At 69.6% G+C, this 47,529-nt stretch carries 45 protein-coding genes (1 of these 45 cut by a window edge); 20 read left to right on the top strand and 25 right to left on the bottom strand.

Annotation, left to right across the window (positions count from 1 at the left end; genetic code table 11):
- Window positions 1-59 precede the first annotated feature (59 nt).
- A complete protein-coding gene (locus MKW14_RS06520; protein WP_240859638.1) occupies window positions 60-1,100 on the bottom strand; it encodes a helix-turn-helix domain-containing protein in 1,041 nt (346 codons plus the stop codon).
- A gap of 22 nt (window positions 1,101-1,122) precedes the next feature.
- Entirely contained in the window at window positions 1,123-2,097 is a 975-nt protein-coding gene (locus tag MKW14_RS06515; RefSeq protein ID WP_240859637.1) for an alpha/beta hydrolase, read from the bottom strand.
- A 272-nt stretch (window positions 2,098-2,369) separates the two neighbouring features.
- Here MKW14_RS06515 and MKW14_RS06510 point away from each other — a divergent pair, with 272 nt between their 5' ends.
- Window positions 2,370-4,760, top strand: a complete 2,391-nt coding sequence (locus MKW14_RS06510) for an ATP-binding SpoIIE family protein phosphatase (RefSeq protein WP_240859636.1) — start codon at window positions 2,370-2,372, stop codon at window positions 4,758-4,760.
- A gap of 33 nt (window positions 4,761-4,793) precedes the next feature.
- Here the strand turns inward: MKW14_RS06510 and MKW14_RS06505 are convergent, their stop codons facing one another.
- From MKW14_RS06505 to MKW14_RS06495, 3 genes are all read right to left on the bottom strand, one after another.
- Window positions 4,794-5,489 (bottom strand): type 1 glutamine amidotransferase domain-containing protein, encoded by a 696-nt coding sequence (locus tag MKW14_RS06505; protein ID WP_240859635.1) that lies wholly within the window; start codon window positions 5,487-5,489, stop codon window positions 4,794-4,796.
- Between the two features lie 93 nt (window positions 5,490-5,582).
- Entirely contained in the window at window positions 5,583-6,101 is a 519-nt protein-coding gene (locus tag MKW14_RS06500) for an SRPBCC family protein (RefSeq protein ID WP_240859634.1), read from the bottom strand.
- 51 nt (window positions 6,102-6,152) lie between these two features.
- Window positions 6,153-7,586 (bottom strand): aldehyde dehydrogenase family protein, encoded by a 1,434-nt coding sequence (locus tag MKW14_RS06495; protein WP_240859633.1) that lies wholly within the window; start codon window positions 7,584-7,586, stop codon window positions 6,153-6,155.
- Window positions 7,587-7,671: 85 nt separating this feature from the next.
- Between MKW14_RS06495 and MKW14_RS06490 the strand changes: the two genes are divergently transcribed.
- Both MKW14_RS06490 and MKW14_RS06485 read left to right on the top strand, forming a co-directional pair.
- A complete protein-coding gene (locus MKW14_RS06490; protein WP_240859631.1) occupies window positions 7,672-8,325 on the top strand; it encodes a TetR/AcrR family transcriptional regulator in 654 nt (217 codons plus the stop codon).
- Window positions 8,326-8,709: 384 nt separating this feature from the next.
- Window positions 8,710-9,954 (top strand): NADH:flavin oxidoreductase/NADH oxidase family protein, encoded by a 1,245-nt coding sequence (locus tag MKW14_RS06485; protein ID WP_240859629.1) that lies wholly within the window; start codon window positions 8,710-8,712, stop codon window positions 9,952-9,954.
- A gap of 525 nt (window positions 9,955-10,479) precedes the next feature.
- Here the strand turns inward: MKW14_RS06485 and MKW14_RS06480 are convergent.
- From MKW14_RS06480 to MKW14_RS06430, 11 genes are all read right to left on the bottom strand, one after another.
- Window positions 10,480-11,124, bottom strand: a complete 645-nt coding sequence (locus tag MKW14_RS06480) for a histidine phosphatase family protein (protein WP_240859626.1) — start codon at window positions 11,122-11,124, stop codon at window positions 10,480-10,482.
- Between the two features lie 17 nt (window positions 11,125-11,141).
- Complete coding sequence (locus MKW14_RS06475) at window positions 11,142-12,212, bottom strand: phosphotransferase family protein (protein ID WP_240859624.1); 1,071 nt, start codon at window positions 12,210-12,212, stop codon at window positions 11,142-11,144.
- The gene (locus tag MKW14_RS06470) at window positions 12,209-12,970 is read right to left on the bottom strand and encodes an SDR family oxidoreductase (protein WP_240859623.1); all 762 of its coding nucleotides are present in this window, start codon (window positions 12,968-12,970) and stop codon (window positions 12,209-12,211) included. Before MKW14_RS06470 ends, MKW14_RS06475 begins: the two co-directional genes overlap by 4 nt.
- Window positions 12,967-13,107 carry a hypothetical protein gene (locus MKW14_RS06465; protein WP_240859621.1) on the bottom strand — a complete coding sequence of 47 codons (141 nt, stop codon included), beginning with the start codon at window positions 13,105-13,107 and terminating at the stop codon, window positions 12,967-12,969. Before MKW14_RS06465 ends, MKW14_RS06470 begins: the two co-directional genes overlap by 4 nt.
- Window positions 13,104-14,327: an acyl-CoA dehydrogenase family protein gene (locus MKW14_RS06460; RefSeq protein ID WP_240859619.1), complete on the bottom strand. Its 1,224-nt coding sequence runs from the start codon at window positions 14,325-14,327 to the stop codon at window positions 13,104-13,106. The genes MKW14_RS06465 and MKW14_RS06460 overlap by 4 nt, the downstream gene beginning before the upstream one ends.
- A gap of 73 nt (window positions 14,328-14,400) precedes the next feature.
- Window positions 14,401-15,003, bottom strand: coding sequence for a TetR/AcrR family transcriptional regulator (locus tag MKW14_RS06455; RefSeq protein WP_240859615.1), 603 nt, complete (start codon window positions 15,001-15,003; stop codon window positions 14,401-14,403).
- On the bottom strand, window positions 14,964-15,953 hold the full coding sequence (locus MKW14_RS41505; protein ID WP_374116542.1) for an aldehyde dehydrogenase family protein: 990 nt from the start codon (window positions 15,951-15,953) through the stop codon (window positions 14,964-14,966). Before MKW14_RS41505 ends, MKW14_RS06455 begins: the two co-directional genes overlap by 40 nt.
- Window positions 15,954-15,964: 11 nt before the next feature.
- Window positions 15,965-16,864 (bottom strand): NAD(P)-dependent oxidoreductase, encoded by a 900-nt coding sequence (locus MKW14_RS06445; protein WP_240859613.1) that lies wholly within the window; start codon window positions 16,862-16,864, stop codon window positions 15,965-15,967.
- An 828-nt stretch (window positions 16,865-17,692) separates the two neighbouring features.
- Complete coding sequence (locus tag MKW14_RS06440; RefSeq protein WP_240859612.1) at window positions 17,693-18,547, bottom strand: SDR family oxidoreductase; 855 nt, start codon at window positions 18,545-18,547, stop codon at window positions 17,693-17,695.
- Between the two features lie 261 nt (window positions 18,548-18,808).
- Window positions 18,809-20,407 carry an MFS transporter gene (locus MKW14_RS06435; protein ID WP_240859611.1) on the bottom strand — a complete coding sequence of 533 codons (1,599 nt, stop codon included), beginning with the start codon at window positions 20,405-20,407 and terminating at the stop codon, window positions 18,809-18,811.
- A 117-nt stretch (window positions 20,408-20,524) separates the two neighbouring features.
- The gene (locus MKW14_RS06430; RefSeq protein ID WP_374116540.1) at window positions 20,525-21,355 is read right to left on the bottom strand and encodes an FAD-dependent oxidoreductase; all 831 of its coding nucleotides are present in this window, start codon (window positions 21,353-21,355) and stop codon (window positions 20,525-20,527) included.
- Between the two features lie 263 nt (window positions 21,356-21,618).
- Here MKW14_RS06430 and MKW14_RS06425 point away from each other — a divergent pair, with 263 nt between their 5' ends.
- On the top strand, window positions 21,619-22,209 hold the full coding sequence (locus MKW14_RS06425) for a helix-turn-helix domain-containing protein (RefSeq protein WP_240859609.1): 591 nt from the start codon (window positions 21,619-21,621) through the stop codon (window positions 22,207-22,209).
- 37 nt (window positions 22,210-22,246) lie between these two features.
- Entirely contained in the window at window positions 22,247-22,474 is a 228-nt protein-coding gene (locus MKW14_RS06420; RefSeq protein WP_240859608.1) for an IS110 family transposase, read from the top strand.
- Between the two features lie 77 nt (window positions 22,475-22,551).
- On the opposite strand, the gene MKW14_RS06415 is transcribed toward MKW14_RS06420, so the two are convergent.
- The 3 genes from MKW14_RS06415 to MKW14_RS06405 form a co-directional block, all read right to left on the bottom strand.
- A complete protein-coding gene (locus MKW14_RS06415; protein ID WP_240859607.1) occupies window positions 22,552-22,791 on the bottom strand; it encodes a hypothetical protein in 240 nt (79 codons plus the stop codon).
- A gap of 284 nt (window positions 22,792-23,075) precedes the next feature.
- On the bottom strand, window positions 23,076-25,253 hold the full coding sequence (locus tag MKW14_RS06410; protein ID WP_240859606.1) for an MMPL family transporter: 2,178 nt from the start codon (window positions 25,251-25,253) through the stop codon (window positions 23,076-23,078).
- Between the two features lie 127 nt (window positions 25,254-25,380).
- The gene (locus MKW14_RS06405; protein ID WP_240859668.1) at window positions 25,381-26,004 is read right to left on the bottom strand and encodes a TetR/AcrR family transcriptional regulator; all 624 of its coding nucleotides are present in this window, start codon (window positions 26,002-26,004) and stop codon (window positions 25,381-25,383) included.
- A 154-nt stretch (window positions 26,005-26,158) separates the two neighbouring features.
- Here MKW14_RS06405 and MKW14_RS06400 point away from each other — a divergent pair, with 154 nt between their 5' ends.
- From MKW14_RS06400 to MKW14_RS06385, 3 genes are all read left to right on the top strand, one after another.
- Window positions 26,159-26,767 carry a TetR-like C-terminal domain-containing protein gene (locus MKW14_RS06400; protein WP_240859605.1) on the top strand — a complete coding sequence of 203 codons (609 nt, stop codon included), beginning with the start codon at window positions 26,159-26,161 and terminating at the stop codon, window positions 26,765-26,767.
- A gap of 943 nt (window positions 26,768-27,710) precedes the next feature.
- Window positions 27,711-28,880 (top strand): Nickel transporter NicT, encoded by a 1,170-nt coding sequence (gene nicT, locus MKW14_RS06390; RefSeq protein WP_240859604.1) that lies wholly within the window; start codon window positions 27,711-27,713, stop codon window positions 28,878-28,880.
- Window positions 28,881-29,076: 196 nt separating this feature from the next.
- Window positions 29,077-29,724 (top strand): superoxide dismutase, encoded by a 648-nt coding sequence (locus tag MKW14_RS06385; RefSeq protein ID WP_240859602.1) that lies wholly within the window; start codon window positions 29,077-29,079, stop codon window positions 29,722-29,724.
- 131 nt (window positions 29,725-29,855) lie between these two features.
- Here MKW14_RS06385 and MKW14_RS06380 read toward each other — a convergent pair whose 3' ends face one another.
- Entirely contained in the window at window positions 29,856-30,314 is a 459-nt protein-coding gene (locus MKW14_RS06380) for a MarR family winged helix-turn-helix transcriptional regulator (protein ID WP_240859599.1), read from the bottom strand.
- A gap of 112 nt (window positions 30,315-30,426) precedes the next feature.
- Here MKW14_RS06380 and MKW14_RS06375 point away from each other — a divergent pair, with 112 nt between their 5' ends.
- Both MKW14_RS06375 and MKW14_RS06370 read left to right on the top strand, forming a co-directional pair.
- A complete protein-coding gene (locus MKW14_RS06375; RefSeq protein WP_240859598.1) occupies window positions 30,427-31,518 on the top strand; it encodes a substrate-binding domain-containing protein in 1,092 nt (363 codons plus the stop codon).
- A 367-nt stretch (window positions 31,519-31,885) separates the two neighbouring features.
- On the top strand, window positions 31,886-33,619 hold the full coding sequence (locus MKW14_RS06370; protein ID WP_240859596.1) for a purine-cytosine permease family protein: 1,734 nt from the start codon (window positions 31,886-31,888) through the stop codon (window positions 33,617-33,619).
- Window positions 33,620-33,843: 224 nt separating this feature from the next.
- Here MKW14_RS06370 and MKW14_RS06365 read toward each other — a convergent pair whose 3' ends face one another.
- Entirely contained in the window at window positions 33,844-34,059 is a 216-nt protein-coding gene (locus tag MKW14_RS06365) for a hypothetical protein (RefSeq protein ID WP_240859593.1), read from the bottom strand.
- A gap of 528 nt (window positions 34,060-34,587) precedes the next feature.
- Window positions 34,588-34,803 (bottom strand): heavy-metal-associated domain-containing protein, encoded by a 216-nt coding sequence (locus MKW14_RS06360; protein WP_240859592.1) that lies wholly within the window; start codon window positions 34,801-34,803, stop codon window positions 34,588-34,590.
- Window positions 34,804-35,270: 467 nt separating this feature from the next.
- Between MKW14_RS06360 and MKW14_RS06350 the strand changes: the two genes are divergently transcribed.
- From MKW14_RS06350 to MKW14_RS41500, 10 genes are all read left to right on the top strand, one after another.
- Complete coding sequence (locus MKW14_RS06350; RefSeq protein WP_240859590.1) at window positions 35,271-35,966, top strand: hypothetical protein; 696 nt, start codon at window positions 35,271-35,273, stop codon at window positions 35,964-35,966.
- 231 nt (window positions 35,967-36,197) lie between these two features.
- Window positions 36,198-36,803 carry a sigma-70 family RNA polymerase sigma factor gene (locus tag MKW14_RS06345; protein ID WP_240859587.1) on the top strand — a complete coding sequence of 202 codons (606 nt, stop codon included), beginning with the start codon at window positions 36,198-36,200 and terminating at the stop codon, window positions 36,801-36,803.
- A gap of 177 nt (window positions 36,804-36,980) precedes the next feature.
- Entirely contained in the window at window positions 36,981-38,021 is a 1,041-nt protein-coding gene (locus tag MKW14_RS06340; protein ID WP_240859585.1) for an ABC transporter substrate-binding protein, read from the top strand.
- Between the two features lie 56 nt (window positions 38,022-38,077).
- Window positions 38,078-39,043: a FecCD family ABC transporter permease gene (locus MKW14_RS06335; protein WP_240859584.1), complete on the top strand. Its 966-nt coding sequence runs from the start codon at window positions 38,078-38,080 to the stop codon at window positions 39,041-39,043.
- 4 nt (window positions 39,044-39,047) lie between these two features.
- Window positions 39,048-39,887 carry an ABC transporter ATP-binding protein gene (locus MKW14_RS06330; protein ID WP_240859582.1) on the top strand — a complete coding sequence of 280 codons (840 nt, stop codon included), beginning with the start codon at window positions 39,048-39,050 and terminating at the stop codon, window positions 39,885-39,887.
- Complete coding sequence (locus MKW14_RS06325) at window positions 39,887-40,468, top strand: DJ-1/PfpI family protein (RefSeq protein ID WP_240859580.1); 582 nt, start codon at window positions 39,887-39,889, stop codon at window positions 40,466-40,468. The genes MKW14_RS06330 and MKW14_RS06325 overlap by 1 nt, the downstream gene beginning before the upstream one ends.
- A gap of 204 nt (window positions 40,469-40,672) precedes the next feature.
- Complete coding sequence (locus MKW14_RS06320; RefSeq protein ID WP_240859579.1) at window positions 40,673-41,449, top strand: hypothetical protein; 777 nt, start codon at window positions 40,673-40,675, stop codon at window positions 41,447-41,449.
- 151 nt (window positions 41,450-41,600) lie between these two features.
- Entirely contained in the window at window positions 41,601-42,251 is a 651-nt protein-coding gene (locus MKW14_RS06315) for a superoxide dismutase family protein (RefSeq protein ID WP_240859577.1), read from the top strand.
- Window positions 42,230-42,826 (top strand): copper resistance CopC family protein, encoded by a 597-nt coding sequence (locus MKW14_RS06310; RefSeq protein WP_240859575.1) that lies wholly within the window; start codon window positions 42,230-42,232, stop codon window positions 42,824-42,826. Before MKW14_RS06315 ends, MKW14_RS06310 begins: the two co-directional genes overlap by 22 nt.
- A gap of 307 nt (window positions 42,827-43,133) precedes the next feature.
- Window positions 43,134-43,421 (top strand): DUF5134 domain-containing protein, encoded by a 288-nt coding sequence (locus MKW14_RS41500; RefSeq protein WP_374116541.1) that lies wholly within the window; start codon window positions 43,134-43,136, stop codon window positions 43,419-43,421.
- Between the two features lie 196 nt (window positions 43,422-43,617).
- Here MKW14_RS41500 and MKW14_RS06305 read toward each other — a convergent pair whose 3' ends face one another.
- The 3 genes in view from MKW14_RS06305 to MKW14_RS06295 are tightly spaced (at most 24 nt apart) and all read right to left on the bottom strand, a layout consistent with a single transcriptional unit that may run on beyond the window.
- The gene (locus MKW14_RS06305) at window positions 43,618-44,826 is read right to left on the bottom strand and encodes an ABC transporter substrate-binding protein (RefSeq protein WP_240859573.1); all 1,209 of its coding nucleotides are present in this window, start codon (window positions 44,824-44,826) and stop codon (window positions 43,618-43,620) included.
- A gap of 24 nt (window positions 44,827-44,850) precedes the next feature.
- On the bottom strand, window positions 44,851-47,373 hold the full coding sequence (locus MKW14_RS06300; protein WP_240859571.1) for an ATP-binding cassette domain-containing protein: 2,523 nt from the start codon (window positions 47,371-47,373) through the stop codon (window positions 44,851-44,853).
- Window positions 47,374-47,385: 12 nt separating this feature from the next.
- Window positions 47,386-47,529, bottom strand: partial view of a branched-chain amino acid ABC transporter permease gene (locus MKW14_RS06295; RefSeq protein WP_240859569.1) — the 3' end only. The gene runs 726 nt beyond the window's last position; 144 of the gene's 870 nt are visible here — the last part of the coding sequence; its start codon lies off the right edge, out of view; its stop codon occupies window positions 47,386-47,388.

The raw sequence follows: 47,529 nt of genomic DNA, 5'->3' as shown, positions 1-47,529 counted from the left end.
CGGTCATGGAAATCCCTTGTCACGTGGGTGCGTCAGTGGCGCTCAGGCGGGGCCGGCGGTCACGGCTGGACGGAGTGGTTCTCGCCACGAGCCAATCGCCTCGTGAGGAGGGCCAGTTGTAGCCGAAGGTGGCCTGTGAGGGTGTGGACCGGCCAGCCGAGGAGACCCTCAGCGTGGGCGAGTCGGGTCTGCAGTGTGGAGTGGTGGATGTTGAGCTTGGCGGCGGCGGCGCGTCGGCTCTGGGTGGTGGCGACGGCGCCCAGCGTGGCGAGCATCCATGGGGCGTCGTTGAGCGCGGCGTCGAGTGCGCGGGCGTCGCGCGGGGGCCCGGTGCCCGATCTGACGAGGTCCGCGAGGAGCAGGATGTCGCCGAGATCGTCGGCGTACATCACGCGCTCGCCCGGGTCGCCGGCCGTTCCCTCGGCGGTGAACCGCAGCGCGGTGCGTGCGGCTGCCCAGGACTGCGGGAGGTCGAGCACAGGGACGGCCGGCCCGATTCCGACCCTTCCGGCGGGCAGATCGGCCTCCTTCGGCCGCTCGCCGTGGTGAACGGGCAGGAGTCGCGGCTCTCCGCCCGGCACGGCCAGCGTGCGCACGCGTACGGTCGGGTCTCCACTGGTGAGACCGAGAGCGCGTGCCGCGTGCATGCGGGCCTCAACGGGCGCCGCGGGGTCGAGCACCGTCTCCAGCAGCGCCGGATCGTCGGAGGGGGAGAGCGGTGCACGACCACGGGTGCGATCCAGGATCTGGCGGAGTATGCCGGACGCCCGCTCCAGGATCACCGCTTCGACCACGCTCGGCGGGCCGGTGCGCTCCAGCCACAGGGCCGCCGAGGTGTCCGGCGCGAGTTCCTGGGACAGCCAGGAGGGGTCCGGGGAGCCGTCGGTGTCGCGACGTTTCCCGTCGGGCTCCACGCGGATGCGCACGCGCCGGGCCGTGTCGATCAGCCGGGCCGGGCACCCGGCCAGTACGGCGGCGCCACGCACCAGTGCCTCCAGGCCGGCCCTCGCTTCGGCCAGTCGGTCGAAGTAGGCGATGGCCCGGACAGCGGCCCCGGCATCCGGGTCCAGGGCGGTCAGGCGTCCGGCGAGTTCGTCCATGTGCTGTGGGGGATCGGAGGCGTCACTCACCCAGCAGCCGGCGCAGCCACGTCACGCGTGCGGCCGCCGTGGCCTGGGAGATGGCGGCCTGGGGGGCCATGGCGTCGAAGTTGTGGAAGCCGCCGGGCCATACGTGCAGTTCGGCGACTCCGCCAGCCTGCCACATACGGGAGGCGTAGGCGACGGCCTCGTCGCGGAAGGTTTCCGTGGAGCCGACGTCGATGAAGGCCGGGGGCAGCCCGGAAAGGTCCTCCGCCCGGGCAGGCGCCGCGTACGCGGGGACGTCCTCACCACCGCGCCGCTCACCGAGCAGGGCCGTCCAGCCGGCTTCGTTGGAGGTGCGGTCCCATATACCGAGCCCGTCCATCTGGAGGGCGGAGAAGGTGTCGTTGCGGTCGTCCAGCATGGGGCACATCAGCACCTGACCGATAGGGCTGGGACCCTTTCGGTCGCGGCTCAGCAGGGCCAGGGCAGCCGTCAGGCCGCCGCCCGCACTCGTGCCGGCGATGATGATCCGCTCCGGGTCCGCGCCGATCTCCTTGGCGTTCTCCGCCACCCACGACAGGCCGGCGTACACGTCCTCCACCGGAGCGGGGTACGGGTGCTCGGGTGCCAGTCGGTATTCCACCGACACCACGACAGCGTCCAGCTCCTGCGCCCAGTCGAGGGCTGTCTCCACGCCGGTCCTGTTGTCCCCAAGCATCATGCCGCCGCCGTGGGTGTAGTAGAACACCGGGCGTGGGCCCTCCGAGCCCGTGGGGCGGCAGATCAGCAGTGAGATGTCCGGCTCGCCCTGAGGGCCGGGGACCAGCCGTTCCTCCACTTGAAAGCGGCCGTCACGACTCAGGTGCGCGTCGGTCACGAGTGCCATGCCCTGAGCCGCGGCTTCGCGCATCTGGGCCACGTCGCCCAGTGTGAACGAAGCGGGCAGGTTCCGGTTGATGATCTCCAGAGCCGCTGCCAGCTCCGGGTCGAAGGGTGGCGGGGTGAACGCCATGACGTGCTCCTCGGTCGCTGCGGATCGCCTGGCCCAGGCGTGACTCTGATCCTCCCTGCGCAATCCGGGTACATGGGCTGCCGTATGGCGGTATTTTTCAGCCATGTGGCGGATGTGCCGAACGGTCGGCGTGGAAGGCTCGGAGGCGTCCGAATGGCATCAGCTGCTTCACGGCGCTGCAGTTCCCGCCGGCTGACTCGGAAACGGCGAGTGCCGACAAGTCCAAGAGGTAGCACCATGTAATCCGTGCTCCGTTGTGCAGCGAGGTGCCCATGGCCGTGTCGAACACGGGCCCCTACGGGGATGCCGCGGCGGACGAGGTCGCCGTCATCCTGCTCGACGACGCCGGGGCCATTCAGCGGTGGCCCGGCGCCGCCACTCGACTGCTCGGACACGAGGCCGAGGAGGTTTGCGGTCGCCCTGTGACGCAGCTGCTGGTCGACGCGCGACGGGGAGTGGAAGAGGGGGTGTTTCGGCACAGGTCCGGTGGGCCGATCGAACTCACGGCGCACATGACGCACGTGGACGGCCCTTGTGATGTCCTCCTTCTGTCCGCGCCTGGACGAGGCGTGACCGAGCGTGAGCGGTGTTCGACATTCCTGCGCGCGCTGCCAGGGCAGGAACAACTCGGCGTGATCGTGTTCGGACCGCGATTGGATGTCGTGGGTACGAACGACCCTGTGCGACGGGGCGGACAGCCGCTCCTGAGCGAGGGGCGACGCCTTCGCGAGGTGATCTCCGGACAGCAGGCCGAGAGTCTGCTTCGGCAGGTTCTCGAAACCGGGGCTCCACTGCTCGGGAGGGAGCTGCCGGTTGAAGCCGCGGACCCGTCCGGCCAGGACCTGGTTCTGTCCGTGTCCGCCTTCCGGCTGGAGGATGCCCATGGACATCCGACCGGGGTGGTGGCGCTCATCACCGGCAACGTGTCGCAGCGGCGGGCCATGCGCCGTGCCACGGTGAGTCACGAGGCGTCGGCGCGCATCGGGGACTCACTGGACGTGACGCGTACCGCCCAGGACATCGCGGACGTGCTGGTGCCGTCGTTGGCGGACATGGCCTCGGTCGACGTCGCCGAGGTCGTACTGGAGGGCGATGAGCCTGCGAAGGGCGTCCTCCCCGGTGAACGTTGGCGGATGCGCCGGGTGGCGGTGGCCTCGGCTGACGGTCCCTGGCCTGGCGAGCTCATACCGGTGGGCGGCGTGATCCCGCCCCTGCCGGACGTACCCCAGGTGCGCAGGGCCGCCTTGCACGGAGACACCCTGCTGAACACGTCACGGCGGGAGATGGCGGAGGTGCTCGGCGATCCTGACATGATTCGTGCCCTGCTGCCCGAGACCGGTCGTGAGGCGGTTGTGTCCCCGCTGTTCGCGCGTGGGCGGCTGCTGGGCTTCGTCTCGGCCTGGCGCACTGAGGGATCCGAGCCGTTTCAGGCGGAGGACGCCGATCTCGTCTTCGACATCGCCTCCCGTGCCGCGCTCAGCGTGGACAACGCCCGCCGGTACACACGTGAGCACAGAGCCGCCGTGGCTCTGCAGCAGCGGCTTCTTCCCCCTGCCACAACCCGGTCCACGGCGGCGGAGTCGGCGGGTTGCTATGTGCCTGCCAGCGGTGGGGCGCACATCGGCGGCGACTGGTTCGATGTCATCCCCCTGCCGTCGTTGAGGGTCGCGTTTGTCATCGGCGACGTGGCAGGTCACGGTCTGCCCGCGGCAGCGACCATGGGGCGGCTGCGAACTGCGATTCGCACGCTGGCGGATCTGGAACTGGACCCCGGAGAACTCCTGATCCACCTCGACGATCTCGTTCAGCAGATCGCCGAGGAAGCTGACGCGGATGACCGTGACGGCGTCGGTGCCACGTGCCTCTATGCGGTCTACGATCCGCTCACCGCCACCTGCTCACTCGCCGCGGCGGGCCACGTTCCCCCCGCTGTGCTGGGGCCGGACGGCAGCGGCTCGCTGATCAGGGTCCAACCGGGCCCGCCGCTCGGGGTGGGCGGCATGCCCTTCGAGGTCACCACGGTCCCTCTGGAGCCCGACAGCACTCTCGCCTTCTACACCGACGGCCTTGTGGAACGTCCCTCGGGCGATCTCGACCAGGGCATAGAGGAACTTCTGGCAACCCTTTCGTCTCTGTGGGACGGTGAGCAACGACTGGAGGACATCGCCCGCGCTGCGGTGGCGGCGGCACACACTGAGCCACCACGCGATGACGCGGCGCTCCTGCTGGCACGCATACAGGGGATCCCGACAGGCGACTCCGCGCACTGGCAGTTCCCGGACGACCTGGCGCGGGTGGCCGAGGCTCGGAAGGCCGTCACCCGCCAACTGGGGCACTGGGGACTCGAGGACCTCACTTTCACCACCGAACTGATCGTCAGCGAACTCGTCACCAACGCCATGCGGTACGCGGGTGGGACGGTGGGGCTGCGGGTCTTCCATGACCAGGCCACCCTGGTGTGCGAGGTCACCGACTCCAGCAACACGCAGCCGCGGTTGCGCCGGGCGCGGCTCGCTGACGAAGGGGGTCGGGGGCTCTTCCTCGTCGCCCAGCTCGCCAAGCGCTGGGGCAGTAGATACCACCAGACCGGGAAGACCATCTGGGCCGAGCAGCCGATCGGCGCCGAAGCAGCGGCTGCAGCCGCCGCGTTCAGCTCCTGGTGACCGGAGTGCGACGAGCGGCTGCGTCCGCGTCACTCACACGTCTGCGACCAGGCGCTCCGCCAGCTTCTCTGACGACTGGGGGTTCTGACCGGTGTAGACGTTCCTGTCGACCACGACGAACGGGCGCAGCGGGAGACGGCCCTTCACGTAGTCGATTCCCGACGCCCTGAGGCGGTCTTCCAACAGCCAGGGCGCCTTCTTCGCGAACCGGTTGAGCAGTTCCTCTCGGTTCGACAACCCGGTCATGCGGTATCCCGCGAAGGACGAGGTTCCCCCGGTGTCGGTGGCAGCCAGCACCGCCGCGGGTGCGTGGCACAAAAGAGCGAGTGGCTTGTTCGCCTTCACCCGGGCGGTGAGCAGGGCTCCGGAGACCGGGTCATAGGCGAGATCCTCCATGGGGCCATGACCACCGGGGTAGAAGACAAGCTCGAAGTCGTCGGCGTCCACCTGGTCGAGTGGCTGCGGGTCGTTGAGCCGGCCGCTGATGCTCTCCAGGTACTGCTTGACGTCGCGTCGCTTCCACGGTGTACCGCCGGCGAGGCCCAGGCTCAGCCTGTCCAGAGTAGGGGGCTTCCCACCGGGGGTGGCGATGGTGATATCCCAGCCGGCTCGCGAGAAGACCTGGTGCGGGAGCGCGAGCTCTTCGGCCCAGTATCCGGACGGGTGGATCGTGCCGTCGCTCAATGTCCAGCGATCCGCTGCCGAAACAACGAAGAGAACCTTGGTCATGTGCGCTGTACCTCCTTGTTTGCCATCAACAGGTCGATGTGGCGTGGACGGGTTGCTCCACCACGCCGGTTCTTGAAGGATCTGCCGCCCGGATCACGGGCGAAGACCAGTCGGTGCAGGGGCCGTTTTCCGGTCTGGCACTTCGGCCTCGCGCTTGATCGCCGCCAGTGTCTGCGACATCCCGTGCTCGAGTTCCGCGGCGTGAGACGTCTCGCCCCCGAGCGCGAAGCGGGCGAAGACCCGACCGACCAGGGTCAGGCGGCCAGTGACGGGCCGACGGTGGACGAGTCGGGTGCCGCCGGGCGTTGTCTCGAGCTCGAAGATCCACCGGACGCCGCTCGTTGTCGTGTCCCACGAAAGACACCTGCCTGGGGTCACTTCCGTAATGACATTGCGGGTCGGCCAAAGCACCGCCCTACGGCGATTCACACCCACGTACCACTGGCCGGGCCGCAGGCCCCCGGGCTTCAGGGGCAGCATCGCCGCGAGCTCCGGGCTCCGGCGGGGCCACGTGCGGACCGCCTCGAGCACCCGCCACACGGCCTCAGGCGGTGCGGCGATCAGAGTCTCGGCGCGCAGCTCTCGCTCGGCAGCCGCTCTGTGTGAGGTCATATCGCGGCTCCTGGCTGTTGCTCGGTCTCTTGCCGGGGGTGAGTCCGGAACTCAACCACGGCGCATCAATTGTCGGACGAAGCGCACCCCGCGGCCATGGAGAGGTGGCTGGACCAGCCGCAGGGCGTCCGGCCACAGCGGCATGCTGAGCACCGGCTTCTCGTGGGAGAAACTGCGCCACGAGTAGCTGCCGTGATAGGCGCCCATGCCGCTCGGGCCCACCCCGCCGAAGGGCAGGCCGGTCGCGGCGACGTGGACGAGGGCCGCGTTGTGGACCACGGCGCCGGAGGAGGTGCTCTGCTCGAACAGACGCCGGATGCGAGGCGAGGACGAGAAGACGTACAGCGCCAGCGGTTTGTCCCAGTCGTTGATCACCTGGACCGCCTCCTCGGCCGAGGCGACGGGGACGATCGGGAGGATGGGACCGAAGATTTCCTCCCGCAGCACGGGCGGGGCCGCGTCGGGGCCGACCACAGGGCGTCCGTCGGTGCCCGGGACCGTCACCACCGTGGGGGCGAGATAGCGCTCGCCGCGGTCGTACGTGCCGCCGATCTGGACGTCGGCACCGTCCAGGTACCCGACGAGGCGGTCGAACTGGCGGTCGTTCACGATGCGGCCGTAGTCCTGGCTCGTGCTCGGGTCGGTGCCCCACATCTCCTCGACCGCGGACCTGAGTGCGTCGACCAGCGCCGGCACGCGGTCGGGGGTGGTCATCACGTAATCCGGCGCGACGCAGGTCTGTCCTGCGTTGGTGAATTTGGCCCATGCCAGTCGCCGGGCCACGGCCTTGAGATGGGCGTCGTCGTCGAACCAGACGGGTGACTTGCCTCCCAGCTCCAGTGTCACCGGCGTCAGGTGTTCGGCTGCGGCACGCATGACGACGCGGCCGACCGTGCCGCTGCCGGTGAACACGATGTGATCGAACCGCTGCGCCAGCAGCTCGGTCGTCTCGGGGACGCCGCCCTCAACGACGCGCACGGCGCCGTCGGAGAAGTAGTGCGGCACCAATCGGGTGACCAGTGCGGAGGTCTCAGGCGCGAGCTCGCTGGGTTTGAGCACAGCCGCGTTTCCCGCGGCCAGCACACCGGTCAGCGGGCTCAGCAGCAGCTGTACCGGGTAATTCCACGGCGCGATCACCAGCACGACGCCGAGCGGTTCGGGAACCAGGCGCGCGCGTCCGGGCAGCAGCGTCGGCGGCACCGGCCCCCGCTTGGGGCGTGCCCAGCGGCGCAGGTGCCGCAGGGCGTGGTTGATCTCTGCCATGACGACGCTGATCTCGGTCAGCTGGGCCTCGGCGGAGCTCTTGCGGAGGTCGCTCCAGAGAGCCTGCTCGAAGGCGGACTCGTTCTCGGTGAGCATCGCGCGCAGCGCGTGCAGGCGGCGGACGCGGGCGGACAGAGGGGCGGTCGCCCCGGATTCGTAGAGGGTTCGCACGGCCGCGACCGTGTCGGGGACCGGGGTGCGGGTGAGGGTGGAAGGAGCCATGGCTCTACAGTACCCTAAAAGCGAAACGGTAAGCTTTCGTTTAGGATGAGAGCTGTCACATCGAAGAGCACGAGAGAATCCGGACATGACAGGTATGGAAGACGACACGACCACGCCGCGAAGGGGACGGCGCAACGACCCGCGCGTGGACGCCGCGCTGATCAGCGCAGCCATCGAGGTTCTCAACGAGACGGGTTACGCCGCCTTCACCACGACGGCGGTCGCCCGCCGTGCCGGTGCCTCGACGGCGTCCCTCTACCGTCGCTGGCCTTCCAAGCAGGCCCTCGCCGGAGCGGTCGCGCGCCACATCGCACTGAACGAACTGAGTGGCATCGACACCGGAACTCTGGAGGGAGACGTGCGCGAGCTCCTCATGCGCAAGCAGCGCATCCTCGATGCCAGCGCCGGACCGGCCCTGCTCTCACTGATGGGCCAGGCCGCCCACGACCCGGTCCTGCGCCAGATCCTCCATGAGGACCTCTACCTGGCCGCCCGTGAACGCCTCGAATGCCTGATCGCCCTGGCCGTCGACCGCGGAGAGCTGAGCGCGGGCATGAGCGAGACCCGGATCAGCGTCCTCACCCTGGTCCTCATCGGGACCACCCTCGCCCGCTCGGTCTTCCTCCCAGCCCCCCAGGCCGCCCCGGGGCCGGCACCGGACGCCGCCCCCTCCGATGACGTCGCCGAAGCGGAGGTGAGCCTTCTCCTGGACGCCCTGCGCGGCGGCGAGTACCCATGAGGCCACAGCCCTTTGCGGCTTCCTCCTCAACCAGTCGCCGACCGGAGATTTGGAGCAGCGGGGGGAGCACTGCGCGGCGCCGGCCCGCTGAGAACCGCATTCATGGTCGGTTGGACGAGCTGCTTGCCCTCCTTGCCTTCGCCGACGACCGGACGGCCCGGCGCTCCCTGTTGAAAAGCCCCTCCTCAGGAGGTGTCGCTTCCGGCGCCGCGATGTCCACCTGAGCGTCCGGGCGATGCTCTGTCAGCCTGTCGTACTCCTCGCGAAGACAGTACTTCGCGCCCAGTCGCTGTCGGCCTGCCGGCACCGTCGAGGCCCTTATCGCCTTCCGGCCAAACCTGACGGCCTGTCATCGTCACCCTGCCACCTTTGAAGGACCACATCATGAACAGCCCCCTCTTCACCCCGTTGCCGCTCGCCAGTGGCGCCGTTCTTCCCAACCGCCTCGCGAAAGCCGCCATGGAAGAAGGCATGGCAGCTCCCGGACAGATTCCTTCCGAACAGCTCATCGCCCTGTACCGGCGTTGGTCCCAGGGCGGAGCCGGCCTCTTGATCACCGGTAATGTCATGGTCGACGCGCGCGCCCTGACTGGCCCGGGCGGAGTCGTGCTGGACTCCGCCAGCCCGCTCGAGCCCTTCCAGCGCTGGGCCGAGGCGGCCAAGACCGGCGGCAACCAGGTTTGGATGCAGATCAACCACCCTGGCAGGCAGGTGAACGCCGCCATGCCGGGCACCGCCTGGTCACCCTCCGGAATCGGCATCGACATCGGACGGCACAGCAAGCGTTTCGCGCGCCCTGTGGCCATGTCCCAAGCACAGATAAAGGCCACCATCGCTCGCTTCGCCCGGACAGCACAACTGGCCGAACGGACCGGGTTCGACGGGGTCGAGCTCCATGCCGCCCACGGCTACCTGCTTTCCCAGTTCCTGTCGCCCTTGGTCAACGTCCGCGACGACGAGTGGGGTGGCTCCTTGGAAAACCGCGCCCGGCTCCTGCTCAGTGTCGTCGAAGCCGTCCGCGCCGCGGTCAGCCCCGGCTTCACCGTTGCCGTCAAACTCAACTCCGCCGACTTCCAGCGCGGTGGCTTCGACGCCGGCGACGCCCACGCCGTCGTCCAGATGCTCAGCACCCGCAACGTGGACCTGGTCGAACTGTCCGGCGGGTCCGTCGAGAAGCCGGCCATGACCGGCTCCGAGGCAGCCCCGTCCACGCGCGCCCGCGAAGCCTACTTCCTGGAACTCTCCCGCGAACTGATCCAGGCCGCGCCGATGCCAGTCATGCTCACCGGCGGAGTCACCCACCGTCGGGCAGCGGAGTCGGCGAGTGCGGCGGGAGTGAGCGTCATCGGTATGGGCACCGCCCTCGCGTTCGATCCGGACCTTCCCAGCCGCTGGACGCGAGATGATACGGCCCATGTGGAGCTGTCGCCCGTGACCTGGAAGGACAGGACTCTCGCAGCCGCCGCGACGATGGCCCGGGTCACTCGGCAGTTCCGGCGCCTGGCCGTCGGCCGGGCCCCCAAGCCCACATCCTCGCCCCTGCTTTCCCTGCTCGCTGTTCAGCGCAACGAAAGCCGCGCACTGCGTAGTTACCGTCCGTGGTTGCTGGCCCGCACTTTCACGGACTGACACCGGTGGGGGGTGTTCCCTCGGGAACGCCCCCCACAGCTTCTCGTTGTGCTTGGCGACCCCGTACATGGATCAGTCGTGTGTCCGATCAGCGGTGCCCCTGCCCCTGGTCCGCTCACTGGGGTGGAGGCCTCGTCACTCCCGTGTGCCGCCGAGACCTGTTGGGCCAAGACGGGCCCCGGTGAGCCCGGCGGCCGGGGTCGGACCGTTTCGTGAGGTCCGCTCGAGACGCTCACCGAGGCAGCCGATGCCTCACCCGGTGATGGCCACCGCGCGCTTCGGCGAAAGGCAGGCCGTCATCGTGCCTGTGACGCTGTCGTTCGGGAACCTGCGTGTCTTGAGTGAAGTGATCGATGCCGCACCAGCCTGGAGGTCGGCACGCCTCGATCGGTGTGCGCTCCTGTGCACATCGGCGATCGGCCGTCGGCAGTCGCGTCCATGCGAGCCCCGGGCCCGATCGGCGAGAAGCTGATCGTCAACCGGGACGCGGTGTGTGCTCTCCGGCCCGAGGCAGGACGGACTCCGTCAGCGGTAGGTGAGCAGGCCGCGTCGGTCGCCGGAGAAGTGGGCGTGGTCGTTGAAAGTCAGGAGACTGGTGCCTGAGCTGCCCGTCACCAGGGTGGTGACGGAGGCGTTGACGGTCACACGGTTGAACGCGACGACCCCCTCGGGCGGCAGGGACAGCAGTTTGCCGCAGACCGCGGCGAGCAGGCCTCCCGAGGTGACAACGACCGCGTCGCGGCCCTTGCCGAGTGCAGTTTGCAGATCGGCCAGGGCGGCCGAGGCGCGTTCGGCGAACGAGGGCCACCCCCCGTCGCCGGTCGCGGTGGGATCCGCCATCCAGGCGAGCAACGCTCGATCGAGCAAGTCCTGTACGGAGCGGGCATCTTGGGGCGGTTGCGCGTAGCGGGCCAGCAGGGCGACATGGTCGTACTCGTTCCAACGGCGATCTTGGTGCAGTGGCTGCTTGTATCCGGCGGCGTCTGCGAGCAGCCGGGCCGTCTCGCGTTGGCGGGCGAGGGTTCCGGAGAGCAGGTACGGATCACGCAGGGAGCGGCGGGCGAGCTCCCCGCCGACGGCGGCGGCCTGGGCGCGGCCGAGGTGGGTGAGGGCGTCGTCCTTCGTGGCATAGGACGCCTGGCCGTGGCGGACGAGACAGATGACGGGCATGCGTATCTCCGGTCCGGTCAGCTGCCGCCTGTCCGGCGGATGGCCGAACGGCAACGTCGGTCAAGGTAGTTGACGGCGATCCAGAGGTTGCGGAAGGCCGGGTTCCTGGTCTGTCCGTGGTGGTAGCGGTAATAGATCTGCTGGGCGATCACGGCGAGACGGAACAGCCCGAAGATCTCGTAGAAGGGCCAGTTGGCGGCGGACAGGCCCATCCGGTCGCAGTACCGTTCGACGATCTCAGCGCGGGTGAGCATGCCCGGCAGGTGGCTGGGCTGGCGACGGGTGGCAAGGGCCATACGGCTGTCGTCGGCCTGCACCCAGTAAGCGAGGGCGCTGCCGAGATCCATCAGCGGGTCACCCAGTGTGGCCATCTCCCAGTCCAGGACGCCGGTGACATGCAGATCCGTCTCGTCAAGAACGAGGTTGTCCAGGCGCCAGTCGTTGTGGATCACGCGGGTGGCCACGTCCTCCGGCTGGTGGTCGGCCAGCCAGGTCGTCACGCGGCGGAAGCTGGGCGTGTTCCAGGTGCGAGCCTGCGCGTACCGGCCGGTCCATCCCTCGACCTGGCGGCGGACGTAGCCGCTGCCCTTGCCCAGGTCGGCCAGACCCGCGGCGACGGGGTCGACCTGGTGCAGGTCGACGAGGGTGTCGACGAAGGCTTCCGACAGCGCCCGGGCCCGGGCCGGCGGGAGAGTCATCCCCCGGGGGAGGTGCCCACGGAGGATGAGTCCGGGAACCTTGTCCATGACGTAGAACTGTCCGCCGATGACGGATGGGTCCTCGCACAGCGCGCGAACTGTGGGTACGAGGGGGAATTGGGGCTTCAGGGCCTCCTGCACGCGGAACTCGCGCCCCATGTCGTGTGCGGAGGACGCTTTCTTGCCGGCCGGCGGGCGGCGCAGGATCAGTTCCCTGCCCAGATGCGGGTAGCGCAGCAGGTACGTCAGGTTGGACGCGCCGCCCGTGAACTGGGTGACCTCAGGAGGAGAGCCGGCCAGGCCGTCCACCCGGTCTGTCAGCCAGGCGTGCACGCGCTCGACGTCGAAGGCGTCCTCGCTACGGACCGTGCGTCGGTTCGTGTCGTTCATGAGCTCACCTGGGTCACCAGTCGCAGGGGCAGGTGGCGCATGAGGAAACCAACGGGGACCCATGGCCAGGTCGGTACCTTTGCGTCGGCGCCCTCGCGCTCGATGGCCTTCACCATCGCCCGTACGCCCTTCTCGGCCGATGTCATCAGCGGCGTCTTCGCCGCGCCGGCACTCAGATCGGTGGCGATGAAGCCGGGATGGAGCGTGGTGACGGCGATCGGCGTGCGGGTAGCGGTCATCTCGGCCCGGATGCCTTCGGCGAGCGCGGAGATTCCGGCCTTGCTGGCCGCGTACGTCGTGAGGTTGCGCGGCATGCCACGCATCGCGCTCATCGACGAGACGACCACGAGGTGACCGGCGCGCTGAGCGCGGAAGGTCTCCATGGCGGCCTCGCACTGGGCGAGCGCGGCGGTGAAGTTGGTCTGGGCCGTCTGGAGGTTGACGTCGAATCGGCCGGCACCGATCGGCTGCCCTTTGCCCAGGCCGGCGTTGACGATCACGCGGTCCAGGCCACCCAGGTCTCCGCGGAAGGCATGGAACACTTCGAAGACCTCCTGGTGGTCGTTGACGTCCAGGCTGCGTACCGACACATTGATGCCGGGGTGGGCGGCGAGCAGTTCCTCGCGCAGCGCCCGCAGGCGGTCGGTACGGCGCGCGCAGAGCGCGAGGTCACGGCCGAGAGCGGCGAAGGATCGAGCCATCCCCTCGCCGAGACCCGAACTCGCCCCGGTGATCAGGATCTTGTTCCTGGTTGTCATGGTGTCCTCGCCTTCTGGGAGTTCTCAAGCTGGTAGCGGGCCTCGATCACGGCACGGTGTCCAGCGGCCGCGCACGGCTTGGGCAGGGCCTGGCCCAGGCCACAGACCCCGCCGGTGGAGCGGACGCGAGTGGTCACACCGTCTCCCGGGTGCGATACCGGCCGAGTTCGATCCGGGCGATGACACCGAGGTGCACCTCGTCGGGGCCGTCGGCCAGGCGCAGCGCACGGGCGGCGGCCATGGCGGGGGCGAGCGGGAAGTCGTCGGACAAGCCGGCGCCGCCGTGGAGCTGGATCGCCATGTCGATCACCTCGCAGGCCATCGTCGGCACAGCCGCCTTGACCTGGGACAACTCGTTGATCGCGGCGGCGGCTCCGGCGGTGTCCAGCAGCCAGGCGGCGTGCAGGACCTGGAGCCGCGCCTGGTTGATCGCGATCCTGGCCTTTGCGATGCGCTCGCGGTTGCCGCCCAGGTTGGCGAGCGGCTTGCCGAAGGCCGTGCGGGACAGGGCACGTCGGCAGGCCAGTTCCAAGGCGTGCTCGGCGAGCCCGATCAGCCGCATGCAGTGGTGGATGCGGCCGGGGCCGAGTCTGCCCTGGGCGATCTCGAAACCACGGCCGGGCCCGGCGATCACCGCGTCGAGCGGCAGACGGACGTCGGTGAAGGAGACCTCACCGTGGCCGTAGGGCTCGTCGAGGTAACCGTAGACCGGAAGCATGCGCTCGACGCGCACACCCGGGGTGTCGAGAGGCACCAGCACCATGGAGTGCCGGGCATGGCGTGGCGCCTCCGGGTCGGTGAGGCCCATGAAGATGACGAACCGGCAGTCGGGGTGTCCGATTCCGGTGCTCCACCACTTGCGTCCGTTGAGGACGACCGAATCCCCGTCGACCAGGGCGGTGGCGGCCATGTTGGCCGCGTCCGAGGACGCCACCTCCGGCTCGGTCATGCAGAAGGCCGAGCGGATCTCGCCGCGCAGCAGTGGTTCCATCCAGCCGCGGCGCTGAGCCTCGCTGCCGTAGTGCAGCAGAACCTCCGCGTTGCCGGTGTCGGGCGCATTGCAGTTGAAGACCTCGGGCGCGATCAGCGAGCGACCCATGAGTTCGGCGAGCGGCGCGTACTCGGCATTGGTCAGACCGGTGCCGTACGTGGTGTCGGGAAGGAACAGGTTCCACAGGCCCGCCGCCCGCGCCTTTGCCTTCAGCTCGTCGATCACCGGAGGTATGGATGTCCAGGGGTCCTGCTGGGCGCGCAGCGTGGTGATGTACCCCTGCTCGCGCGGCAGAACCTCCGACTTCATGAAGGCGCTGACGCGTTCGAGGTACTCCCGCGCTCGCGCCGAGTGGGCGAATTCCATGTGCTCCCATCCTATCGAGCAATGCTCAGTAATCGAGCTGGACGTCCGCTCGGCGGTGTCCGGCTCCAGGAGATCAGTGATGCCTGGCGCTGAACTGCTCCAGGATCTTTTCCAGGTTGTCCACAAGCAGATCGACGAGGTCGGCCGTGGAGACCAGTCGGTCGGTCGCGCCGATGGCCATCTCCTCCGCCATGGCCAGCCAGCCACGGACGGCCAGCCGCAGCAGCGGCACCGGATCGCTCAGGTCGGCCGCTTCCAGGATGCGGTCGGCCAACGTGCGGCGATTGTCTTCGAAGGTCGCCAGTACGAGGTCGTCCCCACCCGCACCGGCCCGCACGAGGGCCACGTAGTTGTCCCGGCGGCGCTGAATGAACGACACGAAGCCCTCCGCGATTCCGCGCACCCGCTCCTTCGGTGTCCCGTCCTCCGGAGCCGTGGCGTGCAGGAGCAGCCGGCGTCCGGCAGCCTCCACCACCGCGACGTAGTAGTCCCGCTTGGTCGGGAAGTAGTGGAAGAGCAGCCCGCGGGAGATGCCGGCCTCGGTGGCCACCTCGTCGATGGACATCTCATGGATGGGGCGCGTCGTGAGCAGACGCAGGCCGATGTTGATGAGCTGCGTCCGGCGTTCCTCGGGCCTCAGGCGCATGCGAGCAGGAGGGGCGGACTTCTTGGGCATGCCCCGATCCTAACTTGCTGAGCAATGCTCAACAACTGTGGTGTGCTCGCATGGCCTCCGATCGCCCATGTGCCGATGGCCGTGCGGGGTGAAGCAGCCGCATCGGACCAGGCCGGGACAGGGCTGCGACGGCCTGCCCTTTGTTCAGGCGCAGCCGCGGCCGAGGGGTGCACGCCTGACTTGGACCGTGCCGATCGCCGTGCGATCCGCCCGGGACGACATCGTGGTCCCGGCCGATGACCGCGCTGGGAAACGGCTGGCAGATTGGGCTTGCCGCCCGGGCGGCGATGGGTCGGGACGGGTTTCTGGCACCGGGCGCCGATTGCTTGGCGCACCCTGCTCCCGGCCGGTTGTGCTGCCGGGGGCAGCCCCGGCTGCCGATCGGAAGCGGTGTGGCCGCTCGTCGGTCGATTCACCGCGAGGGGAGGCATCAGACGGCCCTGCCTGCGAGGTTCCATTCCCGGCGCAGGGCGCCCAGGCCCAGGGGGGGGGTCGCGCTCACCGCAGACGTGCGCCCCGGCCAGGTCGATGGCCTCGCTTCGCTCATCGCCCCGATCGTGGCCACGAGCGAGGCCCGGACCGAGGCTTGCCCGACAGCTGGTGCGGACCGACCCCCAAGGCTGTTCGCCAGAACAGGCCTGCGACCATGCATCGGTGATGCGGGCCCTCGTGCACGGCCTGGACCTGGGCGCACGCGGATCGTCCTGTTGACGGAGTCCGCCGTCGAAATGTTTGATCAGGAGGGCGCCGCGCTCCCGTGACGGCTTTGCCCGCCACGCGGGAAAGGCGGCCTTCGCCGCCTCGACGGCCCGGTCCACGTCCGAGGCGCCGGACGCCGGGACGCGGGCGATCATCTCGCGGCGGCCGGGGTTCTCCACGGTGAGCCACTCACCGGAGTCCGCGGGCCCCCATGCCCCGCCGATCAGCTGGTGGACGTCGGGAATCCGCACGCTGGTGGTGCTCACTTGCTGTTCTCCTTGGTCTGCAGACGGACGCCGGCGAAGTCCTCGTAGAACTCGACGACGCTGGTGAAGTCCTTGCCCCCGCGGCCTTGTTGGCGGCCGATCGAGAAGAGGTCCCGCACGGAGTTCGCCAGCGGCAGAGGGACGGGGCCCGAGGCGGCCGAGGCCAGGAACAGACCCAGGTCCTTGTGCATGAAGTCCAGTGCGAAGCCGGTCGGCCGCTCGGCCGTGAACAGGGTGCGTGGGAAGTAGCTGGACAGCACGTTGCTGTTGGCGGAGCTCTTCGTCAGGACGCTCACCGCGGTGTCCAGGTCCACGCCCTCACGCACCACCGTCGTGAGCGCCTCCCCCAGGGCGACGATGTTGATCGCCGTGATCAGGTTGTTGGCGAGCTTGACGACCTGACCGCTGCCGCTGTCGCCGACGCGTACGACACTGCCCGCGTAGGTGTCCAGCAGCGGGCGGACCTTCGCCAGAGCAGCCTCGTCACCACCGACCATGACCGCGAGCGTGCCGGCCTCCGCGCCCTGCACGCCGCCGCTGACCGGGGCGTCCAGGAAGCTCACGCCCTCCTCGGCGGCGGCCGCGGCGAGCCGACGGGTGGTGTCCGGGTCGATCGTGCTGTGGTCCACGATCACCGCGCCCTTCGCGGTGTGCGGAAGGACCTCGCCGGTCACCGCCTCCACGATCGCCGGCGTGGGCAGGCTCAGGAAGACGGCCTCAGCGGCCTCGGCGGCCTGTCCGGCCGACTCCGCCCGCCGGGCGCCTGCCTCCACCGCCGCATCGACCGCAGCGGTGTTGAGGTCGAATACCGCCACATCGTGCCCGGCTTTCACCAGGTGGGCCACCACACGCCCACCGATGTTCCCCAGTCCGACGAAGGCGACTGTTGCGCTCATGAAGAAGCTCCGAATCCTAGGTGGCCTCCAACCGCTCAGTCCTTGACGTGAACAGTTGGAATCCGACGGTGCCCAGACCGTACGGCCAACCTGAAATCGGTCACCACCGGCAGATGCAGAGAACCCCTGCCCGGCCGATTCGACAAATGTCGAAAGGGCTGGAATGCCGCGTGAGTCGCCTCTTCAGACTCGCGCCGGCGCTTCCGCCCGACCGTCCATGACCTCACTTCGGACAGGTGTCCTCCGGCTTTCCGCCCGCCTCGATCTTCGCCTACGGCCGTCCTCAGTACGACCAGGGGGAGATGTGCGAGGTCTCCCGCCCGTTCGCAACAGGAGCGCGACCCTCAGTGACGTGGACGCTCCGGCCCTGTGCCCTTCCAGCGCGCCCTTGTCGCTGGGACAACGCTCCCTTGCGACAGCGATCGGAATGACTGCGGCGGCCCCGGCCGCCAGCTGCGTGCCGACCCGCGAGGGTGAGGAGGTCGTGGGGCGGCAGGCGTAGTAGCCCGACTCCGCCAGGTGCAGCGCTCGGCAGGCCCGCTGCACCGAATGCCCCTCGCCGGCCATCACTCGGATGGCCTCGAACCGCCTTTTGGGGAGGTGGTCTCCCCGAGTGGTTCCGCTGCCCGCCGGTGGACGGCCAGCTCCGCCTCGAGCCGGGTCTCCGAAGGCCGACGGATGGTCAATTCTCCAGCGATCCGACCCCGTTGAACCCGGGGCATACCACCTCCACCGATCCCGGAGCGGTTCACCTCGGTGACCGCCCGGGCGGTGGACATCTCAACCGTCACGTCACCCATCGCCACAGGTGAGCGGCCATATCCTTGATCAGCTCTTCAGCGCCACCGCGATGGCGTCGGTGATCGGGGCGGCGGGACGGCCGATGAGGGTGGACAGGTGGTCCGTGGTGACTGCCAGCTCGCCCTTCTCGATGGACGTGTCGAAGTCGACCAGCACCTCCGCGAGGAACGGCGGCACGCCGGCGCCGGTCAGGATGCCGAGGTAGGTCTCGCCCTGCACAGCGTGGTATGTGACGTCCTTGCCTGTCTGCCGGGTCAGCTCGGCGGCAAACTCAGCGAAGCTGTATGCGGTGTCGCCGGTGAGTTCGTAGGTCTTGCCCTCGTGGCCCTCGCCGACCAGGACGGCCGCGGCAGCAGCCGCGAGGTCGTCGCGAGAGGCGGTGGCGATCCGACCCTCGCCGGCGGCCTGCGTCACGGCTCCGTGCTCCAGGACCTGGGCCAGCTGAGACGTGTAGTTCTCGTGGTACCAGGCGTTGCGCAACACGACGTAGGGCAGACCGGATTCCCGGATCAGTCCCTCGGTGGCACGGTGGTCGTCGGCCAGCGATGAGGTGAGCGCCCCGACAACACTGGTGTACGCCAACAGTGCCACACCGGCGGCTCGGGCGGCGTCGATGACCACCTTGTGCTGGGCTGCGCGGTCCTTGCCCATCTCGCTGCCGGAGACGAGGAGCACCTTGTCACCCTCGGTGAACAGGCCCTCGAAGGTCTTCGGCGAGTTGTAGTCCGCGACGGCGATCCGCACTCCGCGTGCCGCCAGGTCGGCCGCCTTCCCCTCCGACCTAACGACGGCGATGATGTGGTCGGCGGGGACCTTCTCCAGCAGGGTTTCCACCGCTGCGCGGCCCAGGTTTCCGGTGGCGCCGGTGATGACAAGGCTCATGAGTCGGGTAACTCCTCAATGGGTGATTGGTGCTCCGAGCCTAGAAGAAGACGTGACGCTGCGTGAGTACGCACTTTGGAGTGGGGTACTGATGTGGCGGTAAGCCTCGATCTTCACGCACGGTTCGGTGACAGAGGTGTCCAAGGAGCTCGTTCGGCATGCGTGTCCCCGTTGCGACATGCGCTGCTGAGCTGGGGCGTTGGGCATCGGGGTATCGCGATGCCCAACGTCTGACGGATGATCCGCCCAGTTGTTACGCGGTCATCGGACGGCGACGGTCTCCGCGGTCTCGGCCTCGTCGGTGAGGGCGAGGTCTGGGCCCTTCGGCCCGCGAAGAGCGACGTGGACGAGCAGCACGCCCATGACGGCGACGCCTGCCCACATGGCCTGCTGCCAGCCGTCGACGAAGGACTGCCGCGCAGTGTGGATCAGGTCCTGGGCGTGGCTGCCGGTGCTCGGTGCCACCTCGACGGCGTTGGCGACGCCTTCGCGTGCGGTGTCCGCGGCCCTGTGGGGGATGCCGCCGAGCTTGTCGTCGATGGCGCTGCGGTAACCGTTGGCCAGGAGCGCGCCGAGCATCGCGACGCCCAGGGCGGTGCCGAGTTCGCGGGTGACGTCGTTGAGGGCGGAGGCAACGCCCTGCTTGGCGCGGGGCAGGGAGCTGGTGATGGCCTCGGTGGAGGGCGTCATCGACAGGCCCATGCCGATGCCCATGGCGAGCATACCGGCGAGGATGGACAGGTAGCCGCCGTCGACGGAGACGAACAGGGCCATCAGCGCGAGGCCGAGGGTGGACAGGGCGATGCCCACGGTCATGGTGAAGCGGGCGCCGATCTTGGCAGCCATCTTGGGGGCCACGCCGGACGCCACCATCATCATCATGGCCATGGGCATCATCGCCACGGTGGACAGCAGGCCCGACCAGCCCAGCACCGCCTGGAAGAACGGGAAGAGGACGACGGCGATGCCTGCCTGGACTCCGAAGACGACGAGCAGCGTGACGGAGCCGCCGGCCAGGCCGCGCTCACGGAAGAGGCGTACGTCCAGCAGGGATGCGTCGCGGCGGTGGAGCTCCCAGGCCACGAAGGCGATGGCGGCGACGAGGCCGACGGCCAGGCTGATCAGGGTGACGGAGTCGGTCCAGCCGCGCTGGGGACCTTCCTGCAACACGAAGATGAGACCGATCACGGCGACGGTGGACACCATGGCGCCGATGGTGTCGAAGGAATGGGTGGGGTGTTCGCGGGAGTTGGGCACCGACTTCAGGGTCATCGCCAGCGCGGCGACGACCAGGACCACGGGCAGTGCGAACAGCCACCGCCAGTCCGCGACGTCCACGAGGAGCGCGGAGAGGAACATGCCCAGGATGCCGCCGCCTCCGGCGACACCGGTCCACACACCGATCGCCTTGCCCCGTTCCTCCTCGGGGAACGTGGAGGTGATGACGGCCAGCGTGATCGGCATGATCATCGCGGCGCCGATGCCCGCGGCCACCCGGGCGCCGATCATCACTGCGGCCGACGGGGCGAGCCCGGCGGTGACGCCGGCGGCGCCGAAGATGATCAGTCCGGTGATCAGCATGGGCTTGCGGCCCAATCGGTCACCGATCGCACCGAGCGGCAGCAGCAGGGCGGCCAGGGCAAGGGTGTAGATGTTGATGATCCACAGGACAGTGGTCTGCGAGGCGCCCCACTCGACGGCCATGTGGGTCTGGGCGACGTTCAGGCCGGACACCGAGGCGATGACGGCCATCAGTGCGATGGAGACGGTGATCAGGATCGCGCGCAGCTGACGCGCATCCGGCGTACCTCCGCCGCCGATCGGGACGGCCGCCGCCTGGGGAGGCTGGTTGCTACTCATGATTTCCTCTCAAAAAGGGCATGCAGACTCAGCGCGCCGCCGCAGGGGCGGTCGCAAAGGGGTGGTGAAGCAGAGGTTGCGCGGACCGTTGGGCGCGGTGCGCGGTTCGACCGGATGTCAGGCGGGGATGTCCGCGGCCTGGGCGGCGGCGAGGGCCGCGTCGTTGTCGGCGGTGGCCGGCGGGGCGTTGATGTGGGATCCGGCCAGGGCGCCGGCCGCGGCGGCGGCCCCGACCTGCGCGGTGAGGTCGGTGGCGTTTCCGGCGACCCACACGCCCGGGACGTCGGTGGTGTCGGCCATCGCGGAGGCGAAGCGACGGCCCATGTTGTCGGGCAGGCCCTCCATCGGCAGCTTCAGCCCGTCCAGGCCCTCGGCGCGGGCCTGCGTCTGCCCGGCGACCGCGATCACGCGGCGGGCGACGAAGGTGCCGTCGACCAGGAGCAGACCGGCCAGGGCGCCCTCCTCACCGACGACTTCCTGTACCGCGGTCTCGACGATGCGGATGTTGCGGGCGGCGAACCGGGCGTGGTCATCCTCCTCCGGGCCGGCGCGATGGGTGAAGTACACGAGGTCGTCGGTCGGCTGACGGAACAGCAGCGCGTGATGAAGGGACGCGGGGCTGGTGGCCAGGATGCCGATGGGCTCGTCGCGCACCTCCCAGCCGTGGCCGTAGGGGCAGTGCACGACGCTGTGGCCCCGGTGCTCGGCCAGGCCCGGCACCTGCTGCAGCATGTCGCGCAGACCGGTGGCCACCAGGACGCGGCGCGCGGTCACGCTGCGGCCCTCGGCGAGAGCGACGGTGAACCGCAGGTCGTCGTCGGGCGCAGGGGCGGTGGGCTCGGCAGAGACGACCTCGCCGAAGACGATCTGGCCGCCGTACTGGCCAACCTGCCCCGTGCGCGCCTGAGGATCTCGGGCGGCGGGTGCCGTCCAGGAGGATGAAGCCATGCATGGCTGCGGCGGGCGCGTTGCGCGGGGTGCCGCTGTCGATCACGACGACCGAGCGGCGCGAGCGGGCGAGCATGAGCACCCCGTTCAGGCCCGCTGCGCCGCCGCCGATCACGTCCACCGTCTCCGTGGGCAGGGTCTCGCTCTCGTAGCGGGAATTCTGCGCAGACATGTCGCGCCCTTTCGTCGTGCATGGCACCCGTGCTGGACCATCCGTGCTCGACGTTAGGCCCCATTTGCAGGAGGGGCATACGATGTTGCCTATGACGCAAGGAGACGGGGGGCTGGACGGCCTCGTACGCAAAAGGATCCGCGCGCTGCGCGTCGCACAGGGCTGGTCCCTGGAAGAACTGGCTACCCGCGCCAACCTCAGCCAGTCCTCGCTGAGCCGGATCGAGAACGGACAGCGCCGCCTCGCCCTGGACCAGCTCGTCACCCTCGCCCGCGCCTTGGACACCACCCTGGACCAGCTTGTGGAGAACGCCGCCGACGACGTCGTCGTCAGCCCGATGATCGACGGCACCCACGGCCTGATGCGCTGGCCCATCAAGGGCGAACCCGGCATGAGCGTCATGCGTCGACGCATGACCGAACCGCCGCCCGACAATCCCGCCCGCATGCGCGCCCACCCCGGCCGCGAATGGCTCGTCGTGCTCTCCGGTACGGCGATCCTGATGCTCGGCAATCGCCGGTTCCGCATCGAGGCCAACCAGGCCGCCGAGTTCCCCACCATGATGCCGCACGCGATCGGAGCCGAGGGCGGCCCGTGCGAGATCATGGGCATCTTCGACCGTGACGCCCGCCGCGGCCACCAACGCGACGCAGCTGAGAGCGGCGAGTGTGACGGCGCGTAGGGCGCCTGCGAGTAGCACCCTTCCGCTGCGCCCGACGATGACGCGTTCGCTGCTGGGCATGGCCGACAACCTCAGGCGCCTGAGGGTGACCCGGGTGGTCATGGAGGCCACCAGCGACTACTGGAAGCGCGCCTTCCACGTACTGGAGGCGGCCGGATTCGACACGTGGCTGGTCAACGCCCGCGATGTGAACACCTGCCCCGACGGCGCAAGACCGACAAGCTGGACGCGATGTGGCCGTGCAAGGTCGCCGAACGCCAGATGATCCGCCCCGGCTTCGTGCCCCACCCGCCATCCGCCGGCTGCGGGACGTCACTCGGTACCGCAATGCGACTACCGGGGCTACCGGGCCCGTCGGGAGGCGCGGGCCGTCGAACTCCGTGCCGTGCCGGTCGTGCTCGCACCCGTGGCCGACGGCGAACTGCTGGTCCTGGTGGGCGCGCGTCGGCCTTCGCCTTCCCCCTCAAGGAAGGCTTCGGCACGGCCGCCGAAGCGGGCCTTCATGCCGCCCGTGGCGCCCAGGTCTACGCGGGCCACGTGGTCGACGAAGTCGTGGCGCACCCCGTTCTGGGCGTTAGTCACCAGATGGATGTGCTTCGTCGCCCCGACGAGCTGACGCGGGGGCCGCTGAGGTGTGCCTGGCTGTCTCGCTGCTCCACGTCGCAGGCACGGGCCGCCAATCACCCGGCCGGCGTCTGTCCTGCCCGTGGGGCAACGACGGTCATGGGCCGGCAGAGGTCGGCCGTTCGCGCGACCTCTGCCGGCCCTGTGTCGCGCCAGGCCCGTCCCCACGGTCCGGCGCGACCCGAGGGCGCCCGCCGATCCGCACCGGCCGGCACCCCCGGGACTTGATGGACCCGAGCGCCTCAGACGCGGGTCAGCTGGGGCTCCTCCGGTGAGCCGGCGTGGTGCCGGGCCAGCCCTTCGCCCTCGACGTCCACGTTGGGCAGCGCCCTGTCCAGCCACCCCGGCAGCCACCAGGCGCGATCGCCGAGCAGGGCGAGCACGGCGGGGACTATGGTCATGCGGACGATGAAGGCGTCGACGAAGACGGCGAAGGCGAGTCCGAAGCCGATCATCTTGACCATTGGCTCGTTGGAGCCGATGAAGCCGGCGAAGACGCTGATCATGATGATGGCGGCGGCGGTGACGACGCGAGCGCCGTGCCGGAAGCCGGTGACGACGGCCTCGCGGGGGCTCTCCCCGTGGACGTGGGCCTCGCGCATGCGGGTGACCAGGAAGACCTCGTAGTCCATGGCCAGGCCGAAGACGACGCCCACCATGAAGATCGGCATCATGCTCATGATCGGGCTGGTCTGGTGGACGCCGAGCAGGTCGGCGGCCCAGCCCCACTGGAAGACCGCGACGACGGCGCCGAGCGAGGCGAGTACCGACAGCAGGAAGCCGAGGGCGGCCTTGAGCGGGACCAGGATCGAGCGGAAGACCAGGATCAGCAGGAGGAACGCGAGGCCGACGACGAGTCCCAGGTAGGGCACGAGGGCGTCGTTGAGTTTCGCCGACACGTCGACCTTCATGGCGGTGAAGCCGGTGACCATGACGTTGTCGCCGGTGCGGTGGCGGATGTCGGAGAGCAGGTGCTCGGTCTTGGTGCTGTCGGGTCCGGTGGTCGGGATGACGGTCAGGATGGCGGTGCGCCCCGCCTTGTCATAGGTCGCCGGTGCGACGAGAGCGACGTTCTTGAGATGAGTGATGGTCTTGCTCACCTCGGTGGCCTCGGTCTTGACGTTTCCGCCGTCGGCCGCGGCGTCGACGGTCACCAGCAGAGGGCCGTTCACGCCGGGCCCGAAGCTTTCGGCGAGCATGTCGTAGGCCTTGCGCTGAGTGGTGCGGGTCGGTTGATCACCGTCGCCGGGCAGGCCCATCTTCAGGCTGGCGGCAGGGATGGCGACGACGCCCAGAGCGACCACTGCCGTGATCAGGACCGTGACCGGCCGACGCAGGACGAAGGTCGCCCAGCGCGTACCCATGTTCGGCTTGCCGTCGTTGGTCTCCTCCTTGCCCGTCCGGGCCTTGCGGCTCAGTACGCGCTTGCCGGCGAAGCCGAGCAGGGCCGGGACGAGGGTGATAGCGACGATCACCGCGATGGAGACGGTTCCGGCCGCGGCGAGACCCATTTTGGTGAGGCTGGGGATGTTGACGACGGCCAGACCCGCCAGCGCGATCACGACGGTCAGACCGGCGAAGACCACCGCGGAGCCCGCCGTGCCGACCGCGCGGCCCGCCGCCTCCTCGCGCTCGCTGCCCGCGGAGAGTTCGGAGCGGTAGCGGGAGACCACGAAGAGCGCGTAGTCGATGCCGACAGCCACACCGATCATCGAGGCGAGCGTCGGGGTGGTGCTGGACAGGTCGAGGACCTTGGTGAGGGCCATGATCGAGGCGACTCCGACGCCGACGCCGACGACAGCCGTCAGGAGGGGGAGCCCAGCGGCGACGAGCGAGCCGAAAGTGATGACCAGGACCACGGCGGCAAGGGCGATGCCGATGATCTCGGTGGAGCCGGTCTTCGGGAGCTCGGCCATGGCGGTGCCGCCCGCCTCGGCCGTCAGTCCTGCGTGCCGGCCGTCGTCGAGGACCCGGTGAAGGGTTTTCTTGGACTGATCCGACATCTCGTTGAACTGGACCTTGTAGGACACGGCGACGTAGGCCGTCCTGCCGTCCCGGCTCACCGAGCCGACCTTGAACGGGTCGAGGACGCTGACGACCTGCTTGTTGCCGTCACTGAGTTCGGCCACGGCGGCCTCGACCGCTGCCTTGTTGCCGGTGGCTGTGATCTTTTCGCCGGTGGGTGCCCGGAAGACGATGTTCGCCTGGGCGCCGTCCGCGCTCAGTGCCGGGAAGCGCTTGTCCAGCAGGTCGAAGGCCTTCTGGGCCTCGGTGCCGGGGATGGAGAAGCTGTTGTCACCTGTGGTGTTGGCGCTGGCAGCGCCGATGCCGACAGCTGCCAACAGGGCCACCCAGAGGAGGGCGACGAGCCGTCGGCGGCGAAAGGAAAATCGTCCTAGTTTGTACAGGAATGTGGCCACGAGAAGTTGCTCCGGGTCGGGTCGTTGGTGTGCAAAGGGGCATGGCGGTCCATCCCGACGGCGGGAGTGGCGCACGTCAGGCGGGAGGAGGGAAAGTGGCGGCGCCGTACCAGGGGCGGCGGCGAGTTCAGAGGCCGAGCGCGGGGAGGACCACGGCGCGAAGGTATTCGTGCACGAACGCGGCGTCGGCCGGCTGGTTGTCCAGGAGCGGCCGGGTGATCAGGGCGCCGAGCAGCATCTGGGGGATGTAGGCCGCGGCCGGTGTGTCCGCGGCGGCTTCGCCCCGCGCGGCCGCCCGGGCCAACAGTGCGTTGAACCCGCTCAGTTCGGGGTCGATGAGCACGTCACGCAGTGCCTGGAGGAGTTCGGGGTGGGTGTGGACTGCGTGAAAGAGAGCCCGCATGAGCGCGGTGTCCTTCTCTACCTGGCGGTCGTTGATCTGGCCCACGAGCGCTTCGAGGTCGCCGCGCAGGGAACCTGTGTCGATGCCGTCGAAGGAGGCGGGCTTCTCGTGACGCAGTGCCATGGCGACCAGCTCGGGTTTGCCCGACCACTGCCGGTAGAGGGTCGCTTTGCTGCAGCGGGTGCGGGCGGCGATGGCGTCCATGGTCAGGGACTCGTAGCCGAGCTCCCTCAGCAGATCCAGTACGGCCGCGTACAGCTCCGCCTCACGCTCGGGTTTGAGCCTGCTGCGCGGCGTGCGGCCGCCCTGTCGTGCAGCAGCGGTTGACTCCGTGTGCCCGGCAGTCATGGCCATCGCCCGGCTCCTCTTCCAAACGGAACTGTTTCGTACAGGAGCAAGCTATCCCGCCCAGTCATCAATACGAAACCGTTTCGGTGGTGAAATGGGTCACCGATGGGCCCCTGCCACACTGGTGTCGGAAGCAGACCTGGAAAGGACCTACATGGCCAGCACGTCACCGCCCGCCGCGAAGCCCGGGCGCCCCCGGGATCCGGGCGCCGACGAACGTATCCTCCAGGCCGTCGTGGACGAACTCGCGGAAACAGGCATCGCCGGATTCCGCATCAACTCCGTCACCGCGCGGGCCAAGGTCGCCAAGCGGACCCTCTACTCCCGTTGGCCCGAGCGCGACGACCTGATCCTCGCGGGACTGGCCACCCTGTCCGGGCGACCACTGCATCCACCGCGCACGGGCAGTCTCGAAAAGGACATGCGCCTCCTGTACGACGCGGTGGCCGAGACGCTGGACAGCCCCCGCTGGATGATCGCGGCCCGCTGCACCTTCGAGCTCCCGGACTACCCCGAGCTGTACGCGACCTTCCAGCGCGACTGCATCGACCAGCCGCTGGCCGTCGTCGAGGATGTCCTCTTCGACGCCCAGCGGCGTGGCGAACTCCGTCCCGGCGTCGACCGATCCGTGGCCGCGGAAACCTTCGCGGCTGCCATGGCCGCCTTCAGTACGCACATCGCCCGCCTCCGCGGTGTCAGCGCGCAAGGCGTCAGAGACCGGTTCCTCGACCTGTTCCTGCACGGGCTGCGCACGGATGCCTGAATGTGTCACTCACCTGGATGGTCAGGCCCCCACGTGCCCGTGGCAGCGGCTTGCGCGACGAATTCGCCGAACGGGCGCGGCTGCCGGCCGAGGACCTGCTGGGCCCCGCCATGCGGCCGGAAGCAGCCATCGCGCATGCCGGTGACGGCTGTCAGGACCCAGTCGATCGAGTCCTCGGGCAGACCCCGGGCGCGGGCTGGCGGGCCCAGTCGTCGGGCGAGATGTGGGAGTACGTGACGGGCGGCCGAGCGTACGGCCGATGGCGGAGGCCGCCTGTTCACCCGTCAGGGCCTCGGGGCCGGAGAGTTCGTACACCTTGCCGTCCTGGCCGGGTGCGGTGAGGGCCTCGACGACCACCGCGGCGATGTCGTCGACGTCGATGAAGTCTGGGCTTGGCCGCCGATGTCGAATTCCTGGTACGACCCGGCCGCGATCGGCGACAGGGCGGGTTCTGTGACGAAGTTCTGGGTGAACGAGCCGGGGCGCAGAATCGTCCAGTCCGCGCCCGAGCCGGTGACGGCGCCTGCCGCGCCGTGATGTGGGGACTCCCGCTGAGCCCAGTCCGTTCCGACAACTGGACGATGTTCCGCACGCCGCTACGGGCGGCCAACCGCAGAAGCGGGCCATCTGTTCGGCATCGAATCCGACCTTCCGGTCGGGCTCGTCCACCCGCACCGCCGTCATCTGAGCGGCGACGACGTAAGCGCCGGTCACTCCGCCGAGGGCCGGCTTCCATGTCTTTTCCTCCTGCATCTTGGCGCCCTCGGCCGACTCGTCGGTGGCCGCGGCCACGGTACGGACTCGACCTGCGCGCTTTCCCGGACGCTGACTGAAACCTGCCCCGTCCTTTACCGCGCTCTTCTTGTTACTGCAACTCATTGGCAGAAACCTAGGGAGTGCGGCTGAAAACGGCCGCTTGCCGAGCAGTAAGGCCCACGTCCCCATGACCACCGCTCCTGATTCCGCTTCGCCCGGGTCCGTCGACTCCGGCTCCGGACGCGGCATCTCGTGGCACCGCATCCGTACGTCGATGACCCGGAAGGAGTGGGCAAGTCTTGGCGGGATGGCCGCGTTCATCCTCGCGCTCCACGTCATCGGCTGGTTCACGCTGGTGGCGATCGTGGCCCCGGAGCACTACAGCCTGGGTACCAGGACCTTCGGTGTAGGCATCGGCATCACCGCCTACACGCTCGGCATGCGGCACGCCTTCGACGCGGACCACATCGCCGCCATCGACAACACCACCCGGAAGCTGATGAACGAGGGGCAGCGGCCGCTGTCGGTCGGCTTCTGGTTCTCCCTCGGTCACTCGACGATCGTCTTCGCACTGGCGTTCCTGCTCTCGCTCGGCGTGAAGGAGCTGGCCGGACCCGTCGAGAACGACAATTCCGAGCTGCACAGCGTCACGGGCTGGATCGGCACGACGGTCTCCGGGACCTTCCTCTACGTCATCGCGATCATCAATCTCGTGATCATGGCCGGCATCTGGAAGGTGTTCCGGCAGATGCGCCACGGTCACTTCGACGAGGCCGCACTCGAGGAGCAGCTCAACAACCGCGGCTTCATGAACCGCCTGCTGGGCCGCGTGATGAAGTCGATCACCAAGCCGTGGCAGATGTACCCGCTCGGTGTCCTGTTCGGCCTCGGGTTCGACACGGCCACGGAGATCGCTCTGCTGGTCCTCGCCGGTTCGGGCGCGGCCTCGGGCCTGCCCTGGTACGCGATCCTGTGCCTGCCGATCCTTTTCGCGGCCGGCATGTCGCTGCTGGACACCGTCGACGGCTCGTTCATGAACTTCGCCTACGGCTGGGCCTTCTCCAAGCCGGTCCGCAAGGTCTACTACAACCTCACCATCACCGGCCTGTCGGTCGCCGTCGCGCTCATCATCGGCACGGTCGAGCTGCTGGGCCTGATCGCGGAGAAGGCCGGGCTGCACGGCGCGTTCTGGGACTGGGTCTCGGGCCTCGACCTCAACATCATCGGTTACGTCATCGTGGGCCTGTTCTTCGCCACCTGGGCGATCGCCCTGCTGGTGTGGAAGTTCGGCCGGATCGAGGAGAAGTGGACGGCGGGTCTGGCCCAGCCCGCCACAGCCGAGCAGGGCGCCGAGTAACCCAAGGATCGGCTGGTCGGGCGTCGGCCGCACTGGTGTCCTTACGCACAGCGGACGGCGGAAAGCGGCCGCTGTCTCCTCATGGGCCCGTTCGGCGTGCCGCGGTCCTAGGTCCAATGCCTGATCGGCCGCTAGGATCTCTTGCTGGTAGCGTGCAACTGCACATGAGTGGCAATAACGTCGGAGGACACTGGACATGGCGGTTTACACGCTTCCTGAACTTCCCTACGACTACTCGGCGCTCGCGCCCGTGATCAGCCCGGAGATCATCGAGCTGCACCACGACAAGCACCACGCGGCCTATGTGAAGGGCGCCAACGACACGCTGGAGCAGCTCGCCGAGGCACGGGACAAGGAGACCTGGAGCTCCATCAACGGCCTGGAGAAGAACCTGGCCTTCCATCTCTCCGGCCACATCCTGCACTCGATCTACTGGCAGAACATGACCGGCCCGAAGGACGGCGGCGGCGAGCCCCTGGCCGCCGACGGCGTGGGCGACCTCGCCGACGCGATCACCGAGTCCGTCGGCTCCTTCGCCGGTTTCAAGGCCCAGCTCACCAAGGCCGCGGCCACCACCCAGGGCTCCGGCTGGGGCGTCCTCGCCCACGAGCCCGTCAGCGGCCGACTGATCGTCGAGCAGGTCTACGACCACCAGGGCAACGTCGGCCAGGGCTCCACCCCCATCCTCGTCTTCGACGCCTGGGAGCACGCCTTCTATCTCCAGTACAAGAACCAGAAGGTCGACTTCATCGATGCCATGTGGGCGGTCGTCAACTGGCAGGACGTGGCCAAGCGTTACGCCGCCGCCAAGGAGCGCGGCGACAGCCTGCTGCTCAAGCCGTGACGCCGTAGCCGCGTCGGTGGCACAGACGTCCTGCTCGTGATCGTCTTCTCAACCCTCACTTGCAGGCGGCACGAGGGAGGGCTCCCGCGAGGACGTGACTCGTGGGAGCCCTCCTTCCGTTCCGGTGGGGATCAGTGTGTCGTCGGCGTCCGTGTTTCGGCCACCGGCGGCTGGGCCAGGGCGGTGGCGAGTCGGGCGAGGGCCGGGGCGAGCGTGCCCTGGTCGCCGATGGCGGCGAGCAGGCGGGTCTGTTCCGCCCTGACGCGATGGGCGGCACGGTCGTGGAGGATGCGGCCGCGCGCGGTGAGATGGAGCAGGACGCGGCGGCGGTCGGCGGGGTCGGAGCGGCGGTGGACGAGGTTGTCGGCGACCATGCCGTCCACGAGCTTGGTCAGACTGGGGGCCGGCATGAGCACGCGGTCCGCTATCTCGGTCATCGGGTGGCCCTGGCCGTCGGCGGTCACGGACAGCACCCGCCACCGTTCCACCGAGCAGCCCTCCTCCTCCAGCAGCTCCGCCAGACGCCGGGTCAGGTTCCGCTCGGCGTGCGTGAGAAGGCGAGCGAGGTCCGGCGACGTTTCGGACGGCATTGCCGGTGTCCTTCCGGTAGGTCTACTGTGCGCAAACATTACGAGCCTCTGCGAGGGTGCCGAGGCCGGGACGATGATCTGTGTCCCCCATGCCCTCACGGAGGTCGGTCTGATGGATCCGGCGCGACCGATGCGCCCGCATGCCGCGGGTGAGACGGTCACCGTGGCCTTGGTCGTCCCGCTGCAGGGCCCTGCGGGCCTCTTCGGTCCGTCGTGCGAACTGTCGGCTCAACTGGCCGCCGAGGAGCTGAACGCCACGGGAGGCATCCTGGGCCGCGAGGTCCGTCTGATCGTGACGGACGGCGGAGGACCGCCGGAACGCGTGGCGGCCGAGGTGGGAGCGCTGGTGTCGCTCGGCGCGGTGGACGCGGTGGTCGGCTGGCACATCTCGGCGGTCCGCCGGACGCTGGCACCGGCCATCGCCGGCCGTGTCCCCTACGTCTACACGGCTCAGTACGAGGGCGGCGAACGCACCCCCGGGGTGTTCCTCACCGGAGAGGCCGACACCGAACAGCTGCTGCCGGCGATGCGCCTGCTCTCCGAGGCCACCGGAGTGCGGCGCTGGTGCACGGTCGGCAACGACTACGTCTGGCCCCGCAGCACCGCCCGCGCCGCACGCCGCTACGCCCGCGCCCTGGGCGGCCGGATCCATGACGAGATCTTCGTGCCGCTGGGCACCGAGGATTTCGAACCGGTGCTGCGCCGCATCGCGCGCAGCGAGGCTGACGCCGTACTGATGCTGCTGGTGGGCCAGGACGCGGTGCGCTTCAGCCGGGCCTTCGCCGCATACGGGCTGCACCAGCGCTGCCAGCGGCTGAGCACCCACCTCGACGAGAACATGCTGCTGGCCGCGGGTGCCGACGCCACCGAGGGACTGTGGGCCGCGGCCGGCTTCTTCGAGACGCTGGCGACCCGGGAGAGCCTTGACTTCAGCCGTCGCTATGCGCGCCGGTTCGGAGTGGAGGCGCCGGTCGTGGGCAGCCTCGGCGAATCCTGCTTCGAGGGCCTGAGGTTGCTCGCGGCTCTCGCGGAGAAGGCCGGCACCCTGGACGTGCGCGCGATGCGCCGCGTCACGGACGCCGGGGCGGAGGTGGCCTACGAGGGTCCCCGCGGGCTGCTGCGTCTGCAGGGCAACCGACTGAGCCAGCCGCTCTACCTGGCGCGGGCGGACGTCCTCGACTTCCACGTCGTCGCCCAACTCTGACCCCCGTCCGCTCCCGTAGGTCAGTGGGCTCCAGCAGCCCACCCGGGACCCGTTGACAGTACCTCCCCGGTGGAATAGTTTCTAGAGAAAGTTTTAGGCAGTCTCACCTCTCTGGTCCCGCCACCGGTGCCGAGCCATCGTGCGGCAGGCCCACAAGGCCGTCTGCAATGCCGCGTATTTCATTTCCCGGCGGCTTCCCGAAAAACAATCCGGCGCTCGCATTTTCAGTGTTCTACGCGCATAGCCCAAGAATTCCCCAAGGAATCTCCCTTTAAATGAGGTGAAACAGCGGGGAAATAATGCGGCCCGAATCTTCCGTGCACCGCCCTGGGATGTCCGGGGCTCCGCTCAGGAAGAGAGAAGAGCCGTGACGGAGATCGTCGACAACCAGGCGCCCACGCCACCGCCGACGGCGGCGGACTCGTCCGCCGGGGCTCCCGGCGCCGCGGGGCGCACCTACAACGAGTGGGCCAAGAACGACACGTTGGAGGACTACTCGCTGCGCTACGCGCCGAAGTCCTTCCGGCGCTGGACGCCCTACGTCGTGGCCACCACGGCACTGGGCGGCATAGCGTATCTCGCCGACTTCGCCATCGGCGGTTCGATAGCCATCTCCAACGGCTTCTCCAGCGCCATGGTGGCCATTCTCGCCGCTGCGGTGGTCATCTTCCTGACCGGCATTCCGATTTCGTACTACTCGGCGAAGTACTCCATCGACATGGACCTGCTGACCCGGGGAGCAGGCTTCGGCTATCTCGGCTCGACCCTCACGTCGGTCATCTACGCCAGTTTCACCTTCATCTTCTTCGCCCTCGAAGGCTCGATCATGGCGCAGGCCCTCGAACTGGGCCTGCACATCCCGCTGGCCGTGGGCTACCTGATCTGCTCGCTGATCATCCTGCCGCTGGTGATCTACGGCATGACCGCGCTGTCCAAGATGCAGGTGTGGACCCAGCCGGTCTGGCTGGTGCTGATGGTCGCGCCGTTCGTCTCCATCGCGATCCAGGAGCCGGGCAAGTTCTCGGAGTTCACCCACTTCGCGGGCAACTCGCCGACCGGGTCCAGCATCAGCATGCTCGGCGTCGGCGCGGGGGCCGGCGTGGCTCTGTCCCTCATCGCGCAGATCGGTGAGCAGGTCGACTACCTGCGCTTCATGCCGGACAAGACCCCGCAGAACTCCAGGAAGTGGTGGGGAGCGGTCCTCTCCGCCGGGCCCGGCTGGGTGGTCCTCGGCGCGGCGAAGCAGATCGGCGGAGCGTTCCTGGCCTCCTACATCGCCGGCAGCGTGGGGCTGTCCAAGGCCAACGAGCCCATCCAGCAGTACGTGCACGGCTTCAAGACCTTCGCCGCGCCCATCGCCCTGGGGCTGGCCACGTTCTTCGTGATCCTTTCCCAGATAAAGATCAACTCCACCAACGCCTACTCCGGTTCGCTGTCCTGGTCGAACTTCTTCTCCCGCCTCACGCACCGGCACCCGGGCCGGGTCGTCTACATCTTCCTGAACGTCGGCATCGCGCTGGCCCTGATGGAGGGCGGCGTCTTCGGCTTCCTCAACACCGTCCTCGGCTTCTACTCCAACGTGGCCATCGCCTGGATCGGCGCGGTTGTCGCCGACCTGGTCATCAACAAGCCGCTGAAACTGAGCCCGTCGTACATCGAGTTCAAGCGGGCCCACCTGTACAACTTCAACCCGGTCGGCTTCGGCTCGATGCTGATCGCCTCCGCCGTCTCCATCGCCGCGTACTTCGAGGCGTTCGGGGACTACGGCAAGGCGTACTCCCCGTTCATCGCGCTGTTCCTGGCCATGGTGCTCTCGCCGCTGTTCGCGGTGCTGACCAAGGGCAGGTACTACATCGCGCGGGTCGACGACCTCGACGAGCCCCTGCTCGACGCGAACGGCCTGCCGTCCGCGGTCACTCTGACCTGCACCGTGTGCGCGATGGACTTCGAGCGGCCCGACGTCGCGGGCTGCCCCTTCCACTCGGGAGCGATCTGCTCGCTGTGCTGCAGCCTGGAGAGCGCCTGCCACGACTCCTGCAAGACAGGGACGGGCACCGGTCCGGTCGACCTGTCCATGCCCACCGTCCGCACCGCGGACTGACCGCGGCCCAGCTTCCGTCCAGCCGGCCCGCGCCTCATGGCGCGGGCCGACATGCTCACTCGTCCAAGGGCTTTCCGGCCAACCGCGCCAACACCGGCAGCGCCTCGCCGAGCCGGTCGAAGTACGAGGCGTCCAGCGGCGTGCTGGTGGTAGAGCAGCGCCCGCTCGCACCGCCACACTCGCCTCTGGTGCCGGAAAGTGGGATGCCCGGCACCGGCGTCACGTCACGGCAGGGCGATGCCGTCCAGCTTGCCGGCCTTGGCGTCGGTGACGATCGAGGAGAACTGGTCGGCGCTCATCTGGATGCGCTGGCCGAAGTCGTCGGTGAGGACGATCCGCTGCTCGGCCGGGGCGTTGGGGTCGACGAAGAGCTGGGGACAGCCGCAGTTGCAGTTCCCGCAGAACGTCGCCGCCGGCTCGAGTCCACTGATGTCGGTCATGCTGCTCCACCTCCGGGGCCACAGGGATCGCGGCGCGCCGGCTCCTGGTCACCGTGGCCGCGGGGGACTCTCCGAGGCATACCCGGCGTGCGAGGTGCGGACGCGCGCCTCCGCCGGGTGCGGGTGCACGGCGGGTGGCCGGTGTGGGCTCGTGCTCCGTCCGCGCGCTTCCGTTGCCTCGATCGGTCCACGACGGCGGGGAACTGAACGGACTCCGTGTCCGACTCATTTGCGGGCGGGTCGAACAGCTCGTTCGCGGATGGCGGTGCGCATGGGCAGGCGAGGGTGGGGCGCCTCGGGCCGCGTGGCGGCATCGGGGTCATGAAGGTGTCCCTGGTGGTGCGGAGCGTCCGCGCGGCGGTGTTCGCCGTGCGCGGTCGTTCCACCGGATCCCGGGCCGAGTAGGCACGGTTCTCTACGGTTCCCGTCGGGCTGGCGGCCCGCGTGCATGCGTACGAAGGCCGGGCGGGACGGCTGATGTGTCCGGTCCGGCCTCCGTTGTGCTTGCGTGTTCTGAGGAGCGCGGACTCAGGCGGCGACCGTGTCGGTGATGCCGTATCCGGCCTCGACGATCGCGGCGCGCAGCCGGCTGTCGTCGAGGTCCGCTCCGTGGACAGTGACGGACTTGGCTGCGACGTCGACCACGACCTCGCTCACCCCGGAGATCTCGGACACCTCTTCCCTGATACTCGCCGCGCAGTGCTCGCAGCTCATGCCGGTGACGTTGTACTGCTTCTGTGCCATGGCGCAACTCCTGGACGACAATGGGGTTTTGAGCGGACAACGGACCTGCCGGGTCGGGTGTTCACCGCGTCCCCGACATCACAACAGTCGGATGGCGGAGCCAGAAGTTCCGGCGACGGGGCCTACCGGGCCGCCATCGACTCCGTCGGCATACCGGCTCGCGGCAGCCTCGCCATGTCGCCGCAGGGGGTGGACCTGACGGTGTCCGCTCCGGCCGGGAAGCAGAGTTGGAGTGCGGGCGATCTGGTGCCCTTCACCCTGGAATTCCGGCACAGTGGGCGGGTGAAGGTGCTTGCGGTGGTGGTGCGTCCGGGCAGTGCCTCGTTCCAGTAGTCGTGCCGGGTGCCCGCCGAGTTCCCGCTCGCCAGGCGTGATGTGCGTCACTGCCGTGGTGGTGAGTCGGGAGGTGGGGGTGCATACGTACCCCCTGACGACGAGCCGAGGCCGGGTGCGAGGATGAGCGGGCTATGACTGTCCGAGGGTGGTGCCGTGCGCTGCGGGCCGGTGTGTTCGCCGCCGTCTGCGTGCTGCTCGCCGCCCTCGGCCACGTGATCATGTCGGGCACCTCCGTCCCCGGGTGGGCCATGGCAGCCGGTGCGGCCGGGACCGGTACGGCCGGCTGGCTGCTGGCCGCCCGTGAGCGCGGGCACACGCTGATCGTCACGGTCGTGACAGCGACGCAGGCGGCGCTCCATGGGGCGTTCTTACTGGCGCAGACGCTCACCACCGCGGCGACTGCGGTACATGACACCCCGGGTAACGCTGCGGCCTCCATGGACATGAGCGGCATGGACATGGGCTCCATGCACATGGACCCGATGGACATGGGATCCATGGCGCATGCGATGGACGGTGTCCAGCACGCGCAGGGTATGGCCGGTATGGGCGCGAGTGCCACCTACGGCATGTTCGCCGCGCACCTCCTGGCCGCAGTCCTGTGCGGGGTGTGGCTCGCCTACGGTGAGCGCGCGTTCTTCCGGGTCCTGCGGGCGGCGGCCACCTGGCTGATGGCACCGCTGCGGATGCTGCTGGCCGGGCCCGCGCCGCTGCCTCGCCCGCTCACGGGCAGGCGCCGCGCCACCGACACGCCGGCTCCCGCACGGCTCCTGCTGTGCTGTTCCCTCACCTCCCGGGCCCCGCCCACGGGTGCCGCTGTCGCCTGAGACAGCCGGATCCACCGGGGCCTCACGTCCGGCCTTCCGTGCTGCCGCGTTCGCGCGCAGTTCCCTTGTCGCTTGTGGCGCTTCACGCCGGTACATCCGTGTGCCGCCGTGTGCCCACACCTCCTGACGGGCCCCGGGCATCGCCGTACCCACCGCGTACGGCCGCACCCCAAGTCCCGGTGCGCCGCCGCATTCACCGGCAGGCCCCGGACGACCCGAGAGGGACATCACGTGACTGTTTCCGTACTGCCCGCTTCCCGGACGACGCGCGCCTCGGCGGACGCGGCGGCGACCGCCTGGGCGCTGGCCGCCCGCAGCGGCGACCCCCACGCGGCCGAGCACTTCGTCCGCGCGCTCCACCACGACGTGCTGTGCTACGTCGTCCACCTCAGCGGCGATCCCCAGAGCGCCCACGACCTGACCCAGGACACCTTCGCGCGGGCCTTCGGCAGCCTGCACCGTTTCGAGGGACGGGCCTCGGCCCGTACCTGGCTGCTGTCCATCGCCCGTCGCGCGGTGGCCGACAGTTTCCGGTACGCCGCCGCCCGGCCGCGGCTCGCCGACACCCCGGACTGGCAGGCGGCCGTCGAACGTACCCAGCCGCGCGACCTGCCGGGCTTCGACGACGGCGTGGTCCTGCTCGACCTGATGGCCGCGCTGCCCGACGAACGCCGTGAGGCGTTCGTCCTCACCCAGATCGTCGGCCTGTCCTACGAGGAGGCGGCCACCTTCACCGGCTGCCCCGTCGGCACCGTCCGCTCCCGGGTCTCCCGCGCCCGTGCGGCTCTGGAACGGCAGCTCCGGGAGGCCGAGGCGCCGGCCGCCCTGGCGGCCTGACGCGACAGGTTGGTGCTCTCCGGTGGGGAGCACCAACCCCGTTGCCGGGCATCAACTGCTCTGCCGAGTTGGGCAATTGCCGGAGATGCGCGGGAACTCACGGCCGCCGCGCCGCGACTACTGCACCAAGAACCACGCAGAAGACCAGCAGCACATCCCGCACGCAGAGGAGCCCGCATGTCGATCAACCGGCCGGCCGCCACCGCCCTGGCCGCAGCCTGCTGCCTGTTCACGGTGGCATGCGGTGCGTCCTCGTCCGGGGACAAGGCGAGCGCCGGCACGACCCGGGCCGCGGCCTCCAAGACCGGCTATCCGGTGACCCTGGACAACTGCGGCCAGAAGGAGACGTTCACGAAGGCGCCCAGCAGGGTCGTCGTCATGAACGGCGCCTCGGTCGCGGAGGTCTCCACCCTGCTCGCTCTCGGACTCGGCGACAGGATCGTCGCCAACCAGCAGGGCTACGGCATGTCCGAGGTGCCCGGCCGGGCCACGGCCATCAAGAAGCTGCCCACCGGGAACGTCAAGCTCAACGAGGCGTACGACATCCCGCGCGAGGCGATGTTCGGCCTGCGCCCCGATCTCGTCCTGTCCGTCACCACGTACGGCTTCGACCAGAAGAACGGCTTCGCCACCCGCGAGCAGCTCAAACAGGTCGGCGCCAACAGCTACGTCTCACCGCAGGGCTGCGACGACGACCCCTCCAGGATGACCGTCGCCGACAGCTACCGGCTGCTGCGCGACATGGGAAAGATCTTCAACGTCAGTGACCGGGCCGAGAAGCTGATCGCCGCCTCCGAGAAGAACATCGCGGCCGTCTCGGACAAGGTCAAGGGCGAGAAGAAGCCGAAGGTCATGGTGCTCTTCTCCAACATGTCCATGGGCAGCAACGACTTCAGCTCCATCCTCGCCAACGGCATCGTCAACGACATCCTCGCCAAGGCCGGCGCAACCAACGCCTTCTCCACCACCACCAAGGCCACCTTCGCCGATCTGAGCAAGGAGAAGGTGGCCGCCACCGACGTCGACGCCGTCGTCGTCATCAGCTACAACGACCCCAACCCGGCGGCGTACGCCAAGAAACTGCTCAAGGAGTTCCCCCAGTGGCCGGCCGCCAAGACCAACACGTACGTGACGCTGTCCGACTCGATGTACCTCGGCCCGAGCAACGACCTGGCCGTGCAGAAGGTCGCGAAGATGCTGCACCCCGACGCGCTCTGAGCAGGCTCACAGTTCCGCTGGCCTTCACGCTCCTGCCTGTCGCGCTGATCGCCACCATGATCGTGGCGATCAGCATCGGCGCCGTCAGCGTCCCGGTCGGTGACGTGTGGGCGATCGTCTGGCACCACGTCACCGGCGCGGGGACGGCGCCGTCCGATCCGGCGCTCGACCAGATCGTATGGAACTTCCGCACCCCGCGAGTGGTCCTGGCCGCCCTGGTCGGCGCGGGCCTCGCCGTCTCCGGGGCGGTGCTGCAGACGGTGGTGTCCAACCCGCTGGCCGACCCCATCGTGCTGGGCTTCTCCTACGGCGCCACGCTCGGCGCGGTCCTCGTCATCACCTTGGGCGCAGGCGCGGCACTCGCCGGGCTCGGCGTGTCGGCGGCGGCCTTCCTCGGCGCGCTCCTCGCCGGGGCGCTCGTGTTCGCGCTCGGGCAGCGGCGCGGCCGGCTGGCGCCGACCCGGCTGGTGCTGGCCGGTGTCGCCGTCGGCTATGTCTTCCTGTCGGCCACCAGCTACGTGCAACTCCAGGCGACGCCGAACGAGTTGCGCACGGTGATGTTCTGGATGCTGGGCAGCGTCGCGGGCGCCCAGTGGGACCAGATCCCCACGGTCACCGTGGTCGTGCTCGTCACCACCACCCTGTTGTCCCTGTTCGGTCGGCGCCTCAACGTGCTGCTGGCCGGCGACGAGTCCGCCACCGCGCTCGGCGTCGACGTCAACCGCCTGCGCGCGGTGCTCCTGGTCCTCAGCGCGCTGCTGACCGGGACGGTCATCGCCGTCGCCGGCAGCATCGGCTTCGTCGGCCTGATGATCCCGCACCTGGTGCGCCTGACCACCGGCGCCGACCACCGCCGTCTGCTGCCCCTGACCGCCCTGCTGGGTGCCCTCTACCTGGTCCTGGTCGACCTGCTCTCGCGCACCCTCGACCGCCCCAACGAACTGCCGCTGGGCATCCTCACCGCGCTCCTGGGCGCCCCGTTCTTCCTGTGGCTGCTGCGCCGCAACAAGGGTCTGGACTGATCGCATGGAACTGACCGTCGACCACATCCGCATCACCCTGGACCGGACCGCGATCCTGCGCGACGTGAGCCTTCAGGCCCACAAGGGCGAGATCGTCGGTCTCGTCGGCCCCAACGGCAGCGGCAAGTCCACCCTCCTGCGAGCGGTCTACCGCTCACTGCGTCCGGCGGACGGGGCCGTCAGGGTCGGCGAGGACGACGTGTGGGCGCTGTCGCCGCGCGCCGCGGCCCGCCGTACCGCCGCCGTCCTGCAGGACGCGGGCGGCAACATCACCGGCTTGACCGTCACCGAGATCGTCGCCCTCGGCCGCGCACCCCATCACGGTCTGCTCGGCCGTGACGGCACCGGGGACCGCGCGGTGGTGGCCGACGCCGTCGACCGCTGTGGCGTACGGCCCTTCGCGGACCGCGACTACGCCTCCCTCTCCGGCGGTGAACGCCAACGCGTGCTGTTGGCCCGCGCGTTGGCCCAGGAACCGCAGCTGCTGGTCCTGGACGAAGTCACCAACCACCTCGACATCCGGGCGCGGTTCGAGCTCCTCGACCTCGTCCGTGCCACCGGCATCACCACCCTCGCCGTCCTGCACGACCTCGACCTCGCCGCGCGCCTCTGCGACCACCTCGTCGTCCTGCACGAGGGGACCGTGGTGGCGGCGGGACCGGTCCTGGAGGTCCTGACCCCGCAGGTCCTCGCCGACGTCTTCGGCGTGAACGCCCGCACCGGACGACACGCCGACGGCGTCATCCGCATCACGTACACGGCCCAGCCGCTCGCGGGCGACAACGCCTCAGAGCCGGCGCGGGCACCATCCGGGGACACCATCTCGAGCAAGGAGAACAGTTGATGTCGCTGCGTGTTCAGATCCTGATGTACGACGGGGTCGAGGAGCAGGATGCCATCGGGCCGCGTGACGTGTTCGGGCATGCAGTACAGGCGGGCGGTCAGGTGGAGACGACACTGGTGCGACCGTCGGCGCCCGGCGAGGTGACCTGCTTCTTCGGCACCAGGATCGTGGTGCCGACCGCCTGGGATCCCACCGATGCCGATGTACTGATCGTGCCGGGCGGGGGTGATCAGTTGATCAAGGATCCGGAGGTTCTGCGGGACCTCGTGCGGGCGCAGGAGGCGGGCGTCACCGTCGCCGGTGTCTGTACCGGGGTCCTGGTGCTGTCCGCGGCGGGGTTGACCAAGGGCCGTCCGTGCACGACCCACCACCTGGGCAAGGCCGACCTGGCCGCCCAGGGAGGCAAGGTGATCGACGCACGGGTCGTCGACGACGGCAACCTGGTGACCGCGGGCGGTGTCACCAGCGGAATCGATCTGGCGCTGTGGCTGCTCACCCGCGAGTGCGGAGCATCCGTCGCCCTCGGCGTCGAGTCGATCATGGAATACGAGCAGCGGGGTGCCGTCTGGCGAAGCTCCTGATCACCGGACCCGCCGGGGCACGGGGCTGTTTTCGGCCTACGGCCCGCCGCAGGCGCGAGCAGCCACGAGGACGCCGCAGACGAGCCGGCGGGTCCCCACGCATCCAGCGGAGTGCCTTCTGCCGCCTCCGCGTGTCGCGCGTGTGAACGCCCCGATGTTCCCGTCCGTATCAAACAACAGCCCCATTGGCAGCAGGAGTTGACAGTGTCCCCGACATCGGCCGCAGCGCGGGGCGTTGGCCTGCGTCCGCTGCGGGCGGGCGTCTTCGCCGCCGTCTGCGTAGTGACGACGGCGTTCGGTCACGCCCTGATGTCCGGCGACCTGCTGCCCTGGTGGGCCCTGGGGGCGGCGTACACCGGGACGGCCACGGCTGCCTGGTGGCTGACCGCCCGTGAACGCGGCGTCCTCACCGTGGTCGGGGCCACCACGGCCGTACAGGCGCTACTGCACCTGTGGTTCGACCTGACCCACATGCTCGTCCGGATGCCGTCCGGTGAGCCTGCGCGGGCGTCGGTCTCCGATATGGATCATGCGATGGCGCTCTCCGGTTCCGGGATGGTCATGCACATGGGCCACGCGGACATGGCGATGGCGCCCGTAGGCCCGGCTCGCGCCGCGTCCGACCTGTCGGCGGGGTCCGTGCTGATGCACCAGGGGTCTGCCGGAATGTTTCTGGCGCATCTGCTGGCCGCCGTGGTGTGCGGGCTGTGGCTGTGGCGTGGCGAGACGGCGGTCCACCGGCTGGGCCGGGCCCTCGCCGTCATGCTGCTGGCGCCCCTGCGCCGCGTCCGCCGGCTGCTCGCGGGCCGGGTAGCGGTTCGGCGTGCTCGCGTCGCCCGCCCGGCCGCGGTCACCGCGCAGGCACCTCTCGCCGCCTCTGCGGCGTTGCGGCACACCGTCATCCGCAGGGGGCCACCACGGGCCGCTTCGGCCGTTCTCCGTCCGTCGACGACCGGTCCGCTGTCCGCCGCACCCCTCTGAAGTCCTGTGTGATTCCCGGGGGTTGGGCGACGGGCCGCTTCGTTCGCGGGTCCAGCGTGCGCTCTTGCGCGCCCGGCCCGTTCACCTTGCCCGGCATGTGCCTGCCCGCCTGCCTGCGGGGGCGCGTGCCTGCCCATCGATCGGGAGTTCCATGTACCACCGCTCGTCCGCCGCCCATCCGTCCCCGTCCGGCACCCCGTCGGCGCCCCATCCACTGCGCCGGGCGCCCCGGCTCGCCGTCGGCACCGCTTTCGTGACCGCCCTGGCCGCCTTTCTCGCCGGCTGCGGAGGCGAGCCGTCCGATCACGCCGCCGCCAAGCCGAAAACGTCGGCCTCCGCCCACAACATGGACAACATGTCAGGGATGGCGATGGGGGACCCGTCGGCCACTCCCGCCTACAAGATCCCCCATGCCGCAGTGGTGGAAGGCACGTTCAAGCTCCTGGACACACGGCCGCCTGGCCTTGACCACGTCAAGGGCACGGCCTGGCTCGCGCAGGGGGCGAAGGGCACGACCGTCACCGTCAAGCTGACGGGTCTGAAGCCGGGGGCCTCCTACATGGCGCATCTGCACGCCCAGCACTGCTCGGCCGACAACGGCGGCGCGCACTTCCAGTTCGTCGAGGGCGGCCCCGCCAAGCCGCCCAACGAGGTGCACCTCATGTTCGAGGCCGACCAGAAGGGCACCGTGATGACCACGGTGGACAACGCCCGTAAGACGGGCAAGGGCGCGGTCGCCATCGTGGTCCACCCCAGCGACGCCCTCGACAACCGCATCGCATGCGCGGACTTCGCCTTCTGAGGGCACCGGCCGTGCTCTGCGCGGCCGCGTGTGCCCTCCTGTCCGCCGGCAGCACGTCGGCCTATGCCCACACAGCGCTCCAGACGGCGTCGCCGGCGCCCGGGGCCAAGGTCGGGCCCGACACCCGCGTCATCGCGCTGACGTTCGGCACGCTGCTGAAGGGGGCCGTGCCCAAGATCTCCGTGGCCGGACCGGACGGCAAGCCGCTGCCCGTCGGCGAACCCGTCGTGGTCCCGGGCTCCACCGTGTGCGCGGCCGTCCACGGGCTGCCGGCCGGCGTCGGCTCCATCACCTACACGGTGCGGGCCGTCGACGGCGACGCGCAGACCAACCGCTTCCTGTTCCAGGTGACGAAGAGCGCGAAAGCGGCGCCGGTGCCTCCCGCGTGCCGGGGCCGACAACTGCCGAGCCCGCCCAGGGAGCAGGCGATCGGCCTCCTCGAACACCGGGGGACCATGGTGGCCGGTGTGTCGGCCGCAACTGCGTTGCTGACCACGGTGGTTGGAGTGTTCGTCGTACGCAGGCGACGGCGCGGTTCTGCCGCCGCGGCAGGGGGTGACGTCGTGATCGGGTGAACGACCCTGGCGCCCGCGTACTGGGGGCAGGCCGCGGGCACCGCCGGGAAGCCGGGGCGCCGGAAACCTCGAACTCCTCGGGGCTCCGGTGCCCCTCGGCCCGACTGCTTCAAGGCAGCGGCCGAAAACGACCGGGTGCGGGGCGACTTGACGCCGGACACCGGCCGGACGGCGTCCCGTCCTGCACGGTGACGGCGCCCTGTGCGCCGCCGAGACAGCGCGAGGTCCGCCCATGTCCGTCAGCTCCGACGCCCCCGAGGTACCCGACCCAGGCTCCTCGAGGATTCCGGCGGCATGACCGCCGGTCATTCTGCCGGAGGAGCCGGGCACCCCATGGCGGGAATGGACATCTCGGGAGACTCGGCCTGGCCGCCATGAGCCTCGACGGCACCGCCGAAACCTGACAGCCGGCATCCTCGCCCTCATCCTGCCGGCATTCGCTCTCCGCTGGCCGGCTCGCGCCTTCGACGCCGCCCGTGCCGTGCCGGCGGAAGCAGGGGGACCGGTGACGGACGTCCGAGCTGACGCGTTGTCACCAGCCTGCCACGCGGGCATGGCTCTCGGGGCGGCGGCGATGTTCGTGCTGCCTCTCTGAACAGGAACCGGGTCGCAGGCGCGTGCCCGCCCCTGGGCTCCCGCCGCTGCCCTTGAAGCCGCGGGGCCGGGTGCGCCGACCCGCGGACGTCTGCGTGGGGGGCCGGTACCGCGGTACTGATGCGGTGGGCGTACGGCGGACACGAGGGAACGCCGTGTCCCCGCCAGGGACACGGCGTTCGAGGCGGCCGGCGTGCTCAGTCGCGGGCGGGAGGCGTGTAGAAGGAGCCGACGGAGGTCCAGACGCCGTTCTTGACGACCACGCGTTGCACACTGCGGGTGCCGAGATGGTCGTCGGCGCCGAACCTCATCACCGGCGACACCCCGGGGTCCACCGAGGACGCCTTCTGGTACGCGGCGACGATGGCCTGGGACGTGACCGGCCCCTTGACGGTCTTGGCGATCTGGGCGAACACCTTCGCGTTGCTCCAGCCCCACAGGGCGAGGAACCCGGCGTCCTGACCGGGCTCGTACTTCGCCATCGCGGCACGGAACTCCTTGACCGACGGGTCGGGGTCCGAGGGCGCCTTCACCAGCTGCACGGCCTTGAGGCCCTCGGCGGCGTTCTTGGCCAGCGAGATCGTCGACTCGGCGGCGACGGGAGCGTAGGCGTAGGTGGGCAGGGAAAGTCCCTGCAGCTTGGCCTCCTTGACGAAGGCGGCCGCCTCCGGCGAGGTGAGGATCAGGATCACCGCCTGGGGCTTCGCCGCCTTCACCTTGCTGATCACCGGTGTGTAGTCGGTGGTCTGGTACTTGACCGGCAGCCGGTCGACCTCGACCGAGGGATCCACCTTCTTCGCGACGGGCTCCACCTGCTTGGCGACGTTCACGAACGCCGCCGGGTCGCTGTGCACGACGAGGATCTTCCTCGCGCCGTCCTGCACGGCCCACGCGGCCACCGCCGCGGCCTGGTCCTCGTAGAGGGTCTGTGTGCCGAACAGGCCGGGGCGCGGCGGCTTGTACCAGTTCTCGGCGCCGCCCACCTCGTTCAGGACCGGGACCCTGGACTGGTTGAGGACGAACGGGAAGGCCGCCTCGGCCTGGGAGGTGCCGTTCGCGTTGACGATGGCCACGACCTTGTCCTGGCCGATCAGTTCACGGGCGATCTGCACGGTCTGCTGCGGGTCGGCCGCGTTGTCCTTGACGGTCCACCGGATCTTGCGTCCGTTGACGCCGCCCTGGGCGTTGAGCATCTTGAAGTAGGCGTCGGCGCCCGCCTTCTCGGGCACGCCGTACGCGGCGGTGGAGCCGGTCAGCGGCAGCCACGCGCCGATGTGTATCTCGGAGGAACTCGCGGCGGCTCCCGCGGAGTCCTGGCCGGCGCACGCGTTGGCGGTCAACGCCACCGCGGCCAGGACGGCCGCCGTTCCCGCGGCGCGGCGGAGTTTTCTTACGGTCCGGAACATGGTCCACCTCGTTCGCTACAGGAATCAGTTCACTCGTGAGGCCCGGGCGGCGGCCGCCGCGTTCGGGCCGGCCTCCGGGCCGCCGCCGAAGTACGCCGCCTCCGCCTGTGCCGCGAACGCGGGATCGCCCGGCCGGCCGTGGGCGGCGACGACGCCCTCGTGCAGCACGGCCACCTCGTGACAGACGGACATGGCCCGGCTGAGCAGTTGCTCGAGCAGGACGACGGTCAGGCCGTCCCGGGCCAGCGCGGCGAGCCGGTCGTAGACCTCGTCGACCAGGGCGGGGGCGAGCCCGAGCGCCGGTTCGTCGACGATCAGGACGTCCGGCGCGACGATCAGGGCGCGGGCGATGGCGAGCATCTGCTGCTCGCCGCCGGACAGCCCGCCGGCCGGCGCGGACATCCGGTCGCGCAGCCGCACCGGCAGCCACTCGACGGTCTCCTCCAGCCGCTCGCGCAGCCGCGCGCCGGTGACGCCGCCCGCGTACGCGGCGACTTCGAGGTTCTCGCGCAGGGACAGCGTCTTGAACAGGGCCCGCCCCTCGGGCGCCAGGCTGGTGCGGACGCCCGCGCCCGTCTCCCTGACGCCGTGCGCGGCGGTGAGGGAGCCGTGCAGGATGCCGGCCAGGGTGCTCTTGCCCGCGCCGTTGGCTCCGGCGACGCCGAACACGACGCCCTGACGGACATCGAGGTCGACGTCGCGCAGGGCGACCACGCCGCCGTAGGTGTGGCCGATGCCGTGCAGGCGGATCATGCCGCGTTCGCCGGTGTGCTCGGGCGGCCGGGTCCTGGCGTCGACCGTTCCCAGGTACGACGAGCGCACCTTCGGGTCCTGCAGCACGGTGTCCGGGGTTCCCTCGCCGATGGTGCGGCCGAAGTCGAAGGCGAGGACCCGGTGGGCGACGGAGAAGAGGTCGTCGAGGACGTGGTCGATGACCACCACGGCGGTGCCGCCGGCGTGCAGCCGCCTGATGTGCCCGGCGAGCAGGGCGCGTTCACTCGCGTCGAGGCCGCCGAACGGCTCGTCCAGCACCAGGAGTTTCGGGTTCTCGGCCATCGCGCGGGCGAGGTCGAGGCGTTTCTGCAGACCGAACGGCAGCTCCCCGGGGCGGCGGTCGGCCACCTCCGCGAGGCCGACGGAGCGCAGCAGTCGCGCGACCTCGGCCCGGTCCCGGCCGGTGATCCGGCGACGGGTGCACAACACGTTCTCGGCGACGGTGAGTTCGGAGAAGACCTCCGCGTGCTGGAACGTACGGCCGATGCCCAGCCGCCGGCGCGCGGTCGCCCTGGTCCGCAACAGGGGCCGGCCGGCGAAGTCGGCGGTTCCGCTCACCCGGCCGTTGCCGGTGAGTCCCGACAGGGCGTTCAACAGGGTCGTCTTTCCCGCCCCGTTGGGCCCGATGACCGCCAGGATCTCGTTTCGCCGCAGGGTCAGCGAGGCGTCCTCCAGGGCCTGGAGTCCGCCGTAGGAGACCGACACGTGCTCCAGGCGCAGCAGCACGGAGTCGTCGGTCGGCGGCCGGAGCGCGGCGGGGGCGGTCGACTCCTCGGCGGGCGGGGCGGGTCGGGTGTCCGCTCGGCGCAGCAGACGCCGCGCGAGACCGCGCGCGGGTCGGGCCAGGAACGGCACGACGCCACCGGGCAGGAAGAGGAGCACGCAGATCAGGACGAGGCCCTGCACGACCGGCTGGGGGAGGCCCACTGTGGAGGACAGCGAGGGGTTCCACGTCAGGTAGACGCCTCCGGCCACGGCGCCGAGGATGCTGCCGACCCCGCCGAGCACGCACGCCGCGATCAGCGAGATGCCGAAGGACAGCGAGAACGGGTCGGGGCTGACGAAGCCGGTGAGCAGCCCGAGCAACACGCCCGCCAGGCAGGTGCAGGCCGCGCTCACGGCGAAGGACAGCGACGACTGCGCCTCCGGGGCGATGCCGATCGTACGGGCGGCCAGGGGGTGCGACTTGGCGGCCACGAGCCGCATCCGCAGCCCCGAGGCGGCGGCCGGCACCGCCAGCGCGAGCACCACCGCGGCCGCCCCGACCGCCAGGTACTGGGCCTCGGCACCGCCGCCCAGGACCGTGCCGAGGCCGAGCGCGCTGCGCAGCTGGACGACCGGCACTCCCTGGTCGCCGCCGGTCACGCTGCTCCAGCGGTTGACCAGTTCGAGGGTGACCATGGTGAAGGCGAGGGTCAGCAGGGCGATGTAGAGCACCGAGAAGCGGGCGCCCGCGTACCCGAGGAAGGCGCCCAGGACGGCGCCGATGGCGACGGCACCGAGCACCACCGCTTCCAGGGGCCAGTCGTGGCCACTTCCGTACGCCGCGACGTACGCGCCGATGGCGAAGAACGCGGGGTGGCCCACCGACCAGATGCCGGACCAGCCGGCGAGCAGGCCGACCGAGAGCACGACGACGGTGTACACGGCCGCGAGCCCGACGGAGTACATCTGGTACGCGGGGATCGCGCCGGAGGCCATGAACGCCATCAGCACCGCGCCGGCGGCCGGACCCAGGGCGGCCTTGGCCAGGAGGGAACGGTTGAAGACCATGGATGCGACCCCTCAGACCCGTTGGAAGGTGCGGGTGCCGAACATGCCCTGCGGACGGATCAGCAGGACCAGCACGGTGAACGTGAACACGAACGTGTCCCGGAAGCTGGCGGAGACGTAGTTGGCCGCCAGGTTGTCCAGGACGCCGATGGTCAG

The sequence above is a fragment of the Streptomyces gilvus genome (assembly GCF_022513565.1).
In the GTDB taxonomy this organism is placed as follows: Bacteria; Actinomycetota; Actinomycetes; order Streptomycetales; family Streptomycetaceae; genus Streptomyces; species Streptomyces gilvus.
Note: the sequence above shows the minus strand (reverse complement) of the source record. Positions and strands in the feature narration are given on the sequence as shown.

Excerpts from the sequence above, each read along its gene's own strand:
- MKW14_RS06520 (WP_240859638.1), bottom strand. The coding sequence starts at position 1,100 with ATGGACGAACTCGCCGGACGCCTGACCGCCCTGGACCCGGATGCCGGG.
- MKW14_RS06515 (WP_240859637.1), bottom strand. The coding sequence starts at position 2,097 with ATGGCGTTCACCCCGCCACCCTTCGACCCGGAGCTGGCAGCGGCTCTG.
- MKW14_RS06510 (WP_240859636.1), top strand. The coding sequence starts at position 2,370 with ATGGCCGTGTCGAACACGGGCCCCTACGGGGATGCCGCGGCGGACGAG.
- MKW14_RS06505 (WP_240859635.1), bottom strand. The coding sequence starts at position 5,489 with ATGACCAAGGTTCTCTTCGTTGTTTCGGCAGCGGATCGCTGGACATTG.
- MKW14_RS06500 (WP_240859634.1), bottom strand. The coding sequence starts at position 6,101 with ATGACCTCACACAGAGCGGCTGCCGAGCGAGAGCTGCGCGCCGAGACT.
- MKW14_RS06495 (WP_240859633.1), bottom strand. The coding sequence starts at position 7,586 with ATGGCTCCTTCCACCCTCACCCGCACCCCGGTCCCCGACACGGTCGCG.
- MKW14_RS06490 (WP_240859631.1), top strand. The coding sequence starts at position 7,672 with ATGACAGGTATGGAAGACGACACGACCACGCCGCGAAGGGGACGGCGC.
- MKW14_RS06485 (WP_240859629.1), top strand. The coding sequence starts at position 8,710 with ATGAACAGCCCCCTCTTCACCCCGTTGCCGCTCGCCAGTGGCGCCGTT.
- MKW14_RS06480 (WP_240859626.1), bottom strand. The coding sequence starts at position 11,124 with ATGCCCGTCATCTGTCTCGTCCGCCACGGCCAGGCGTCCTATGCCACG.
- MKW14_RS06475 (WP_240859624.1), bottom strand. The coding sequence starts at position 12,212 with ATGAACGACACGAACCGACGCACGGTCCGTAGCGAGGACGCCTTCGAC.
- MKW14_RS06470 (WP_240859623.1), bottom strand. The coding sequence starts at position 12,970 with ATGACAACCAGGAACAAGATCCTGATCACCGGGGCGAGTTCGGGTCTC.
- MKW14_RS06460 (WP_240859619.1), bottom strand. The coding sequence starts at position 14,327 with ATGGAATTCGCCCACTCGGCGCGAGCGCGGGAGTACCTCGAACGCGTC.
- MKW14_RS06455 (WP_240859615.1), bottom strand. The coding sequence starts at position 15,003 with ATGCCCAAGAAGTCCGCCCCTCCTGCTCGCATGCGCCTGAGGCCCGAG.
- MKW14_RS06445 (WP_240859613.1), bottom strand. The coding sequence starts at position 16,864 with ATGAGCGCAACAGTCGCCTTCGTCGGACTGGGGAACATCGGTGGGCGT.
- MKW14_RS06440 (WP_240859612.1), bottom strand. The coding sequence starts at position 18,547 with ATGAGCCTTGTCATCACCGGCGCCACCGGAAACCTGGGCCGCGCAGCG.
- MKW14_RS06435 (WP_240859611.1), bottom strand. The coding sequence starts at position 20,407 with ATGAGTAGCAACCAGCCTCCCCAGGCGGCGGCCGTCCCGATCGGCGGC.
- MKW14_RS06430 (WP_374116540.1), bottom strand. The coding sequence starts at position 21,355 with ATGGCTTCATCCTCCTGGACGGCACCCGCCGCCCGAGATCCTCAGGCG.
- MKW14_RS06425 (WP_240859609.1), top strand. The coding sequence starts at position 21,619 with ATGACGCAAGGAGACGGGGGGCTGGACGGCCTCGTACGCAAAAGGATC.
- MKW14_RS06420 (WP_240859608.1), top strand. The coding sequence starts at position 22,247 with ATGACGCGTTCGCTGCTGGGCATGGCCGACAACCTCAGGCGCCTGAGG.
- MKW14_RS06405 (WP_240859668.1), bottom strand. The coding sequence starts at position 26,004 with ATGACTGCCGGGCACACGGAGTCAACCGCTGCTGCACGACAGGGCGGC.
- MKW14_RS06400 (WP_240859605.1), top strand. The coding sequence starts at position 26,159 with ATGGCCAGCACGTCACCGCCCGCCGCGAAGCCCGGGCGCCCCCGGGAT.
- nicT (WP_240859604.1), top strand. The coding sequence starts at position 27,711 with ATGACCACCGCTCCTGATTCCGCTTCGCCCGGGTCCGTCGACTCCGGC.
- MKW14_RS06385 (WP_240859602.1), top strand. The coding sequence starts at position 29,077 with ATGGCGGTTTACACGCTTCCTGAACTTCCCTACGACTACTCGGCGCTC.
- MKW14_RS06380 (WP_240859599.1), bottom strand. The coding sequence starts at position 30,314 with ATGCCGTCCGAAACGTCGCCGGACCTCGCTCGCCTTCTCACGCACGCC.
- MKW14_RS06375 (WP_240859598.1), top strand. The coding sequence starts at position 30,427 with ATGGATCCGGCGCGACCGATGCGCCCGCATGCCGCGGGTGAGACGGTC.
- MKW14_RS06365 (WP_240859593.1), bottom strand. The coding sequence starts at position 34,059 with ATGACCGACATCAGTGGACTCGAGCCGGCGGCGACGTTCTGCGGGAAC.
- MKW14_RS06360 (WP_240859592.1), bottom strand. The coding sequence starts at position 34,803 with ATGGCACAGAAGCAGTACAACGTCACCGGCATGAGCTGCGAGCACTGC.
- MKW14_RS06350 (WP_240859590.1), top strand. The coding sequence starts at position 35,271 with ATGACTGTCCGAGGGTGGTGCCGTGCGCTGCGGGCCGGTGTGTTCGCC.
- MKW14_RS06340 (WP_240859585.1), top strand. The coding sequence starts at position 36,981 with ATGTCGATCAACCGGCCGGCCGCCACCGCCCTGGCCGCAGCCTGCTGC.
- MKW14_RS06335 (WP_240859584.1), top strand. The coding sequence starts at position 38,078 with ATGATCGTGGCGATCAGCATCGGCGCCGTCAGCGTCCCGGTCGGTGAC.
- MKW14_RS06330 (WP_240859582.1), top strand. The coding sequence starts at position 39,048 with ATGGAACTGACCGTCGACCACATCCGCATCACCCTGGACCGGACCGCG.
- MKW14_RS06325 (WP_240859580.1), top strand. The coding sequence starts at position 39,887 with ATGTCGCTGCGTGTTCAGATCCTGATGTACGACGGGGTCGAGGAGCAG.
- MKW14_RS06315 (WP_240859577.1), top strand. The coding sequence starts at position 41,601 with ATGTACCACCGCTCGTCCGCCGCCCATCCGTCCCCGTCCGGCACCCCG.
- MKW14_RS06310 (WP_240859575.1), top strand. The coding sequence starts at position 42,230 with ATGCGCGGACTTCGCCTTCTGAGGGCACCGGCCGTGCTCTGCGCGGCC.
- MKW14_RS06305 (WP_240859573.1), bottom strand. The coding sequence starts at position 44,826 with ATGTTCCGGACCGTAAGAAAACTCCGCCGCGCCGCGGGAACGGCGGCC.
- MKW14_RS06300 (WP_240859571.1), bottom strand. The coding sequence starts at position 47,373 with ATGGTCTTCAACCGTTCCCTCCTGGCCAAGGCCGCCCTGGGTCCGGCC.